The sequence below is a fragment of the Staphylococcus sp. FW104-15G4D genome, assembly GCF_058790135.1.
On the sequence record NZ_JBYTCH010000001.1, the window covers coordinates 230,687 to 288,357 of the forward strand.

Annotated in this window: 56 protein-coding genes, 1 tRNA gene and 1 other RNA gene (2 of these 58 running past the window's edge); 43 read left to right on the plus strand and 15 right to left on the minus strand. The window is 32.7% G+C overall.

The genetic code is table 11. From position 1 onward, the window contains the following. The 3 genes from AC3WQX_RS01125 to AC3WQX_RS01135 all read left to right on the plus strand — a co-directional run. Positions 1-606: the 3' portion of an EMYY motif lipoprotein gene (locus AC3WQX_RS01125; RefSeq protein ID WP_030064715.1), read on the plus strand. 285 nt of this gene lie to the left of the window's left edge; only the last 606 of its 891 coding nucleotides appear in the window; its start codon lies off the left edge, out of view; the stop codon is at positions 604-606. 147 nt (positions 607-753) lie between these two features. Next, positions 754-1,074 (plus strand): bacillithiol system redox-active protein YtxJ, encoded by a 321-nt coding sequence (ytxJ, locus tag AC3WQX_RS01130; RefSeq protein WP_002433080.1) that lies wholly within the window; start codon positions 754-756, stop codon positions 1,072-1,074. A 292-nt stretch (positions 1,075-1,366) separates the two neighbouring features. Next, the gene (locus AC3WQX_RS01135) at positions 1,367-2,485 is read left to right on the plus strand and encodes a glycerate kinase (protein ID WP_002433418.1); all 1,119 of its coding nucleotides are present in this window, start codon (positions 1,367-1,369) and stop codon (positions 2,483-2,485) included. 101 nt (positions 2,486-2,586) lie between these two features. Here the strand turns inward: AC3WQX_RS01135 and pepT are convergent, their stop codons facing one another. From pepT to gdpS, 4 genes are all read right to left on the minus strand, one after another. Then, positions 2,587-3,813: a peptidase T gene (gene pepT / locus AC3WQX_RS01140; protein ID WP_023350664.1), complete on the minus strand. Its 1,227-nt coding sequence runs from the start codon at positions 3,811-3,813 to the stop codon at positions 2,587-2,589. 19 nt (positions 3,814-3,832) lie between these two features. Further along, complete coding sequence (locus AC3WQX_RS01145) at positions 3,833-4,327, minus strand: threonine/serine exporter family protein (RefSeq protein WP_002469625.1); 495 nt, start codon at positions 4,325-4,327, stop codon at positions 3,833-3,835. A 15-nt stretch (positions 4,328-4,342) separates the two neighbouring features. Beyond that, positions 4,343-5,104, minus strand: a complete 762-nt coding sequence (locus AC3WQX_RS01150) for a threonine/serine exporter family protein (protein ID WP_023350663.1) — start codon at positions 5,102-5,104, stop codon at positions 4,343-4,345. A gap of 250 nt (positions 5,105-5,354) precedes the next feature. After that, positions 5,355-6,425: a GGDEF domain-containing protein GdpS gene (gene gdpS / locus AC3WQX_RS01155; RefSeq protein WP_002433106.1), complete on the minus strand. Its 1,071-nt coding sequence runs from the start codon at positions 6,423-6,425 to the stop codon at positions 5,355-5,357. 409 nt (positions 6,426-6,834) lie between these two features. Between gdpS and AC3WQX_RS01160 the strand changes: the two genes are divergently transcribed. Then, positions 6,835-7,920, plus strand: a complete 1,086-nt coding sequence (locus AC3WQX_RS01160; RefSeq protein ID WP_023350662.1) for a glycosyltransferase family 4 protein — start codon at positions 6,835-6,837, stop codon at positions 7,918-7,920. A 71-nt stretch (positions 7,921-7,991) separates the two neighbouring features. Here AC3WQX_RS01160 and AC3WQX_RS01165 read toward each other — a convergent pair whose 3' ends face one another. Then, complete coding sequence (locus AC3WQX_RS01165) at positions 7,992-8,633, minus strand: YigZ family protein (RefSeq protein ID WP_023350661.1); 642 nt, start codon at positions 8,631-8,633, stop codon at positions 7,992-7,994. Positions 8,634-8,777: 144 nt separating this feature from the next. Between AC3WQX_RS01165 and fakB1 the strand changes: the two genes are divergently transcribed. From fakB1 to whiA, 20 genes are all read left to right on the plus strand, one after another. Then, positions 8,778-9,644, plus strand: a complete 867-nt coding sequence (fakB1, locus tag AC3WQX_RS01170; protein WP_002433264.1) for a fatty acid kinase binding subunit FakB1 — start codon at positions 8,778-8,780, stop codon at positions 9,642-9,644. Between the two features lie 127 nt (positions 9,645-9,771). Further along, positions 9,772-11,064, plus strand: coding sequence for a DNA/RNA helicase (locus AC3WQX_RS01175; protein ID WP_023350660.1), 1,293 nt, complete (start codon positions 9,772-9,774; stop codon positions 11,062-11,064). After that, a complete protein-coding gene (locus AC3WQX_RS01180; RefSeq protein ID WP_049306946.1) occupies positions 11,057-11,734 on the plus strand; it encodes a ComF family protein in 678 nt (225 codons plus the stop codon). The genes AC3WQX_RS01175 and AC3WQX_RS01180 overlap by 8 nt, the downstream gene beginning before the upstream one ends. 61 nt (positions 11,735-11,795) lie before the next feature. Continuing rightward, positions 11,796-12,371 (plus strand): ribosome hibernation-promoting factor, HPF/YfiA family, encoded by a 576-nt coding sequence (gene hpf / locus AC3WQX_RS01185; RefSeq protein ID WP_023350658.1) that lies wholly within the window; start codon positions 11,796-11,798, stop codon positions 12,369-12,371. Positions 12,372-12,684: 313 nt separating this feature from the next. Then, the gene (locus tag AC3WQX_RS01190) at positions 12,685-13,461 is read left to right on the plus strand and encodes a peptidoglycan recognition protein family protein (protein WP_023350657.1); all 777 of its coding nucleotides are present in this window, start codon (positions 12,685-12,687) and stop codon (positions 13,459-13,461) included. A gap of 522 nt (positions 13,462-13,983) precedes the next feature. Further along, positions 13,984-16,518 carry a preprotein translocase subunit SecA gene (gene secA, locus AC3WQX_RS01195; protein ID WP_023350656.1) on the plus strand — a complete coding sequence of 845 codons (2,535 nt, stop codon included), beginning with the start codon at positions 13,984-13,986 and terminating at the stop codon, positions 16,516-16,518. A gap of 206 nt (positions 16,519-16,724) precedes the next feature. Further along, positions 16,725-17,841, plus strand: a protein-coding gene (prfB, locus tag AC3WQX_RS01200; RefSeq protein WP_098905506.1) for a peptide chain release factor 2 whose coding sequence is annotated in 2 segments (ribosomal slippage) — positions 16,725-16,796 and positions 16,798-17,841 — 1,116 coding nt in all. Because the reading frame shifts where the segments join, the coding sequence is not laid out codon by codon here. A gap of 332 nt (positions 17,842-18,173) precedes the next feature. Further along, positions 18,174-18,953: a COG3942 and LysM peptidoglycan-binding domain-containing protein gene (locus AC3WQX_RS01205; RefSeq protein WP_023350653.1), complete on the plus strand. Its 780-nt coding sequence runs from the start codon at positions 18,174-18,176 to the stop codon at positions 18,951-18,953. Between the two features lie 312 nt (positions 18,954-19,265). Next, positions 19,266-19,907: a YfbR-like 5'-deoxynucleotidase gene (locus tag AC3WQX_RS01210; RefSeq protein ID WP_002433218.1), complete on the plus strand. Its 642-nt coding sequence runs from the start codon at positions 19,266-19,268 to the stop codon at positions 19,905-19,907. A gap of 5 nt (positions 19,908-19,912) precedes the next feature. Beyond that, complete coding sequence (locus AC3WQX_RS01215; RefSeq protein WP_002433094.1) at positions 19,913-20,149, plus strand: CsbA family protein; 237 nt, start codon at positions 19,913-19,915, stop codon at positions 20,147-20,149. Positions 20,150-20,426: 277 nt separating this feature from the next. Beyond that, positions 20,427-22,412, plus strand: coding sequence for an excinuclease ABC subunit UvrB (gene uvrB, locus AC3WQX_RS01220; protein ID WP_002433232.1), 1,986 nt, complete (start codon positions 20,427-20,429; stop codon positions 22,410-22,412). A 7-nt stretch (positions 22,413-22,419) separates the two neighbouring features. Continuing rightward, positions 22,420-25,254, plus strand: coding sequence for an excinuclease ABC subunit UvrA (gene uvrA / locus AC3WQX_RS01225; protein ID WP_002433280.1), 2,835 nt, complete (start codon positions 22,420-22,422; stop codon positions 25,252-25,254). Positions 25,255-25,720: 466 nt separating this feature from the next. Then, on the plus strand, positions 25,721-26,653 hold the full coding sequence (gene hprK, locus AC3WQX_RS01230) for an HPr(Ser) kinase/phosphatase (protein ID WP_002433410.1): 933 nt from the start codon (positions 25,721-25,723) through the stop codon (positions 26,651-26,653). 6 nt (positions 26,654-26,659) lie between these two features. Then, positions 26,660-27,496, plus strand: coding sequence for a prolipoprotein diacylglyceryl transferase (lgt, locus tag AC3WQX_RS01235; RefSeq protein ID WP_002432981.1), 837 nt, complete (start codon positions 26,660-26,662; stop codon positions 27,494-27,496). A gap of 8 nt (positions 27,497-27,504) precedes the next feature. Further along, positions 27,505-27,999 (plus strand): acyltransferase, encoded by a 495-nt coding sequence (locus tag AC3WQX_RS01240; protein ID WP_037560673.1) that lies wholly within the window; start codon positions 27,505-27,507, stop codon positions 27,997-27,999. Continuing rightward, the gene (locus AC3WQX_RS01245) at positions 27,999-29,438 is read left to right on the plus strand and encodes a tetratricopeptide repeat protein (RefSeq protein WP_023350650.1); all 1,440 of its coding nucleotides are present in this window, start codon (positions 27,999-28,001) and stop codon (positions 29,436-29,438) included. The genes AC3WQX_RS01240 and AC3WQX_RS01245 overlap by 1 nt, the downstream gene beginning before the upstream one ends. Before the next feature lie 65 nt (positions 29,439-29,503). Further along, the gene (trxB, locus tag AC3WQX_RS01250; protein ID WP_023350649.1) at positions 29,504-30,445 is read left to right on the plus strand and encodes a thioredoxin-disulfide reductase; all 942 of its coding nucleotides are present in this window, start codon (positions 29,504-29,506) and stop codon (positions 30,443-30,445) included. A 169-nt stretch (positions 30,446-30,614) separates the two neighbouring features. Continuing rightward, on the plus strand, positions 30,615-31,526 hold the full coding sequence (gene rapZ, locus AC3WQX_RS01255; RefSeq protein WP_002432991.1) for an RNase adapter RapZ: 912 nt from the start codon (positions 30,615-30,617) through the stop codon (positions 31,524-31,526). Next, a complete protein-coding gene (locus tag AC3WQX_RS01260; protein ID WP_002433187.1) occupies positions 31,523-32,518 on the plus strand; it encodes a gluconeogenesis factor YvcK family protein in 996 nt (331 codons plus the stop codon). The genes rapZ and AC3WQX_RS01260 overlap by 4 nt, the downstream gene beginning before the upstream one ends. A gap of 125 nt (positions 32,519-32,643) precedes the next feature. Further along, complete coding sequence (gene whiA / locus AC3WQX_RS01265; RefSeq protein ID WP_002433095.1) at positions 32,644-33,588, plus strand: DNA-binding protein WhiA; 945 nt, start codon at positions 32,644-32,646, stop codon at positions 33,586-33,588. Between the two features lie 178 nt (positions 33,589-33,766). On the opposite strand, the gene AC3WQX_RS01270 is transcribed toward whiA, so the two are convergent. After that, positions 33,767-33,838 (minus strand) — tRNA-Arg (locus AC3WQX_RS01270). A 190-nt stretch (positions 33,839-34,028) separates the two neighbouring features. Between AC3WQX_RS01270 and clpP the strand changes: the two genes are divergently transcribed. Beyond that, on the plus strand, positions 34,029-34,616 hold the full coding sequence (clpP, locus tag AC3WQX_RS01275; RefSeq protein WP_002433484.1) for an ATP-dependent Clp endopeptidase proteolytic subunit ClpP: 588 nt from the start codon (positions 34,029-34,031) through the stop codon (positions 34,614-34,616). Between the two features lie 279 nt (positions 34,617-34,895). On the opposite strand, the gene AC3WQX_RS01280 is transcribed toward clpP, so the two are convergent. Together AC3WQX_RS01280 and AC3WQX_RS01285 are read right to left on the minus strand one after the other, a co-directional pair. Continuing rightward, a complete protein-coding gene (locus AC3WQX_RS01280; RefSeq protein WP_002433351.1) occupies positions 34,896-35,078 on the minus strand; it encodes a hypothetical protein in 183 nt (60 codons plus the stop codon). A 31-nt stretch (positions 35,079-35,109) separates the two neighbouring features. Further along, a complete protein-coding gene (locus tag AC3WQX_RS01285) occupies positions 35,110-36,009 on the minus strand; it encodes a TIGR01777 family oxidoreductase (protein WP_002433368.1) in 900 nt (299 codons plus the stop codon). Between the two features lie 895 nt (positions 36,010-36,904). Here AC3WQX_RS01285 and AC3WQX_RS01290 point away from each other — a divergent pair. After that, positions 36,905-37,669, plus strand: a complete 765-nt coding sequence (locus AC3WQX_RS01290) for a hypothetical protein (RefSeq protein ID WP_023350646.1) — start codon at positions 36,905-36,907, stop codon at positions 37,667-37,669. Between the two features lie 50 nt (positions 37,670-37,719). Here the strand turns inward: AC3WQX_RS01290 and AC3WQX_RS01295 are convergent, their stop codons facing one another. Beyond that, entirely contained in the window at positions 37,720-37,974 is a 255-nt protein-coding gene (locus AC3WQX_RS01295; protein ID WP_002433308.1) for a hypothetical protein, read from the minus strand. Positions 37,975-38,342: 368 nt separating this feature from the next. Between AC3WQX_RS01295 and AC3WQX_RS01300 the strand changes: the two genes are divergently transcribed. The 13 genes from AC3WQX_RS01300 (at position 38,343) to AC3WQX_RS01360 (ending at position 51,624) form a co-directional block, all read left to right on the plus strand. Then, a complete protein-coding gene (locus tag AC3WQX_RS01300) occupies positions 38,343-39,356 on the plus strand; it encodes a sugar-binding transcriptional regulator (RefSeq protein WP_002433152.1) in 1,014 nt (337 codons plus the stop codon). A gap of 52 nt (positions 39,357-39,408) precedes the next feature. Continuing rightward, positions 39,409-40,419: a type I glyceraldehyde-3-phosphate dehydrogenase gene (gap, locus tag AC3WQX_RS01305; RefSeq protein WP_002432992.1), complete on the plus strand. Its 1,011-nt coding sequence runs from the start codon at positions 39,409-39,411 to the stop codon at positions 40,417-40,419. Between the two features lie 200 nt (positions 40,420-40,619). Beyond that, on the plus strand, positions 40,620-41,810 hold the full coding sequence (locus AC3WQX_RS01310) for a phosphoglycerate kinase (RefSeq protein WP_002433372.1): 1,191 nt from the start codon (positions 40,620-40,622) through the stop codon (positions 41,808-41,810). A gap of 169 nt (positions 41,811-41,979) precedes the next feature. Continuing rightward, on the plus strand, positions 41,980-42,741 hold the full coding sequence (gene tpiA / locus AC3WQX_RS01315) for a triose-phosphate isomerase (protein WP_023350645.1): 762 nt from the start codon (positions 41,980-41,982) through the stop codon (positions 42,739-42,741). Positions 42,742-42,743: 2 nt separating this feature from the next. Beyond that, positions 42,744-44,261, plus strand: coding sequence for a 2,3-bisphosphoglycerate-independent phosphoglycerate mutase (gene gpmI, locus AC3WQX_RS01320; RefSeq protein ID WP_023350644.1), 1,518 nt, complete (start codon positions 42,744-42,746; stop codon positions 44,259-44,261). 135 nt (positions 44,262-44,396) lie between these two features. After that, on the plus strand, positions 44,397-45,701 hold the full coding sequence (eno, locus tag AC3WQX_RS01325; RefSeq protein WP_002432982.1) for a surface-displayed alpha-enolase: 1,305 nt from the start codon (positions 44,397-44,399) through the stop codon (positions 45,699-45,701). Positions 45,702-45,899: 198 nt separating this feature from the next. Continuing rightward, a complete protein-coding gene (locus AC3WQX_RS01330) occupies positions 45,900-46,358 on the plus strand; it encodes a hypothetical protein (protein WP_087671636.1) in 459 nt (152 codons plus the stop codon). A gap of 68 nt (positions 46,359-46,426) precedes the next feature. Then, positions 46,427-46,660: a preprotein translocase subunit SecG gene (gene secG / locus AC3WQX_RS01335; protein ID WP_002433475.1), complete on the plus strand. Its 234-nt coding sequence runs from the start codon at positions 46,427-46,429 to the stop codon at positions 46,658-46,660. Between the two features lie 315 nt (positions 46,661-46,975). Continuing rightward, a complete protein-coding gene (locus AC3WQX_RS01340; protein WP_023350643.1) occupies positions 46,976-47,716 on the plus strand; it encodes an alpha/beta hydrolase in 741 nt (246 codons plus the stop codon). 30 nt (positions 47,717-47,746) lie between these two features. Further along, entirely contained in the window at positions 47,747-50,125 is a 2,379-nt protein-coding gene (gene rnr, locus AC3WQX_RS01345; protein ID WP_492739717.1) for a ribonuclease R, read from the plus strand. Positions 50,126-50,149: 24 nt separating this feature from the next. Next, positions 50,150-50,620, plus strand: coding sequence for an SsrA-binding protein SmpB (gene smpB / locus AC3WQX_RS01350; RefSeq protein ID WP_002433363.1), 471 nt, complete (start codon positions 50,150-50,152; stop codon positions 50,618-50,620). Between the two features lie 119 nt (positions 50,621-50,739). Continuing rightward, positions 50,740-51,101, plus strand: a transfer-messenger RNA (tmRNA) gene (ssrA, locus tag AC3WQX_RS01355). Between the two features lie 91 nt (positions 51,102-51,192). Next, the gene (locus AC3WQX_RS01360) at positions 51,193-51,624 is read left to right on the plus strand and encodes a GNAT family N-acetyltransferase (protein ID WP_023350641.1); all 432 of its coding nucleotides are present in this window, start codon (positions 51,193-51,195) and stop codon (positions 51,622-51,624) included. A 121-nt stretch (positions 51,625-51,745) separates the two neighbouring features. Here the strand turns inward: AC3WQX_RS01360 and AC3WQX_RS01365 are convergent, their stop codons facing one another. Together AC3WQX_RS01365 and AC3WQX_RS01370 are read right to left on the minus strand one after the other, a co-directional pair. Beyond that, on the minus strand, positions 51,746-52,306 hold the full coding sequence (locus AC3WQX_RS01365) for a hypothetical protein (protein ID WP_023350640.1): 561 nt from the start codon (positions 52,304-52,306) through the stop codon (positions 51,746-51,748). Positions 52,307-52,458: 152 nt separating this feature from the next. After that, complete coding sequence (locus AC3WQX_RS01370; protein WP_095658921.1) at positions 52,459-52,527, minus strand: epsilon family phenol-soluble modulin; 69 nt, start codon at positions 52,525-52,527, stop codon at positions 52,459-52,461. A gap of 785 nt (positions 52,528-53,312) precedes the next feature. Between AC3WQX_RS01370 and AC3WQX_RS01375 the strand changes: the two genes are divergently transcribed. Continuing rightward, positions 53,313-53,513, plus strand: a complete 201-nt coding sequence (locus tag AC3WQX_RS01375) for a cold-shock protein (RefSeq protein ID WP_002433447.1) — start codon at positions 53,313-53,315, stop codon at positions 53,511-53,513. Positions 53,514-53,637: 124 nt separating this feature from the next. Further along, positions 53,638-54,372, plus strand: coding sequence for an SGNH/GDSL hydrolase family protein (locus tag AC3WQX_RS01380; protein ID WP_049307381.1), 735 nt, complete (start codon positions 53,638-53,640; stop codon positions 54,370-54,372). A 308-nt stretch (positions 54,373-54,680) separates the two neighbouring features. Here AC3WQX_RS01380 and AC3WQX_RS01385 read toward each other — a convergent pair whose 3' ends face one another. The 3 genes from AC3WQX_RS01385 to AC3WQX_RS01395 form a co-directional block, all read right to left on the minus strand. Further along, positions 54,681-54,905, minus strand: a complete 225-nt coding sequence (locus AC3WQX_RS01385; protein ID WP_002433282.1) for a hypothetical protein — start codon at positions 54,903-54,905, stop codon at positions 54,681-54,683. 23 nt (positions 54,906-54,928) lie between these two features. After that, complete coding sequence (locus tag AC3WQX_RS01390) at positions 54,929-55,213, minus strand: hypothetical protein (RefSeq protein WP_023350638.1); 285 nt, start codon at positions 55,211-55,213, stop codon at positions 54,929-54,931. 119 nt (positions 55,214-55,332) lie between these two features. After that, positions 55,333-56,079, minus strand: coding sequence for a poly-gamma-glutamate hydrolase family protein (locus AC3WQX_RS01395; protein ID WP_492739719.1), 747 nt, complete (start codon positions 56,077-56,079; stop codon positions 55,333-55,335). A 180-nt stretch (positions 56,080-56,259) separates the two neighbouring features. Between AC3WQX_RS01395 and AC3WQX_RS01400 the strand changes: the two genes are divergently transcribed. Both AC3WQX_RS01400 and AC3WQX_RS01405 read left to right on the plus strand, forming a co-directional pair. After that, entirely contained in the window at positions 56,260-56,865 is a 606-nt protein-coding gene (locus AC3WQX_RS01400) for a GNAT family N-acetyltransferase (RefSeq protein WP_023350636.1), read from the plus strand. 133 nt (positions 56,866-56,998) lie between these two features. Next, complete coding sequence (locus tag AC3WQX_RS01405; RefSeq protein WP_002433190.1) at positions 56,999-57,232, plus strand: hypothetical protein; 234 nt, start codon at positions 56,999-57,001, stop codon at positions 57,230-57,232. Positions 57,233-57,294: 62 nt separating this feature from the next. On the opposite strand, the gene lnsA is transcribed toward AC3WQX_RS01405, so the two are convergent. After that, a protein-coding gene (lnsA, locus tag AC3WQX_RS01410) for a lipoprotein N-acylation protein LnsA (RefSeq protein ID WP_023350635.1) crosses the window boundary here: on the minus strand, positions 57,295-57,671 show its 3' portion. The gene runs 208 nt beyond the window's last position; 377 of the gene's 585 nt are visible here — the last part of the coding sequence; its start codon lies beyond the right edge, outside the window — the gene reads right to left on this strand; its stop codon occupies positions 57,295-57,297.

Consider the following 57,671-nt stretch of genomic DNA (forward strand, 5'->3'; position numbering starts at 1 on the left):
AATCAATTACCTGCAAATACAAATGATGTTAAAAATCTACGTAACTCGTATTTAGATACTGTTAAAGAGAAAGAAACTTCAATTAATGATTTAAAATCATTTGTTGATTTATGTAATCGTTCTATCAAAGATAATGAAGATATACTAGATTATACGAAACTTTTCGAAAAAAATAGATCAGAGGTAGAATCCGATATTAATAAAGCTACTAATAAAAGTGATGCTGATCAGTTAACATCTAAATTAGAAGAAAATAATAAGCAACTCAAATCTACAGCTAAGAAATATCTCAATTCTTCTACTACAAATTCAGATTCAGCTAAAAAAGCAATCAATGATCATATTTCACCATTGATTGATAAACAAATTAAAGATATTAACCAAACTAATATTTCAGACCAACACGTAGATAATGCTAGGAAAAATGCAATTGAAATGTACTACAGTTTACAAAATTACTATGACACACGAGTAGACACTATCGAAATTAGTGAAAAATTATCTAAAATTGATGTGGATAAATTACCAAAAGAGGGTAAAGATATTTCAAGCAAGGATAAAGAATTTAACAAGCAATACTATGAGTTTAAAGAAAATGTAAAATAGTTATTTTTTGAATTAAATAAAATAAAAATCGATGGTTAACATTATACAGCAGAATGTGTATAATTGTACCCACTGAGATGATTCTTGGGATATGAATATCACGCATATGCTCATAAAATGTGATAAATATTTTTAGAGGTGAATAGAATGGCTATTAAGCTGAGTTCAATTGACCAGTTTGAACAAGTCTTAGAAGAGAATAAATATGTTTTTGTATTAAAACATAGTGAAACTTGTCCAATTTCTGCAAATGCGTATGATCAATTTAATAAATTTTTATATGAAAGAGATATTGATGGTTACTATTTAATCGTTCAACAGGAGCGTAAATTATCGGACTATATTGCAGAAAAAACGAACGTGAAGCATGAATCTCCTCAAGCCTTTTACTTTGTAAATGGTGAGATGAAGTGGAATGCTGATCATGATGATATTAACGTTTCTCAACTTGCACAAGCTGAGGAATAAATGAAAATAATTTAAATGTTTAAGTGGCTTGCCATAGACATCTGATAGTGAAGATGTATGGCAAGCCTTTCGTATATTATGAAAAATTCTAAGAAAATATGTATAATGTGTTAGTGAATTACGTATAAGTACATCATTATCCTCAAATTTATAAAGATAAGTGAATAATCATATCCTAATAAATATTACTTGTAAAATAAGTACGCGGATAGGTTCAAATGCGAATTATTAAACAATATTTAAGTTGAAAATCATTTTGAAAAAGAGTAAAAGATATAAGGTGGTTAAGACAATGAAGGTTTTAGTAGCCATGGATGAGTTCAATGGAATTATTTCCAGTTATCAAGCGAATAGGTACGTTGAAGAAGCGGTAGCAAGTCAAATTGAACATGCAGATATTGTACAGGTTCCATTATTTAATGGAAGACATGAATTAATGGATTCTGTATTTCTATGGCAGTCTGGAAATAAATATCGTGTTAAAGCTCATGATGCCGATATGAATGACGTAGAAGCGATGTACGGCCAAACTGATAGTGGAATGACTGTTATTGAGGGGAATTTATTCTTAAACGGTGAAAAGCCGATTGATCAGCGTTCTAGTTATGGTTTAGGTGAAGTATTAAAAGCAGCACTGGATAATCAAGCGAAACATATCGTTATATCTCTAGGAGGTATTGGTAGCTTTGATGCAGGTGCCGGTATGTTACAAGCGCTTGGTGCAAAATTCTATGATGATGAAGCAAACATTGTAGATGTGAGTGAGGGTGCATATAAAATTAAATATATTAGACGCATTGATTTATCTGATGTACATCCTCAGCTTGCTAATGCCAAATTACAATTAATGTCCGATTTTTCAAGTCGATTGTATGGTAAGCAAAGTGAGATTATGCAAACGTATCAAACGTTTCAATTAAATCAAAACGAAGCTGCTGAAATTGATAATTTAGTTTGGTATTTTAGTGAACTATTTAAAAGTGAACTCAAATTAGCAATTGGCCCTATAGAACGTGGCGGTGCTGGGGGAGGCATTGCTGCAGTGTTAAAAGGCTTATATCAAGCTGAAATATTAACAAGTCACGAACTTGTTAATCAAATTACACACTTAGAAGATTTAATTGAGCAAGCCGACTTAATTATTTTTGGGGAAGGACTCAAAGAAAAAGATCAAATTCTAGAGACAACTACTTTGCGTATTGCTGATTTAACTCAAAAATATCATAAACCTGCCATCGCAATTTGTGCCACAAGTGATAAGTTTGATTTGTTTGAATCGCAAGGTGTGACTGCAATGTTTAACACATTTATAGATATGCCTGAAACGTATACAGATTTTAGAATGGGCATTCAAATACGCCATTACACAGTTCAAGCTCTTAAATTACTTAAAACGAGTCTTAATCAATAAATCTATTTTAGATAATAAAAAAAGAAAGCGGGCTAGAAATATGATTCATAAAAAATTATATTTCTAGCCCACTTTTAAATTAATATCAAAGTTTCGAATGATTATTCTTTTTTAGCAACTTCTTCAGCGATACCTACAACAACTTGAACTGCTTTTTCCATAACATCTATTGATGCATATTCGAATGGACCGTGGAAGTTACCACATCCTGTGAAAATATTAGGTGTAGGTAACCCCATAAATGATAATTGCGAACCGTCTGTGCCACCACGAATAGGTTCAGTATTAGGTTCAATATCAAGTTTAGCAAATACACGTTTAGGGATATCAATAATGTGTTGTAAGGGTTTAATTTTTTCTGCCATATTATAATATTGGTCATGAACATCGACTTTTACAGGGAAATCCTCATAGTGAGTATTGATGTCATCACGAATTTCCATCATGCGTTTTTTTCGTAAGTCGAACTGCTTTTTATCATGATCACGAATGATATATTGGAGCGTGGCTTTTTCAACGTTACCCTCGAAACTCATTAAATGATAAAATCCTTCATATCCTTCAGTACGTTCAGGCACTTCGCTAGGTGGTAGAAGACTATTAAATTGTTGGCCTAAATTATTTGCATTCACCATTGCGTTTTTAGCGGAACCAGGGTGAACATTCACGCCGTGACAAGTAACTGTAGCTTCCGCCGCATTGAAACTTTCAAATTGAAGTTCACCCAATTGGCTTCCATCCATTGTGTATGCGAAGTCAGCATTAAAACGAGCAACGTCAAACTTGTGAGGTCCTCTACCAATTTCCTCATCGGGTGTGAAACCGACTCGAATACGACCGTGCTTAATTTCAGGGTGATCAATTAAGTATTTAATACCTTCCATAATTTCGACAACACCTGCTTTATCGTCAGCGCCAAGTAATGATGTACCGTCTGTAACCATTAATGTATGTCCTACAACTTGGTTTAACTCAGGGAAAACACTTGGGTTTAGCACACGATGAGTATCTCCTAACTGGAGCGCTTGCCCATCGTAGTTGTCTATAATTTGTGGTTGAACATTTGTTGCGTTGAAATCTGGTGATGTATCGACATGGGCCAAGAAACCTACTGTTGGCACCTCATCATCTACATTGCTTTCTAAAGTAGCGAATAGATATCCATATTCATCAATATCAGTAGATAACCCAAATGCTTGAAGTTCATTTTCCAATAAACGTAATAAATCCCACTGTTTATCTGTGGACGGTGTTGATTGAGAGTTTGGATCTGATTGCGTATCGATTTTTACATATCTTGTTAATCGGTTAATAATTTGTTCTTTCATTATAATCATCCCCTTAAGGTTAAACTCTATTATTCATATTATAAGATTTTCTATAAGTTTTACCTTTGATTTTACCATAATACTGTTTAATACGAGTGTAAATATAATAGATGATTTCAGACACAAGTATACCGAAAGCGATGGCGCCCGAAATTAAAGTGACCTCTAAAAATGTATTTACTGCATAAGTATAATTATTAGAGACTAAGTAGCGAGTCGCTTCGTATGCAGCTCCTCCTGGTACTAAAGGAATGATTCCTGGAACGATAAAGATGATTACAGGTCGTTTATATCGTCTGCTCATAGTATGACTCATTAAACCTAAAATTAAACTTCCTAGGAAAGAAGCGCCTACTTTTCCTAAGTCCATCCCAACTGTGAATTGATAAATTGTCCAAGCTACTGCACCTACGAAACCACAAGCTACAAGTAACTTTTTGGGCGCATTAAATATAATTGAAAAAAGGACTGTGGAAATGAAACTAATTGTAAAATGGAATAAATAAAATAACATTATTAACAGCCTTTCTTATAATAGTAGTAATACAATTGCGACACCCGCACCTATTGCAAAGGCGGTAAGCGCAGCTTCAACGCCACGTGACATACCAGCTAACAATTCTCCTGCTAATAAATCACGAATGGCATTGGTTATAAGGATACCAGGAACTAAGGGCATAACACTTGCAATAGTAATAATATCTTGATTTTTAGCGATTCCAATTTTGGTGAAAATTGCAGCGATACTGATAACTACTGCTGAGGCTACAAACTCTGAGAAGAATTTAATTTGAATGTATTTTTGTACAAAACTAAAAGTTAAAAATGCTGCACCTCCAGCTAAACACGCAATCCAAAAGTCAGAAGCGGTACCTCCAAACATAAATAAGAAGAAGCCACAAGCTATAAATGCAGCAAGAAAATTCATAAAGAATGAATACTGTAGAGATGCACGTCTAAGGTGAATTAATTCTGTTTTAGCTTCATCAATCGTAAGTTGATTGTTAGAAATTTTACGAGATAAGCTATTTGTAAGAGCGATTTTCTCTAAATCTGTTGTACGTTCACGAATTCGTATTAATCGTGTACTGGTGCGATCATTAAGTGAAAATATAATCGCAGTAGATGTAACAAAACTATATGTATCATGCAAACCATAACTATGTGCAATACGGTTCATTGTATCTTCAACACGATACGTTTCCGCGCCCGCTTCAAGTAAGATTCTACCTGCAATTAATACTACATCGATAACTTTATTTTCATCTATTATCGTGATGGAATCCGACATACACCTTCACCTCCAAGACAATTTTATTTTTTTAATGAACAATTGAAGTTTACAACTTGCGCCTTTAACTTTCAATAGACACTACACTATTAAAAGCTGAATTTTAATTTTCTTATTGTTGTAGTTGTTGTGAAGTTTATTGATAGAATATGATGTTTTTATGAGAATGAATATAAAAAAACTGCCATACATAGATTCATTTTAATCATAAGATTAAATGGTTTACATCTATGATAGCAGTATTTAAAACTTATAGTTTAACAATAGGGTTAAACATCACTTTATTACGTCCTTCACTTTTAGCAACATGAACCATATCGTCGGCATCTTTAAATACTTTACGTTGTGATTTACGATCATCTTGGGTTAAGTATCCGACCCCGATTGAAACGGAAAGTTTGATAACTTCCTTATCTGGAAGATGGAAAGAAGACTTCTCTACACCAGAACGAATATTTTCAGCTAATTTTACGCTTTGATCTAGCGAGTAATTTCTAATGACAACTGAGAATTCTTCTCCACCGTTTCTAAAGATTTTAAATTGATTTGGTACATAATTTTTTAATAGCTGTGACATTTGTTTAAGTACAGCATCACCCGATTGGTGTGAGTAAATATCGTTTACATCTTTAAATCCATCAATATCGATTAAGAGTAAAGCTAAACTTTGATTTTTTTCTTCAGCAATACGTGAAACTTCATTTAAATGTCTATCAAATTCTTTAACATTTCCTAAACCTGTAAGGTAATCGTATTTGTCCTCATTTTCATAACGGTTAACTAATGAGAAGAAATGCCAAATATCTACGAATGTAATGGCAGAAGCAATAGTAATAATTAAAGAAATAGGAATAAGTACTAATATTTCTATTAAGTCATAAATTGGACTTGCAAATGCTAATATTAATAAAATGATAATACTAATGAAATTTAAAATTAGTAAAGAAACAATATCGTTTTGTTTTAAAAATGGACCTACAGCACTTACAACACCAGCAATTACGACTAAAGTAATGCCATAAATAATTGAATTTCCAAATATTAATACATCAACTAATGCAACAATGAATGCGGAAGCCAGTGTATATATCATATTTGTATAGCGCCCTAAAAATAATAAAGGCACGAAAGTTAAATGAACGAGATATTCGCTCTTAAATGGAATAGGATATGCAGCTAAGAGTAGAGAAACGAGTGTCATTAAAACTGTCACGTATTCTTTTGAAAATACCATTTTTTTATTTTCTGAATACTGTAATCTGTGAAATAGATAAATACCTGCGACCATGACAGATATGTTGTAAATGATTGCTTCAAACATTTCTAAACCGACTCCTTTGTTGACCATTAGCTATTGTAAGTGAAAACTTACAATTTGTCATCATTTAGCCTTGGAAATTTTGTTCACAAAATGGAATTTAATGTTAAAATAGTCGCTTAAATGGTATGATAGAAAAAATATATTTGAATTGAAAAAGGTTTAAGTATGATAATTTTTTTATCAATGCTTATAACATAAATAACACATGTCATCGGAAAGGGCATTCCGGTAACATTCGTTCTAGACTATTGAGGGAGGGGGCGTTATGTTTTATCGTAACGCATAAAATACGTCTGGATATACTATAAATTTATGTGTAGCATCCATCTTCGTCTAAAATTGATTTGATAGAGATGATTACACAAGAAATTTTAAGAAATTGATTAACTTATTTAATGAAGGTGAACTGATGTATACTTTACTACTCATAGCATTTACCATGATAGTCAGTTTAATAATTACGCCCATTATCATTGCAGTATCAAAGAAATTAGACTTGGTAGATCGTCCTAACTTTAGAAAGGTGCATACCAAACCGATTTCGGTAATGGGTGGTACAGTCATATTATTCTCTTTTTTAATAGGTATTTGGTTAGGCCATCCTATTGAGAGAGAAGTGAAGCCTCTTATTTTAGGTGCCATCATAATGTACCTTGTTGGACTTATTGATGACATATATGATTTGAAACCATACATTAAACTTACGGGGCAAATAGTAGCTGCGTTAGTTGTCACATTATATGGCATTACTATAGATTTCATTTCATTACCTATGGGGCCGACGATTCATTTTGGATTTTTAAGTATACCGATAACAGTTATTTGGATTGTTGCGATAACGAATGCCATCAATCTTATTGATGGTCTTGATGGTTTAGCATCAGGAGTCTCTGCAATTGGATTAATGACTATCGGGTTTATCGCTATTTTACAAGCGAATATCTTTATTATTATGATATGTTGCGTGCTATTAGGTTCGCTCATTGGATTTTTATTTTATAATTTCCATCCAGCTAAAATATTTTTAGGTGACAGTGGGGCGCTCATGATAGGTTTTATCATAGGATTCTTATCATTACTTGGTTTTAAAAATATTACATTTATTGCGTTATTCTTCCCAATTGTCATTCTAGCGGTGCCTTTCATTGACACATTGTTTGCGATGATTCGTCGAATGAAGAAAGGTCAACATATCATGCAAGCTGATAAATCTCATTTACATCATAAGTTATTAGCTTTGGGATATTCACATAGACAAACCGTACTACTTATTTATTCAATTGCAATCATGTTTAGTTTATCAAGTGTGATTCTTTACTTATCACAACCACTTGGTGCACTCATGATGTTTATCCTAATTATATTTACAATCGAATTAATTGTAGAATTTACTGGTTTGATTGATGATAATTATCGTCCAATTTTAAATTTAATTACTCGAAAAGGGGACCACAAGCAACATCGTTATGATGAGCAACAGCCCCCTAGACACTAATAGAACGATCACGTGTAAGGATTAAAAGGATAACTCCTCATGCGTGATCGTTTTTATATACATCATTTAAATTAAGTCGTTGAGATATCGAAAGGTAATAATTTAATATCTTCTTCTTCTAAATCATAATTACTAGCTGTAATACGGTTAAGAAACTGGATAAATTCATCGTAATCCTGTTTTACAACATCTATTTGATAGCTCACTTTGTCGGTATAAAATTGATTTCTTAGCATATAAGGTGTTGAAGCGAGCTCGTATTCAAATTTTCCAGTTAAATCATAACTTATAGTGACTGTTACAGGTACAGCTTCTCTTAGCTCTACTCGTCCAATATCGTATATCACATCTCTAACAGCACCGCTATAAGCACGGATAAGACCGCCACCACCTAATTTAATACCTCCGAAATAACGTGTGACCACTACACATGCGTCATGAATCTCTAATTTTTTTAAAATTTCTAGCATTGGTACACCAGCAGTACCGCTCGGCTCACCATCGTCATTCGCTTTTTGGATGTTCATTTCAGGGCCAACAGTATAGGCTGAACAATTGTGAGTTGCATCTTTATGAGAGGATTTGATTTCATTAATAAATGCTTTTGCCTCCTCCTCGTTTTGAACGGGTCTAATATGTGCGATAAAGCGAGATTTATTAATGACATTTTCAATTTGATGCTCTTCTTTGATAGTAATTATCGGTTTTACCATATATTTTTGTCACCTACAATTTCGTACGTTTTTCAATAATATTATTATACACATATCTATGAAGAGTCTAAATCATTTAAATAAGATTTTCTTTTTCATAAAAATATTGTATTATGACAATGAGTATAATTGAGGAGGACTACTATGAAGGTTGCAGTAATGGCCGATTCAACAGGCTATTTACCACAAGAAATCATTGATAAATATAATATACCGATTGCTCCATTAAGTGTGACATTTGATGATGGGCATACATTTACAGAGAATGACCAATTTTCAATAGATGATTTTTATAAGAAGATGGCTTCATCTAAAACTATACCTACAACAAGTCAGCCCGCTATTGGTGAATGGTTGAAAAACTATGAAAAACTTAGAGATGAAGGATACACAGATATCATTGTAATTAACTTATCAAGTGGTATTAGTGGAAGTTATCAATCTGCTACACAAGCCGGAGAAATGGTTGATGGTGTTAACGTGCATACATTTGATAGCCGTCTCGCTGCAATGATTGAAGGTAGCTTTGTGATCTATGCAATTCAACTAGTAGAAAAAGGTTACACAGCTAAAGAAATTATTAATGAACTAACTGATGTAAGAGAACATATAGGCGCATATCTTATTGTTGATGATCTTAAGAATCTACAAAAAAGTGGGCGTATTACAGGTGCTCAAGCTTGGGTAGGTACGCTATTAAAAATGAAACCTGTACTTCGCTTTGAAGAAGATGGTAAAATTCATCCACATGAAAAAGTGCGTACGAAAAAACGCGCATTTAAATCTTTAGAATCAAATGTCTTTGAATTAATTAAAGACTTGGATGAAGTAACTGTATTTGTCATCGATGGGGATAAAAAAGAAGATGGACAAGCATTTTTACAACAACTTAAAGAAGACTACCCTAATGTGAATATTCAATACTCCGAATTCGGTCCGGTTATTGCATCTCATTTAGGTTCTGGTGGTTTAGGTTTAGGTTACTTCCCTAGAAAAATTGAAATTAATTAATAATATTACTGATAAAAAGCCTGAAACATGTAAGAGGATGAGAATTTTAGTAATTACGACATGTAATTAGTAGAGAACTAAATCTTCTAAAGTGTTTTAGGCTTTTTTAGTTAGAAAGTAGGGATTTATGATTAAACATTACGGTAAACTTATCTTTCCATCAATTCAGTTAAATGATGAAAAAGTTGCTCGTATTACGAAAGGCATTATTAAAAAAGAAGGACATTATTATTGTATTCAATGTGGTAATGATGATAGTAGTTATATGTCAAAGTACTATTCTCCCTTTTTGGACAAAGAAATTATTTACTGTAGGCGATGTATTCAATTAGGAAGGATAGATAGCATCACAGACTATAGAATTACCGAAAGTACACAATTAGCTACTGAAGGAGAGTTTGAATTACCATTTACATTATCAAAGCAACAACAATATGCATCTGACGCTATCATTAAAGCTATAAAAAATTCTGAAAATCTCTTATTATATGCAGTGACAGGTGCAGGTAAAACAGAAATGATGTTTGATGGAATTAGCTTAGCACGACAACTCGGACACAATGTGGCAATATTATCTCCTAGAGTAGATGTAGTTATTGAAATTAGTCATCGCATCAAAGAGGCTTTTAAAAACGAAGAAATAGATATTTTGCACCAGAAACAATCTCAAAAATATAATGGGCATTTTGTTATCGCAACAGTGCATCAATTATATAGATTCAAACAACACTTTGACACTATTTTTATTGATGAAGTCGATGCCTTTCCATTATCTATGGATCCCAACCTCTTATTAGCAATCGATACCGCTTCTAAAACAATTCATTCTCATATTTATATGACAGCAACACCACCACGTCAACTTATTAAACAAATGTCTTCTAATAAAATAATTAAACTTCCAGCACGATTTCATAGACAACCACTACCTGTACCTCGCTTTAAATATTTCAAATTAAACACAACTCGGGTGCAACCCCAATTCATTCACCTTTTACAAACGCAAATTAAACAACAACGGTATACTTTGGTATTTTTTAATCACATTGAAACTATGAAAAATGCATATCTAAGGTATCGAGCTCATATTCCTAATCTCATCTGTGTTTATAGTGAAGACGTATATAGATTTGAAAAGGTAGAAGCACTTCGCCGTGGTGAGCACTCAATCGTTTTTACAACAACTATACTGGAAAGAGGATTTACCATGGCGAGGTTAGACGTTATTGTCATAAATGCAGAAACATTTTCTAAAGCGGCTTTAATACAAATCGCCGGACGTGTAGGGCGTAAAATAGAAGAACCAAATGGACTTGTACTTTTTCTTCATGAGGGTGTCAGTCTATCAATGATGAGTGCTAAAAAAGATATTACAAAGATGAATCGTTTAGGTTATAAAAGAGGGTGGCTAGATGCGTAGATGTATACAATGTATGACACCATTGAAAGAAATTATTCATGTATATAATATTTTTAAACCGCCTACACCATTTTGTGAACGATGCGAACAATTGTGGAATAACATAAGAATAACTCATCTCGATGAAAGATGTTCTAGATGTCTTAATATAAAAACTTCTGATTCAAATGACTGTCTGGATTGTCAATTCTTGGAAAAGGAATTCAAATTGATGGATCAATTGTATTGTCAATATCGTTACCAAGGAGTAATGAAAGACGTGTTACAGCAATATAAATTCATGAGAGACTATGAACTTTCTAATGTGTTATCTGAAAAATTGCAGTTACCTCAAACAGATTATGATTATATTGTTCCGATTCCATCGCCATTTCAACGTGATGTTGAACGGACATTTAATCCTGTAGCTACAGTTTTAGATAAAATGGGGGTTGATTATGTGAATATTTTAGGAACAAATATACGCCCAAAACAGTCTGAGTTAGGTAAATTAGAACGTAGCAATGCTCCAAATCCGTTCTACGTAAAGGAAGAAGACATTGACATAAGGGATAAAGTAATACTACTCATTGATGATATTTATACAACTGGATTAACAATACATCATGCAGGGTGTAAATTATTATCGTTAAATGTCAGAAAATTCAAAGTGTTTGCGTTTGCACGATAAACCAAACGTGGTAAAATATAAGTAAGCATTACCAATATAAGAGGTTAAAGGAGAGATTACTATGATTAGATTTGAAATTCATGGAGATAACCTCACTATCACAGATGCAATTCGCAACTATATTGAGGACAAAATTGGTAAGTTGGAGCGTTATTTTAATAATGTGCCAAACGCAGTAGCACATGTTAAAGTTAAAACTTATTCTAATTCAGCTACTAAAATTGAAGTTACTATTCCGTTGAAAGATGTAACATTAAGAGCTGAAGAAAGACATGATGATTTATACGCAGGCATTGATTTAATCACTGGTAAATTAGAACGACAAGTACGAAAATATAAAACTCGTGTAAATCGTAAACATAGAGATCGTGGAGATCAAGAAGTATTTGTGGCAGAAGTACAAGAAGCATCACCTGGGGAAGTAAGTGGTGCTGAAGAATCTGTGAGCGATAGCGAAATTGAAATTATCCGTTCAAAACAATTTAGTTTAAAACCAATGGATTCAGAAGAAGCGGTTCTACAAATGAACTTATTAGGACATGATTTCTTCATCTTTACAGATAGAGAGACAGATGGGACAAGCATTGTTTACAGACGTAAAGACGGTAAATACGGATTAATCGAAACAACTGAATAAAATTTGTATAGACATATTGATTAATATGTGAAGTGATTAAAGAGGCTTTCTATGTTGTATTGATAGGAAGTCTCTTTTTAATTGGATGATTTAGAGAGTGGCCAGATAGGCTACTCTTTTTTAATTTAAGGTTTTTTAGCTAATTAATTGTATAGGAACTTATTTTTTAGAAAATTCTTAATAAGATACACAAATATTTCACTTTTAATGCAAATAAATACTTGATTTTAATTTGTTATTAGAATAATACTATAAGTGAAATTATTAAATAATAATTTTAATAATTAAAATAATATGAAAGGGGTGAGAAATTATGCCAAAAATAACAATTCTTTTTTCTACGTGTATGATGTTGATGTCAATGTTGCTCTTTTATACACCCGTTAGTCATGCCCAAAGTCTATCCTCAAAACAAACTATGGTGAATCAACAAAATCAAAATAATACTACTACACAATTCTCGGGAAATACTGATAATACGAAGAAAGCTACTACAGATGATGAACCGTCGTTTGAAAACTCTAAAGTAAATCAATATATTATCCAACATCATCTTCAACATTCTCACGTTGTCAATGATCCACGTATGGACACTCTTCCTAAATTGGAATATAAGAATGGCACATATATTGGTGTTGTAATCCATGAGGTAGGGGAAGACCACCGTTCTTTACAAAAATGGGTTGATAACATGTATGCAACATACAATACAGCATTTGTACATGCATTCGTTGATAATCAAGAAATACATCTTACTGCACCTTCAAAATATTATGTATGGGGTGCTGGACCTAAAGCGAATCCATACTTCTACCAAATTGAACTTGTAAGAATGTATAACTTCGAAGATTTTGCGAAATCAGTGAATAACCAAGCATGGCTTGCAGCATTTATGTTAAAACAAAATGGAATTACTCCAACACTTGCTGACACAAATGAAGGAAAAGGTTCTGTTATCAGTCATAACGCGGTAAGCAGATACTGGGGCGGAACAGATCATGTTGATCCATATGAGTATTACGCAAGATGGGGTTACGATATGCAACAAATGTATGAATTAATTAAATACTACTATGATAATATGGCGTAAAATCGTATGATTGTAATATACGTGTATTAGACTCGGCTAGAAGCTTATATTAGGCTTCTAGCCTTGTTCATTTTGTTTGCTCCTACAGTAAGTTTTTATTTTAGAGTTGTTTATTTGCATATACTACTCCACTAATCATTTAACCGTTAAATTGATGGACACATTTCTTTGATTATGCTAACGTGGTTTGACGATTCTAAAATTGTATAATTTCAATTTCAGTTATTTAAACTACGGTTTTTATAATATATTCGAAAATTATTTATTTATGACGAGAAAAAATTGTTTCTATCGTGTTAAAATAAATATGTTGTTGATTTATAGGAATAGCTACAATTTATGGTTGGATTATAGAGTCTAATTAGTCATAACTAACAAGAACTTCATTTTCAATGAGGAAAGTAACGAGGAAGATATTAGTAAGACTCAAGGTATGAGTATATAAGTATAATTTTAATGGTATTAATGATAAGATAAATTGTTGTAAGCCAAACAGTTTTAGCTAAAGGAGCGACGCATGTAATGGGATTTTTATCGAAAATTGTTGACGGCAATAAAAAAGAAACGAAACGCTTAGGTAAACTTGCAGATAAAGTACTCGCGTTAGAGGAAGATACTGCATTATTAACTGATGAAGAAATTCGTGAAAAAACTAAAGCGTTCCAAAAAGAATTATCCGAAATTGATGATGTAAAAAAACAAAATGATTATTTAGATAAAATTTTACCTGAAGCATATGCACTTGTACGTGAAGGCTCTAAGCGTGTATTTAACATGATACCTTATAGAGTACAAGTTATGGGTGGTATCGCGATTCATAAAGGCGATATCGCTGAAATGAGAACAGGTGAAGGTAAAACTTTAACAGCGACAATGCCAACTTATTTAAATGCGCTGGCCGGTCGTGGCGTTCACGTGATTACAGTCAATGAGTATTTATCAAGTTTTCAAAGTGAAGAGATGGCTCAATTATATAATTTCTTAGGTTTATCTGTTGGACTTAACTTAAATAGTAAGTCTACTGAAGAAAAGCGTGAAGCATATGCACAAGATATTACTTATAGTACTAATAATGAACTTGGCTTCGATTACTTAAGAGATAATATGGTGAATTATGCTGAAGAAAGAGTTATGCGTCCATTACATTTTGCAATTATTGATGAGGTCGACTCTATTTTAATTGATGAGGCGAGAACACCTTTAATTATTTCTGGTGAAGCTGAAAAATCTACATCATTATACACTCAAGCTAATGTATTCGCTAAGATGCTCAAAGCAGAAGATGACTATAATTATGATGAAAAAACAAAAGCCGTTCATCTAACTGAACAAGGTGCTGACAAAGCTGAGCGTATGTTTAAAGTAGACAATTTATACGACGTTCAAAACGTTGAGATCATTAGTCATATTAATACTGCATTAAGAGCTCATGTAACGTTACAACGCGATGTGGATTATATGGTTGTTGATGGCGAAGTACTTATTGTGGACCAATTTACAGGACGTACGATGCCTGGTCGTCGTTTTTCTGAAGGATTGCACCAAGCTATCGAAGCTAAAGAAGGTGTTACGATTCAAAATGAATCTAAGACTATGGCATCTATTACATTCCAAAATTACTTCAGAATGTATAACAAATTAGCTGGAATGACTGGTACTGCAAAAACTGAAGAAGAAGAATTCCGCAACATATATAATATGACAGTAACTCAAATTCCTACGAATAAACCTGTCCAACGTGTTGATAAGGCAGATTTAATTTATATTAGTCAAAAGGGTAAATTTGACGCAGTAGTCGAAGACGTAGTTGAGAAGCATAAAAAAGGACAACCTATCTTATTAGGTACCGTGGCAGTAGAAACATCAGAATACATTTCTAATTTACTTAAAAAACGTGGTATCCGACATGATGTATTAAATGCGAAAAACCATGAACGCGAAGCGGACATCATTGCAAACGCTGGTCAAAAAGGTGCTGTAACCATTGCGACAAACATGGCTGGTCGTGGTACAGACATCAAACTTGGCGATGGTGTTGAAGAACTTGGGGGACTCGCTGTTATAGGTACTGAACGTCATGAATCTCGTCGTATTGATGACCAGTTACGTGGTCGTTCAGGACGTCAAGGTGATAGAGGTGACAGTCGTTTCTATCTATCACTTCAAGACGAATTAATGGTTCGTTTTGGTTCAGAGCGTTTACAAAAAATGATGAATAGACTTGGTATGGACGATTCAACTCCAATAGAGTCTAAAATGGTTTCAAGAGCTGTTGAATCTGCTCAAAAACGCGTAGAAGGTAACAACTTTGATGCGCGTAAACGTATCCTTGAATACGATGAAGTGTTACGTAAACAACGTGAAATTATTTATAATGAACGTAATGAAATTATAGATAATGAAGATAGCTCTCAAGTAGTCAATGCTATGTTACGTTCAACATTACAACGTTCAATTAACTATTATGTTAATGAAGATGATGATAATCCTGATTATGCACCATTTATAAACTATGTGAATGATGTCTTTTTACAAGAGGGAGACTTAGCGGAGTCTGAAATCAATGGTAAGGATTCTGAAGACATCTTTGAAGTTGTTTGGGCGAAAATAGAAAAAGCTTATGAGCGTCAGAAAGAAAAATTAGGCGATCAAATGAGTGAATTTGAACGGATGATTTTATTACGTTCTATCGATAGTCATTGGACAGATCATATCGATACAATGGATCAATTACGTCAAGGTATTCACTTGCGTTCATATGCACAACAAAACCCTCTTCGCGATTATCAAAACGAAGGCCATGAACTGTTTGATATTATGATGCAAAATATTGAAGAAGATACTTGTAAATATATCTTAAAATCAGTAGTACAGTTTGAAGATGATATTGAACGTGAAAAAACAAAAGATTTAGGTGAGGGTAAACATCTAACTGCTGAAGATGGTAAAGAAAAAGTAAAATCTCAACCCATTGTAAAAGGTGATCAAGTAGGGCGAAACGACCCATGTCCATGTGGCAGTGGTAAAAAGTACAAAAATTGCCATGGACAAGCATAAATCAACACTAAATGTTGCAATGTTCAATAATAAAGACTGAGGCATATTCTAATGGCTCGGTCTTTATTATTATTTTCTTGATACTAATGTCGTGACTTCAAACTTTTTAAGTTTGAATGTTAATTTTCATAAAGACGAATTTCATGTAAGATATAGTATGATAAATACTAAAAGCGCTAAACATTCAGTAATAGGAGAGAAAATCAATGGAATTATCTGAAATTAAACGAAATATAGACGAATATCAAAATAATTTAAATCAAATTAGGGGGTCTCTTTGACTTAGAGAATAAAGAGACTAATATCCAAGAATACGAAGAGATGATGGCAGATCCAAACTTCTGGAATGACCAAAATAAAGCTCAAGAAATTATAGATAAAAATAACGCTTTAAAGTCGATAGTGAATGGGTATCACGATTTAGCCAATGAAGTTGATGATATGAGTGCAACTAGAGAATTGTTACAAGAAGAATATGATGAAGATATGAAAGAAGAACTTGAGAATACTGTCATTCAATTTAAAGATAAAATGGATCAATTTGAATTGCAATTACTTCTGGATGGGCCACATGATGCAAATAATGCCATACTTGAACTTCATCCAGGCGCCGGAGGAACTGAATCACAAGATTGGGCGAGTATGTTACTAAGAATGTATCAACGTTATTGTGAACAAAATGGCTTCAATGTTGAGACGGTGGACTATTTACCGGGTGACGAAGCAGGCGTAAAAAGCGTAACGCTATTGATTAAAGGTCATAATGCTTATGGTTACCTAAAAGCAGAAAAAGGCGTGCACCGATTAGTCAGAATCTCACCATTTGATTCCTCGGGTAGACGACATACGTCGTTTGCCTCTTGTGACGTGATTCCAGATTTCAATAATGATGAAATTGAAATAGAAATTAATCCGGATGATATAACGGTTGATACCTTTAGAGCTTCAGGAGCTGGTGGTCAGCATATTAACAAAACAGAATCAGCGATCAGAATTACTCACCATCCTACAGGTATTGTAGTCAATAACCAAAATGAACGTTCGCAAATTAAGAACCGAGAAGCAGCAATGAAAATGTTAAAATCTAAGTTATACCAACTAAAATTAGATGAACAAGAACGTGAAATGGCTGAAATTCGTGGTGAACAAAAAGAAATTGGGTGGGGAAGTCAAATACGATCTTATGTTTTCCATCCTTATTCAATGGTTAAAGACCATCGTACAAATGAAGAAACTGGTAAGGTTGATGCAGTCATGGATGGCGATATTGGGCCATTTATAGAAGCTTATTTAAGAAAAGAAATGGACAATGAAGAAGTTTAATAATTTAAGTTCCTCATTTATTAGTGTTAGTGACTAGTAAATGAGGTTTTTAATTTAATAAACATTAAGTAGGTAATGTTTTGTGTAATAAAATATCTAATAATAATATGTAATATGCAATTTATAATATTACCACATAGAGTTTCAGACTTAGAAAAGTAACCCTTTACACCGTTATTGTAAAGATAGTTAGCGTTTTATATCGTGTTTTTGTAATCATTCTCTTTTTACTGTTATATTACATCGCTATAACATTAAACATCTCAAGCTTGGGGTGTGCTATATTTGAACTTGTAAATTTAAGAACAAACTAGCAAAGGAATGACAACTAGATGAAAAAAACGCTAACTGTAACTTTAAGTTCGATTGCAGCATTTTTTGCAATCAACACTGCAGCTAACGCTCAAGAATCAGAGGCGTCTCAACAGGACGTAAATTCACCAGACGTTGTTACAACGAATCAATCTAATTTAGGAACATATATAGTTAAAGCAGGAGATTGTTTATATAATATCGCAGTAGAACACGGCATCACTTTAGAACAATTATATACATTAAACCCAGGAATCCAACCGCTTATTTTCCCTGGTGATAAAATAGTTGTTTCAGAGAGTGGCGTTAATCCATCACAATTTGAAAGTGAAGAAATCTCTATTCCGCAAACTACATTTGAGTCAACTTCAACTGATGAATCAGGTGTTACTTATGAAAATTATGAAACACCAATCAATTTTTCTCAAACTTCTTATGATGGTTTAAGAAGTATTTCGAATGCAGGTAACCTATATACTGACGGACAATGCACTTACTATGCATTTAATCGTCGTGCTGAATTAGGAAAACCAATTGGTAGTTTATGGGGCAATGCTAGCAACTGGGCAGCATCTGCTAGCCAAGCTGGATTCAATGTAAATAACACACCTGAAGTAGGAGCTATATTCCAAAGCGCTCCTGGACAAAATGGTGCTGGTGCGTATGGACATGTAGGCGTTGTTGAGTCAGTAAATCCTAATGGTACATTAACTGTTTCTGAAATGAACTGGAACGGTGGCGTAAACGTTAAATCATATAGAACAATTTATAATCCAGGTTCTTACAATTATATTCACTAAAAGACTAAATTATAAAAGTGAAAAAGAAAAAATTAATATATGTATTTTAAACAAGGCTGTAACAGTGTTTATTGTTACAGCTTTTTTATTCGAGTTACACTATGTGTCATCAACTTAATAAGTAAGCGATTTAAACTCTTATTGAAATTTAATTATCAAACAAGGATATTCTAAGATATATGCAAACTAGAATCTCTTACCTTTATAAAAAATTAATATATAAAAATATGAATTTACTTTCAATAATAAAATGGATTGATATAATAACTATAAGTAATTAGACAAATTTCGTTTACAGGGAGGTATCGTGATATGGGTGTACATCAATATTTTAAAAGACTTTCTGATTTAGAAAAATTAATAAGACTACCGGGTAAGTTTAAATATTTCGAACATAATGTCGCTGCCCACTCATTTAAAGTGACTAAAATTGCCCAGTATTTAGCAACTGTTGAAGAATATTATGGAAATGAAATCAATTGGAAAAGTCTATATGAGAAGGCGTTAAATCACGATTTCGCGGAAGTTTTTACCGGTGACATCAAAACCCCTGTTAAATATGCAAGCAGAGAATTAAAGAAACTATTCTCCCAAGTAGAGGAAGAAATGGTTGATACATTCATTAAAGAGGAGATTCCTGAACAATATCAAAAAGTATACAGAGAACGCCTGCAAGAAGGTAAAGATGATTCTTTAGAAGGCCAAATTCTCTCAGTGGCAGATAAAATTGATTTATTATATGAAACTTTTGGAGAAATTCAAAAACGTAACCCAGAACCTTTATTCTTTGAAATTTATGAAATGAGTCTAGAGACAATTATTCAATTTGATCATTTAAATTCAGTAAAAGACTTCATAGATAATGTTATTCCTGAAATGCTTACAGAAAACTTCATTCCAAGAACTGAGTTACGTGAAACGACTATGACAATCTTAAATAGAAGAAATGGGTGACGATAATGATTTGGTATGCATGTGCCGCCTTTTTTCCTTGTATATTAGTGGTATTATTTAGTGTTGTCACTAGAAGTAAATGGATAGGTACATTATTAACGCTAATATTAATAGGTACTTCGATTTATAAAGGTTTTTTTCATAATGAATGGATCATATTTATAGATGTAGTGAGTCTTCTAGCAGGTTATTTAATCATTGATAAATTGAAACTTCATAAGAATCAAGATGATTCTCGTTAGGAAATATCAATATATAGAAAGCGTAAACAAATCTTTTGAAGGTTACAGAAGATTGTTTTATAGTATCTTTAAACGAGAAAGACTTAAATTAAATAACTTTTTAAACAAGCATGGTGTTTCACTATGTTTGTTTTTATTTTCAAAAAATCCCAAGCGAACAAACGTTTGCTTTAGTCGTTATAAATTTGTTAGAATAGTACATAATGAAACTTAAGACTATAAACGTGAGTGTTAAATTTTAAATGAGTGAGAAATTAAATAGGAGGCGTATGTCAGAATGGTTGAACATGTTCCATTTAAGTTGAATTCTGAATTTGAACCACAGGGGGATCAACCTCAAGCGATACAAAAAATTGTTGATGGTGTGAATAATGGAAAACGTCACCAAACTTTACTTGGCGCGACAGGAACAGGTAAAACATTCACTATGAGTAACGTCATCAAAGAAGTCGGTAAACCTACATTGATTATTGCACACAATAAGACATTAGCTGGGCAACTTTATAGTGAGTTTAAAGAATTCTTCCCTGAAAATAGAGTAGAATATTTTGTAAGTTATTATGATTATTATCAACCAGAAGCTTATGTTCCATCGACTGATACTTTCATAGAAAAGGACGCCTCCATCAATGATGAAATTGACCAATTACGTCATTCGGCTACAAGTGCGTTATTTGAACGCGATGATGTAATAATTATTGCTAGTGTAAGTTGTATTTATGGTTTAGGTAATCCGGAAGAATATAAAGACTTAGTAGTTAGCGTTAGAGTTGGAATGGAAATGGATCGCAGTGAATTGCTACGAAAATTAGTAGATGTTCAATATACACGTAATGATATTGATTTCCAACGTGGTACTTTTAGAGTGCGTGGAGATGTTGTAGAGATTTTCCCTGCATCTAGAGAAGAAATGTGTATTAGAGTAGAGTTCTTTGGAGATGAAATTGATCGCATCAGAGAGGTCAATTATTTAACTGGTGAAGTTATACGTGAACGTGAACATTTTGCTATTTTCCCAGCCTCTCACTTCGTAACTCGTGAAGAAAAGATGAAAGTTGCAATTGAACGAATTGAGAAAGAATTAGAAGAACGACTTAAAGAATTACGCGATGAAAATAAATTATTAGAAGCTCAGCGACTTGAACAGCGCACGAATTATGATCTCGAAATGATGCGTGAAATGGGCTTCTGTTCAGGTATTGAGAATTATTCTGTTCACCTTACATTAAGACCTTTAGGCTCTACACCTTTTACATTGCTTGATTATTTTGGTGATGATTGGCTTGTAATGATTGATGAATCACACGTTACTTTACCTCAAATTCGTGGTATGTATAACGGTGACAGAGCTCGTAAACAGGTGCTTGTAGATCATGGGTTCCGTTTACCAAGTGCACTTGATAATAGACCCCTAAAATTTGAAGAGTTCGAAGATAAAACTAAACAACTTGTATATGTTTCTGCTACACCAGGACCTTATGAATTAGAACATACTGATGAAATGGTTGAACAGATTATTCGTCCAACTGGCTTACTCGATCCTAAAATCGACGTTAGACCAACTGAAAATCAAATTGATGATTTACTCAGTGAGATTCAAGAACGGATAGATAGAGATGAACGTGTGTTAGTAACAACATTAACTAAAAAAATGAGTGAAGATTTAACCACATATATGAAAGAAGCGGGTATTAAAGTTAACTATTTACATTCTGAGATTAAAACATTAGAACGTATTGAAATTATTCGGGATTTGCGTATGGGAACTTATGACGCTATTGTAGGGATTAACCTGTTGAGAGAGGGTATTGATATACCTGAAGTGTCTCTAGTAGTTATACTCGATGCTGATAAAGAAGGATTTCTACGATCAGATCGTTCTTTAATTCAAACAATAGGTCGTGCTGCACGTAATGATAAAGGTGAAGTTATTATGTATGCAGATAAAATTACTGATTCAATGCAATATGCAATTGATGAAACGCAAAGACGTCGAGATATTCAAACGGCGCATAATAAGGAACACGGTATAACTCCTAAAACGATTAATAAGAAAATACATGATGTTATTAGTGCTACAGTAGAAAGTGATGAAACTAATGATCAGAAACAAACAGAACTACCTAAGAAAATGACTAAAAAAGAAAGACAAAAAACTATTGAAAATATAGAAAAAGAAATGAAAAAAGCAGCTAAAGATTTAGACTTCGAGAAAGCAACAGAATTAAGAGATATGTTATTTGAATTAAAAGCAGAAGGGTGACGTTTAAATGAAAGGACCGTCAATAGTCGTTAAAGGCGCACGTGCACATAATTTAAAAGGAGTAGATATTGAGCTACCCAAAAATAAACTTATTGTCATGACTGGACTTTCAGGCTCTGGTAAGTCTTCTTTGGCATTTGATACGATTTATGCAGAAGGACAAAGACGATATGTTGAGTCTCTAAGTGCATATGCACGTCAGTTTTTAGGACAAATGGATAAGCCAGATGTTGATACAATTGAAGGTTTATCACCTGCCATTTCTATTGATCAAAAGACAACTAGTAAAAATCCACGATCAACTGTTGCAACTGTAACTGAAATCTATGACTATATACGTCTGCTTTATGCACGCGTAGGTAAACCTTATTGTCCGCACCATGGAATAGAAATAGAATCTCAAACTGTTCAACAAATGGTGGATAGAATTCTAGAACTTGAAGAACGTACAAAAATCCAACTACTTGCACCTGTAGTGTCTCATAGAAAAGGAACACACGAAAAATTAATTGAAGATATAGGTAAAAAGGGTTATGTACGCTTACGTGTCGACGGAGAGATTGTAGATGTCAATGAAGTGCCCGAACTTGATAAGAATAAAAATCATACTATTGAAGTAGTTGTCGACCGCTTAGTCGTTAAAGATGGAATTGAGACGCGTTTAGCAGATTCAATTGAAACGTCTTTAGAACTAGCGGAAGGTAACTTGACTGTTGATGTCATTGATGGTGATGAACTAAAATTTTCTGAAAATCATGCATGTCCTATTTGTGGATTCTCAATTGGTGAGTTAGAGCCAAGAATGTTCAGTTTCAATAGTCCATTTGGTGCATGCCCAACATGTGATGGTCTTGGTCAAAAACTAACAGTAGACATGGATTTAGTTGTTCCTGATAAAGATAAATCATTAAATGAAGGTGCAATTGAACCATGGGAGCCTACAAGTTCGGACTTCTATCCAACATTGTTAAAACGCGTATGTGAAGTCTATAAGATCAACATGGATAAACCATATAAAAAGCTGACAGATAGACAAAAGAATATCTTGATGCACGGTTCTGGAGATAAAGAAATTGAGTTTACTTTCACTCAACGTAATGGGGGCACACGTAAACGCAAAATGGTATTCGAAGGGGTTATTCCTAATATCAATCGACGCTACCATGAGTCTCCTTCTGAGTATACCCGTGAAATGATGAGCAAGTACATGACAGAACTTCCATGTGAAACGTGTCATGGTAAACGTTTGAGCCAAGAAGCTTTATCTGTCTATGTTGGCGGTTTTAATATTGGTGAAGTCGTGCAATACTCCATTAAAAATGCTTTGAATTATTATGAAAAGATTGAATTAAGTGAGCAAGACAGAGCGATAGCAAACCAAATCCTTAAGGAAATTATTTCAAGATTATCTTTCTTAAATAACGTAGGTTTGGAATATCTTACTTTAAATCGTTCATCTGGTACTTTATCAGGTGGGGAAGCACAACGTATTCGTCTTGCTACTCAAATAGGTTCAAGACTAACAGGCGTATTGTATGTATTAGATGAACCTTCAATTGGGCTACATCAAAGAGATAACGATCGCCTAATTAGTACATTAAAAGAAATGAGAGATTTAGGAAATACGTTAATTGTTGTCGAACACGATGATGATACGATGAGAGCAGCAGATTATTTAGTAGATGTAGGTCCAGGTGCAGGGAATCATGGTGGAGAAATTGTTTCAAGTGGTACACCTGCTAAAGTAATGAAAGATAAAAAATCATTAACTGGACAATATCTTAGTGGCAAAAAACGTATTGATGTACCCGAACATAGACGAGAAGTAACTAATAAGAAAATTAGCATAAAAGGTGCTAGAAGCAATAATCTTAAAAACGTCGATGTTGAATTTCCTTTATCAGTAATGACTGTTGTTACTGGAGTGTCTGGTTCTGGTAAAAGTTCATTAGTTAATGAAATTTTATATAAATCTCTTGCCCAAAAAATTAATAAATCTAAAATAAAACCTGGAGATTTTGACACAATTGATGGTATTGATCACCTAGATAAGATTATTGATATTGATCAATCTCCAATTGGTAGAACTCCACGTTCAAATCCAGCCACTTATACAGGCGTTTTCGATGATATTAGAGATGTCTTTGCTCAAACGAATGAAGCTAAAATACGTGGTTATCAAAAAGGTAGATTTAGTTTCAATGTTAAAGGTGGACGTTGTGAAGCTTGTAAAGGTGACGGTATCATTAAAATAGAAATGCATTTTTTACCAGACGTTTATGTACCATGTGAAGTGTGTGATGGTAAACGTTATAATCGAGAAACCTTGGAAGTAACTTACAAAGGTAAAAATATTGCCGATGTATTAGAAATGACTGTTGAAGAAGCAACACATTTCTTCGAAAATATTCCAAAAATTAATCGAAAGCTTCAAACACTTGTTGATGTCGGCTTAGGTTATATTACTTTAGGACAACAGGCGACAACTCTTTCAGGTGGTGAAGCTCAACGTGTAAAATTAGCTTCTGAATTGCATAAGCGTTCCACAGGACGTTCTATTTATATCCTTGATGAACCTACAACGGGGCTGCACGTTGATGATATTAGCCGTTTGTTAAAAGTTTTAAATCGATTAGTAGAAAACGGAGATACAGTTGTGATTATTGAACACAACTTAGATGTAATTAAAACTGCAGATCACATTATTGATCTTGGACCTGAAGGTGGCGAAGGCGGGGGTACTATAGTTGGTACTGGTACTCCGGAAGAAATTGCTGAAAATAAAGACTCTTATACTGGAACATATTTAAAACCTGTTTTAGAAAGAGACAGTATAGAATAAATAAATAGCCAATTAGTAAAGATAACGCTTCAAAGTTTTAGTTAACCTTTACTAATGCTAACCAACTTTGATAGGCTAGGACATTAATATTGTCCTAGCCTTAATTCTTTATCATGATGATAGCTTTTAAAATTAAGATATATTCATTATAAGTTTTTAATTCTTATTAACCATTGCAACAAGTCCATAGCTAATAAAGTTTTTTCTAAAGTATTTATTGAGATATGCAAGTTAAAGTGAGTGTTTTGTAACTTTAATACAAGAATTCAAACCTATAATTTATTAATGGTTAAAATACTCACCTCAGATGTTAAAAGAATTTGACATTCATATATTTAAGTTAATGGTTATTTAAGAATATTTTAAAAGTTAAATCGTCATTTTAATATAGATTGTGAGTTCATTTTTGATATGATAATAGAATAGAGAATAGATACGAAGGGATATTATAATTTGAGGTGAACCCATGTTAACAACAGAAAGACTGGTTAATACACTTAATCTAGATTTAATCGCCGGGGAAGAAGGCTTAAATAGACCGATAAAAAATACGGATATATCACGTCCTGGTCTAGAAATGGCAGGCTATTTCTCTCACTATGCTTCAGATAGAATTCAATTGTTAGGAACTACTGAACTATCTTTCTATAATCTACTTCCAGATGATGAGAAAGAAGGAAGAATGAGAAAATTATGTCGACCTGAAACTCCAGCAATTATTGTGACGCGAGGATTGGAGCCCCCTGAAGAATTGATTTCTGCAGCAAAAGAACTGAATACACCTATTATTATTGCTAAAGATGCTACGACAAGTTTGATGAGTCGTTTGACTACATTTTTAGAGCATGAATTAGCTAAAACCACATCTTTACATGGAGTACTCGTCGATGTTTATGGAGTAGGTGTATTAATTACAGGTGATTCAGGTATAGGTAAAAGTGAGACTGCATTAGAATTAGTTAAACGTGGTCACAGACTTGTCGCTGATGATAATGTTGAAATTAAAGAAATCACTAAAGACGAATTAATAGGCAAACCACCTAAATTGATTGAGCATTTACTTGAGATTCGAGGACTGGGAATTATTAATGTTATGACTCTATTTGGTGCAGGGTCTATTTTGACTGAGAAACAAATTCGTTTAAATATTAATTTAGAGAATTGGAATAAAGATAAATTATATGATCGAGTTGGACTTAATGAGGAAACTTTGAAAATCCTCGATACTGAAATTACTAAAAAAACAATTCCTGTCAGACCTGGACGAAATGTTGCCGTAATTATTGAAGTTGCAGCGATGAATTATCGATTAAATATAATGGGAATTAATACAGCTGAAGAGTTTAGTGAGCGTTTAAATGAAGAAATCGTTCGCAATAGTCATAAAAGTGAGGAGTAGTACGAAATGGGTTTAACTCTAGGATACATTGATCCAATTGCTTTTAGTATTGGACCTATACATGTTCGTTGGTATGGAATTATTATCGCATGTGGTATATTACTGGGTTATTTTATTGCACAAGCTGCACTAAAAAATGTTGGCTTACATAAAGATACATTAATAGATATTATATTCTATAGTGCTATATTTGGTTTTATTGTGGCACGTTTATACTTCGTGATTTTCCAATGGCCATATTACATGCAAAATCCAGGTGAAATACCGAAGATATGGCATGGAGGTATAGCAATCCACGGTGGTTTAATTGGTGGATTTATTACAGGTGTTATCGTATGTAGGTCTAAAAATCTACACCCGTTACAAATCGGTGATATTGTAGCGCCAGGTATTATATTAGCTCAAGGTATAGGTAGATGGGGTAATTTTATGAATCATGAAGCCCATGGTGGACCTGTATCGAAGGCGTTTTTAGAACACTTACATTTACCGGATTTTATCATTAGAAATATGTATATCGAAGGTCAGTATTATCATCCTACATTTTTATATGAATCTGTGTGGGATGTTCTCGGTTTTATAATTCTAATTACTTTAAGGAAACATCTAAAAATAGGGGAAACGTTCTTTATTTATCTTATTTGGTATTCAATTGGCCGATTCTTCGTTGAAGGACTGCGAACTGATAGTTTAATGCTTACGAGTCATATTAGAGTTGCACAACTCGTATCAGTCATTCTTATCGTTGTTAGCATTATTCTTATTGTATATAGAAGAGTTAAGTATCATCCTTCAACTTTTAAAAATTCTGGACCACTTCAATGGCCAGGTAAAAAGGCGTAGTGTGTATGGTGAGACGATTAAACAAACAAAAACGTTTCTCCATAAACCCTCTGTGGCAAGTTTATAAAATAGTGAGATTTCCTAAGGTTTTTAAACAAACTATTATTATTGAAATTTCTCGTTTTATACCAAGCATGCGTCTAAAACGCTCTATTTATCGCAAGTTTTTAAAAATGGCTATAGGTCAGAATACAGCATTTGCATATAAAGTTTTACCTGACTTGTTTTATCCAGAGTTAATTTCTGTTGGCAACAATAGTGTTATTGGTTATAATACAACAATATTAACGCATGAAGTACTTATTGATGAATGGCGACAAGGTAGAGTCACCATTGGGCATCATACATTGATTGGTGCGAATGTAACGATTTTACCAGGAGTTAGAATAGGAAACCATGTAAAAGTCGGAGCTGGTACGGTCATCACTAAAGATATACCTGATTATAGCTTTGTATGTGGTAATCCTATGCATTTAAAAGTTGATAGAGGAGGTGACAATTAATGGCACGTGAAGACAATAAAATAATACCAATGATTTTCGACGAAACTTTTTACCGTAAAATGGCTATACAAAAATGGCAACAACAAGATTATAATAAAGCAGCAAATTACTATAGCAAAGTGCTCGAATTGTCACCTGAAGATTATGATATTCAATTACATTATGCACAATGTTTAACGAAAATAAATTTAGGTAGAAAAGCAGAGCAAATATTTTACGAAAATATTGTAAATGATTTTCATGTTGCAGATAGTTTCTATGAGTTAAGTCAATTAAATATAGAGTTGAATGAACCAAACAAGGCATTCTTGTTTGGTATTAATTATGTACTTTTAACAGATGATCAAGACTTTAGAGAAGTACTAGAAAAGACATTCGAAGTGACCTATACAAGTGAACATAAAATTGAATTAGAAGCACAATTATTTGCTACACAACTATTATTCCAATTTTTATTTTCACAAGGACGACTGAATGACGCTCGAGCATATATTCTAAGTCAAGATGAGCATATTCAATCCCATCGCGTTATACGTAATTTGCTTGCGATGTGCTATCTTTATTTAAGTGAATATGAAACAGCTAAAGAGATGTTTGAAGCGTTATTGAGTGAAGATAATTCAGATGTTCATGCCTTATGTCATTATACACTTTTACTTTATAACACAAATGAAATGGAGAAATATAAGAGGTATCTTAAAATATTAAACAAAGTTGTACCTATGAATGATGATGAAAGTTTTAAACTAGGAATTGTATTAAGTTATTTAAAACAGTATCAAGCATCTCAAAATTTACTTTATCCTCTATATAAAAAGGGTAAGTTTTTATCCATTCAAATGTATAATGCATTGAGCTTTAATTTTTATTACCTCGGAAATAAAGATGAAAGTGTAGAATTATGGAATAAATTACTACAGATATCTAAAGTAGATGTTGGTTATGCGCCATGGGTACTTGAGGAAAGTAAATCAGTTTTTAACCAACGCATTCTTCCACTATTATTGGATGACGATAGTCATTATAGACTATATGGAATCTTTTTATTAAATCAACTCAATGGTAAAGAAATTCTTATGACAGAAGAGATTTGGTCAATCTTAGAATCAATGAATGATTATGAAAAATTATATCTAACGTATCTGGTACAAGGATTAACATTAAATAAATTAGATTTTATTCACAGAGGTATGTTGAAATTATATGAAATGGATTATTTTAAAAACGATACCTCACTATTTATTGACTGGATTGATCAAGCTGAAGCGATTATCTCTGAAAAAGTTGATTTAGCAGAGGTAGACAGATATTTAGCTGCATTTGTCTATATGCACTATAAATATACCAATCACGCTATGACAAAAAAACAAATTATTGATTCTTTTGAAGTCACACGATATAAATTAGATAAAACCATTGCTTTTATTTTGAGCATATAAATTTAAGAAATAAATGGTATAGTATATAATGCGATAATGATTAATAACTAGGAGGCATTAAAAAAATGACTGAAGTAGATTTTGACGTAGCCATTATCGGCGCAGGTCCTGCCGGTATGACAGCAGCAGTTTATGCATCTCGTGCAAATTTAAAAACAGTTATGATTGAACGTGGTATGCCAGGTGGTCAAATGGCCAACACTGAAGAGGTAGAGAACTTTCCAGGATTTGAAATGATTACGGGTCCAGATTTATCTACGAAAATGTTTGAACACGCGAAAAAATTTGGAGCAGAGTATCAATATGGAGATATTAAATCTGTAGAAGATAAAGGTGACTACAAAGTAATTAACTTAGGTAATAAAGAAATTACGGCTCATGCAGTGATTATCTCAACTGGTGCAGAATATAAAAAAATTGGTGTGCCTGGGGAACAAGAACTTGGTGGACGTGGTGTAAGTTACTGTGCTGTGTGTGATGGTGCCTTCTTTAAAAATAAACGATTATTTGTTATTGGTGGTGGCGACTCAGCAGTTGAAGAAGGAACATTCTTAACTAAATTCGCTGATAAAGTAACAATCGTTCATAGAAGAGATGAATTACGTGCGCAGAATATTTTACAAGAACGTGCTTTCAAAAATGAAAAAGTTGATTTCATTTGGAGTCATACTTTAAAAACAATCAACGAAAAAGATGGCAAAGTAGGATCAGTAACTTTAGAATCTACTAAAGATGGTTCGGAAGAAACGTACGATGCTGATGGAGTTTTCATTTACATTGGAATGAAACCTTTAACAGCACCATTTACTAATTTAGGAATCACAAATGAAACAGGATATATTGTCACTAAAGCTGATATGAGTACGAATGTCCCTGGAATCTTTGCAGCTGGTGATGTTCGTGATAAAGGATTACGTCAAATTGTAACTGCAACGGGAGACGGTAGTATTGCAGCTCAAAGTGCAGCAGATTATATCACAGAGCTTAAAGATAAATTAGAAGCTTAATCTACACAATCACATGTAGCTAGGACATTGATGTCGACAAGTAGTCGCTATCAATCGTTCTAGCTTTTTTGATTAATAAAGAAGATTCCTTTAGATATACTAGTATGATAAGATTAATTTAATTATATGAAGTAAGAGCGAAGAACTTAAATGGTGGTGACTTTAAAAAGTGAAAAATAGCGAAAATGAAATTGTTAAAAGTGAATTATTAGTTGTTACAGGCATGTCAGGAGCGGGTAAATCACTAGTGATACAAAGTCTTGAAGATATGGGGTTCTTCTGCGTAGATAATTTACCACCAGTTTTATTACCCAAATTTGTAGAACTCATGGAACAAGGAAATCCTTCTTTACAAAAGGTGGCAATTGCCATTGATTTAAGAGGGAAGGAGTTATTTAAATCTTTAATTAAAGAAATTGATATCATTAAAAGTCGTAATGATGTTATCGTAGACGTCATGTTTTTAGAGGCTAAAACAGAAAAACTTATTTCTCGTTATAAAGAATCAAGAAGAGCACATCCATTGAATGAAAATGGACAACGTTCTCTTATTGAAGCAATTAATGAGGAGAGAGAACATCTTTCTGAAATTAGAAGCATTGCAAACTTTGTTATCGATACGACGCTATTAAAACCTAAGGAATTAAAGCATCGGATCGCTAAATTTTATTTAGATGATAATTTTGAAACGTTTACGATTAATGTTACCAGTTTTGGTTTCAAACATGGGATTCAAATGGATGCTGATTTAGTATTCGATGTAAGATTTTTACCAAATCCATACTATGTAGAAGAACTACGCCCGCTGACTGGTCTTGATGATCTGGTCTATAACTATGTAATGAAATGGAAAGAAACTGAGATTTTCTTTGATAAATTAACAGACCTCTTAAAGTATATGATTCCAGGTTATAAAAAAGAAGGGAAGTCACAGCTTGTTATTGCTATAGGATGTACAGGCGGTCAACACCGATCAGTTGCTTTAGCAAAACGTTTAGGCGAATATCTTGATGAGGTTTTTGATTACAATGTCTATGTGCATCACAGAGATGCTCATATTGAAAGTGGAGAGAAAAAATGAAACAAATGAAAGTAGTACTTATCGGAGGAGGAACAGGCTTATCTGTTCTAGCAAGAGGATTAAGAGAATTCCCTATAGATATTACTGCTATTGTTACTGTCGCTGATAACGGCGGAAGCACAGGGAAGATTAGAGATGTTATGGATATACCTGCTCCAGGTGATATACGTAATGTTATCGCAGCGCTTAGTGATTCAGAATCAACGTTAACTCAACTTTTTCAATACCGTTTTGATGAAAATAAAGTCGACGGCCACTCACTAGGGAATTTGGTTATTGCGGGGATGACAAGTATAACTAATGATTTCGGTCATGCGATAAAAGAACTTAGTAAAGTTCTCAATATCAAAGGGCAAGTAATACCATCAACAAACACAAGTGTACAATTGAATGCGGTCATGGAAGACGGAGAAATTGTTCGTGGAGAAACCAACATACCTAAAACAAATAAAAAAATAGATCGCGTCTTTTTAGAACCTGGGGATGTTGAACCTATGGAAGAAGCGGTTGAGGCACTAGAACATGCAGATTTAATCGTTCTTGGGCCTGGTTCGTTATATACAAGTGTTATCTCTAATTTATGTGTTAAAGGGATTTCTGAAGCATTACTTCGCTCTAATGCACCAAAACTTTATGTTTCTAACGTAATGACTCAACCGGGAGAAACAGATAATTACGATGTTAAAGAACATATAGATGCAATTTGCCAACAAGTCGGTGAAGATTTTATTGACTTTGTGATATGCAGTAATGAAAATTATAGCAAAGACGTTTTACGTAAATATGAAGAAAAAAATTCAAAACCAGTAGAAGTTCATAAAGAAGAGCTAAAAAACAAAGGTATAAGAGTTTTAACAGCTTCAAATTTAATTGAAATTTCTGACGAACACTTCGTACGCCATAATACTAAAATTTTATCAGGTATGATTTATGAGCTTGCACTAGAATTAACAAGCACAATTCAGTTTAACCCTAATGATAAACATAAATAGTGTTAGTGCAATATTTGTTATGATATGATAGCTTACGTGTGTTTTATCAAAGTTGTGTAATGTAATCTCTATGTCGACCATACATAGATCAAAATAGAGTTGATTTAGGAAGGAATGAGTATTCTATGAGCTTTGCATCAGACATGAAAAATGAATTAACACGTATTGAAGTTGATGAAGCAAATGCTAAAGCAGAGCTCAGTGCATTAATTCGTATGAATGGCGCACTTAGTTTATCTAATCAACAATTTGTAATTAACGTACAGACTGAAAATGCAACGACAGCACGACGAATATACTCTCTTATTAAACGAATTTTTAACGTAGAAGTTGAAATATTGGTTCGAAAAAAGATGAAACTAAAAAAGAACAACATTTATATTTGTCGTACAAAAATGTTAGCGAAAGAAATCTTAAATGATCTTGGAATACTTAAAGAGGGCATCTTTACCCATGAAATTGATCCTGACATGATTAAAGATGACGAAATGAGACGAAGTTATTTAAGAGGAGCCTTTCTTGCTGGTGGCTCAGTAAATAATCCTGAAACATCTTCTTATCATCTCGAAATCTTCTCGCAATATGAAAGTCACTCAGAAGGTTTGACTAAATTAATGAATAGTTATGAATTAAATGCAAAGCATCTTGAACGTAAAAAAGGTAGTATTGCTTATCTAAAAGAAGCTGAAAAAATTTCGGATTTTCTTAGTTTAATAGGTGGTTATCAAGCGTTACTGAAATTTGAAGATGTGCGCATTGTTAGAGATATGAGGAATTCTGTGAATCGGTTAGTAAACTGTGAAACAGCGAATCTAAATAAAACAGTGAGCGCAGCCATGAGACAAGTTGAGAGCATACAACTTATTGATCAAGAAATTGGTTTGGATAACTTACCAGACCGATTGAGAGAGGTAGCTAAATTACGAGTTGAACATCAAGAGATATCATTGAAAGAATTAGGTGAAATGATTTCAACTGGGCCAATATCTAAGTCGGGTATGAATCATCGACTAAGAAAACTTAATGAACTTGCAGATAAAATACGTAATGGAGAACAAATCGAAATGTAAGCATAGGTATTTTTGAAATAAATTCAAAAATACCTCATTTATGTTTAGAAGAGTAGGGTCATGTAAAATTTCATGAAACTACGTTTTATATCGTGTTTTATTAATTGATAAGACAAAAAAGAACGCCGTCATTACAGCGTTTTCAATGTAAAAAATGTATGTAATTTATAGTTAAAAGCCCCCTCGAGAGGAATTGAACCTCTATTATAAGAACCGGAATCTCATGTGTTATCCATTACACTACGAGGGGTAAATGAGGATAGAAACATTTTTCTGTACTAATAATAGTGATAACAGTACAATAAAAACGATAATTCTAGTTTACAAATCTTATAGTTAAGCGTCAAACTGAATTTTTAAATAGTAAGTTCAAAATTTTGACCATTTTTGACTTTTAAGGTAAAATAAAATTCAACAGTTATTACAAGGAGGAAAAATAGATGAATTTAATTCCTACAGTTATTGAAACAACAAATCGCGGTGAACGCGCATATGATATTTATTCCCGTTTATTAAAAGACCGTATTATCATGTTAGGTTCTCAAATTGATGATAATGTAGCTAATTCAATTGTATCTCAATTATTATTCTTACAAGCTCAAGACTCTGAAAAAGACATCTACTTATATATCAATTCACCAGGTGGTAGTGTTACAGCAGGTTTTGCTATTTATGATACAATTCAACATATTAAACCGGATGTTCAAACAATTTGTATTGGTATGGCAGCATCTATGGGATCATTCTTATTAGCAGCAGGAGCTAAAGGTAAACGTTTTGCATTACCAAATGCTGAAGTTATGATTCACCAACCTTTAGGTGGTGCACAAGGTCAAGCGACTGAAATCGAAATTGCTGCAAACCATATCTTAAAAACTCGTGAAAAATTAAATCGTATTTTAGCTGAGCGTACAGGTCAATCAATTGAGAAAATTCAACAAGATACTGATCGTGATAACTTCTTAACTGCTGAAGAAGCAAAAGAATATGGTTTAATCGATGAAGTCATGGAGCCAGAAAGTAAATAATTAAAAGCTAAAAAATCTTTTAGTTAATTTTCTGTTACACTGTCTACAAAGTTACTAACTTTGTGGGCAGTTTTTTTATGTAGTTTTAGCTCAAGGCGTATTCTCGTTATAGGTTCCTTAAAAAATATTTCAATTAAAAAATTGCTTAGAGTGGGTGGAAAAAATCAACATTCAATACTTATAAAAAAAGAGACAACGATATTGTGAAAATTAAAAGTTGAGTTAACATGTTCAACTTGTTTTTAAATCACAAATCATGTCTCTTAATCATTTTATTGCTTAGTGCTTCTTTTCTTTTATAAGTAATCGCAAAACTACAATGAATAATGTTAAACCTACAATTGTAAAGAGTAATGACATTAATATCATTGCAATTGTGTGATCAAATGCAAATATTCCATTCAATATTAATAAAATACTAGCAATAATTAACAAAATATAAGTTAATTGATTGTCTTTCATTTTATAAACCTTCTTCGTACGTTGTAATTTCTTAGGCTTTAACTAAATCATCTAACGCATTCTTTAAATTGTTAAACTTAAACTCAAAGCCGAGTGCGTGTAACTTATTTGGTAAAACCTTTTGAGTGTCTAAAACAACTGTTGACATTTCTCCAAGAACTAAACGCATTGCTAATTTTGGCGCCCAAGTTTCATGAGGTTTATGCATTGCTCTAGCTAAAGTATATCCAAATAAGTTTTGTCTTTCAGGGATTGGTGCTGTTAAATTGAAAGGACCGTGTGCATCTTTATTATCTATAGTAAATATAATACCTCTGATTAAATCATCTATGTGAATCCAAGAATACCATTGTTGACCTGAACCTAATTTACCACCGACATAAAAACGGTACGGTAATTCCATAGTTTGTAACGCTCCACCAGTATCAGAGAGAATAAGTCCAAATCTTCCTAAGACTACTCGTGTTCCGAAATCTTTAAATTTATTAGCGAAACGTTCCCATTGGTAAACAATATCTGATAGAAAATCAAAAGGTAAAGTTTGATATAATTCTGTATAACTATAATATAAATCAGGAGGATAATATCCCATAGCACTCGCGTTAAATAAAACTTTTGGTTTTTGAGTACGGCTTTCAAATAACTCATATAAAGCTTGTGTAGACTGAATACGACTAACCATCATGACTTGTTTATGTGATTTAGTCCAGCGTTTATTGAGCGTTGCACCTGCTAAATTGATAACTACATCTATATCAGGAACGTCATTTTGCCAGCCTTCTTTTGACCAATTGACGTAAGTAATTTTAGATTCATTAGATGTTTTATCTTGTCGGGTTAAAATAGTAATATGTGCATCCGTTTTTTTAATTTCCTTTACTAAATGTGAACCTACCATTCCAGTTCCACCAGTAATTAAGTATTGTTTCATCATTTCACCTCATTTTAAAAATAAAAGCGCTTACCTTATTGATAGTGATTATTAATATTCAAAAATTATACATTTTTTAGCCAATAAGATGTCAAATACTTTTATGAATTTGCATTTAAAATTAAAACATTTCAGTTATAATGAAATTGTACCTTCGATAATTAATTAAACATCTCTTAATTAGTATGAGTATACCCCATAATATACTAACGAAGGTAAATTTTGACTCCCTTTAGTAGTGGATCCATGCGAGCAACGTATGGGTCCTTTTTTATATTTTAAAATACATAAATCACTTTTTACAGAAAATGATTTCAATAGATTTTAAAGTCTCTTTAATTGTTTGATTAGTCTAATTTAAGGTTATTATCTATTAGATTGATGTAATATATTATTACCCAAGTAACCATTTAATTATTACAATGAGGGCTATAATTAATAATGTGATTATAAATCCAGCAATATGATTTGACTTACTGTCTTCATAATTATCATTTTTAATCATCATGTATTTCAAATTATTGTGAGATTTTTTATTTTGTGAATTCTCATTATTAAAGTCATACATTTAATCACGTACCATTCATGTTAAGTTTAGATTAAGAAATTAAAAATATAGTGTTTACTTATGAGTATGATGTTATCATATAAAAAATAGGCAAATGAAAACATACAGTTTTTAGTAAATTATAATTAATTGCTTTTAACTAGTAGTTAGTTCATTATATAAAGTTGAATTATAACTATATATTTCATTCAACTATAGTTATAAGGAAGGTTTTTTATTTTCAAAATGAATTATTGAACAATAAATATCGTAAAAATGAGCATAAAAAACAAACTTAAATTTTATTATATATGAATTCCTAATAATTGAAAGAGAGGTAAGTAAGGAATGAGTGGTTTGGCAAAAATAATTAGTACCATCATAGTATTACTTTTATTAATTGGCTTAGCATTTGGAATATTCTCTTTTGTAGACAGTTCTAAAAAAGCTAATGAGCGTCTTAACAGTGATAAAACTGAACAAAATGATAAGAAGAAAGATGACAAGAAAGATAAAGATCAAGATAAAGACAAAGATAAAAATAAGGATAATGACAAAGACAAATCTAAAGATACTAAAGTAAACAAAACACAACAAGCTCCGCAACAAACACAACAGACTCAACAAACGCGTCAAACACAACAAACACAAGAGACACAACAAACAAAGCAGTCAACACAACAAGCTCCAAGCACATCTGAGAAGACACAACAGACACCAACTCAACAAAGAAACACTCAAGAAAAGCAAAAAACTAAACAACAAAAGGCAGAACCACGCTCATCACAACAAACTCAAGAAGCACAAACAGATGAGAAGACAACTGAGCAGTCTAAGTCAGAAAGTAAAAATGATAATAAAACTCAAGAACAACCAAGTTCAGAAGAGAAATCATCATCTCAACAGCCTAGTTCACAACAACCAAGTTCTCAACAGGATAATAGAAAACAACAATCGCAATCAAATAGTAATACTAGCAATAGTAGTAATCAATCTGTTCAAAAAAACACGAGTCAAACTCAACAATCTAGTAATCAAAGCAGTAGCACTCAGGAACGTTCAAGTAATCAAAGCTCATCCAATAATAGCTCACAAAATTCAAAAGAAGATTAAAAAATTAAGCCAACGTCCTTTAATAAGGATGTTGGCTTTTAATATATTATTTAGAATAACCAATATACTAACCAAGATAATAAAAAGGAGATGAACATGATTGAAAAACACCCTATAGTACATCCACAACCTGTATGCGTACATCCATAAGAATATGTTTTCTTAATCATTCTTTCATCCTCAAATTGATGATCTTCATTGGTATGTTGATTTGATTTAAAATATTCATCATCTTTATAGCGCATATCGCTTGGGTCTATCACTTCTACTTTTTCTTTTGAATCTTTATTATTCTCATTTGTCATTTTGTATCCCTCTTCATGAAAAATCTTTGTCAACAATTTTAATTATAATTGAATTAATCAAGGATTTAAAACAGATGATTATATTTAATATAGCTTGGGTAAAATTATCTCGTAAAGGTAATAAAACAATAATTTAAACCTTTTGGAGCTCATAATGAACACTTCAAGGATGTAAACGTTTTATTATCAACTTTAATAATTATTAATAAAAATATGAGTTAATTTGCTTGCAATTTATTATACGCAATAGTACTATTGCAAGTGTAAAGAGGTTAATTTTTGTCCCAGGTGGGACTTAAAAAGTCAACCCATGGTTGTGAGTAGCCCCTCGATTACCTTTTTATAAAGATATAAGGAGGAAGGTAGTAGTGAAAGACTTAATAAAAGTTCAGCAAAAGCTCATACCTGACCTTGTTGATAAGATGTATCGACGTTTTTCGATTTTAACTACTATCTCTCAAAACCAACCAGTGGGTAGAAGAAGTTTAAGTGAACACATGGACATGACTGAAAGGGTCTTAAGATCTGAAACAGACATGTTGAAAAAGCAAGAATTAATTAAAGTTAAATCAACCGGTATGGAAATCACTCATGAAGGTACTGAAGTCTTATCGCAACTCAGTGATTACTTCAATGTTTATAGTGATGACCATAGAATGGCTAGAGCAATTAAAGAAAAGTTCAACATTAAAGATGTTCATGTTATTCCAGGTGATTCAGATTCGAATCAAACAGTTAAAAGAGAAATAGGAAGACAGGCTGGTCAGTTACTAGAAAGTATTTTATATGAAGATGCAATTGTTTCTGTAACTGGAGGATCCACGATGGCATACGTAAGTGAATCTATTCATTTGCTACCATTTAACGTTTTCTTTGTTCCAGCTCGAGGTGGACTAGGTGAAAATATGGTCTACCAAGCAAATACTATTTCTTCTAGTATGGCTCAACAAGCTGGTGGATACTACACAACATTGTATGTACCAGATAATGTGAGTGAATCTACATATGACACTTTGATGTTAGAGCCATCAGTGATTCATACGTTAGATAAAATTAAACAAGCAAATGTTACAATTCACGGTATTGGTGATGCGCTGAAGATGGCGCATCGACGTCAATCACCAAAAGAAGTGATTGATAAACTTCAACATCATCAAGCCGTTGGAGAAGCTTTTGGATATTATTTTGATGCTCAAGGCAATGTGGTTCATAAAGTTAAAACGATTGGGCTACAATTAGAAGACCTTGAGAGTAAAGATTTTATCTTTGCTGTAGCAGGTGGACAATCTAAAGGAGAAGCAATTAAAGCTTATCTCTCTATTGCTCCAGACAATACTGTATTAATCACAGACGAAGCTGCAGCGAAAGTTATTTTACAATAGTAATAAAAAGTTTAATACTTTTTAAATATCATTTTTAAAGGAGGCCATTATAATGGCAATTAAAGTAGCAATTAATGGTTTTGGTAGAATTGGTCGTTTAGCATTCAGAAGAATCCAAGATGTAGAAGGTCTTGAAGTAGTAGCAGTTAACGACTTAACAGATGACGAAATGTTAGCTCACTTATTAAAATACGACACTATGCAAGGTCGCTTCACTGGAGAAGTTGAAGTTATCGATGGTGGATTCCGTGTTAACGGTAAAGAAATTAAATCATTCGATGAACCAGATGCAAGCAAATTACCTTGGGGAGACCTAGACATCGACGTAGTATTAGAATGTACTGGTTTCTACACTGATAAAGATAAAGCACAAGCTCACATCGATGCAGGTGCTAAAAAAGTATTAATCTCTGCTCCAGCTACTGGTGATTTAAAAACAATCGTATTCAACACTAACCATGATGAATTAGATGGTTCTGAAACAGTTGTATCAGGTGCTTCATGTACTACTAACTCATTAGCACCAGTTGCAAAAGTTTTAAATGATGAGTTTGGTTTAGTTGAAGGTTTAATGACTACTATCCATGCTTATACTGGTGACCAAAATACTCAAGATGCTCCTCACAGAAAAGGCGACAAACGTCGTGCTCGTGCAGCAGCAGAAAACATTATCCCTAACTCTACAGGTGCTGCTAAAGCAATTGGTAAAGTTATTCCAGAAATCGACGGTAAATTAGACGGTGGAGCTCAACGTGTTCCAGTTGCTACAGGTTCATTAACTGAATTAACTGTAGTATTAGATAAACAAGATGTAACAGCTGATCAAGTAAATGAAGCAATGAAACAAGCTTCTGATGAATCATTTGGTTACACTGAAGATGAAATCGTATCTTCTGACGTTGTAGGTATGACTTACGGTTCATTATTCGATGCTACTCAAACTCGTGTAATGACTGTTGGTGACCGCCAATTAGTTAAAGTTGCAGCTTGGTACGACAATGAAATGTCTTATACTTCTCAATTAGTTCGTACATTAGCTCACTTAGCTGAACTTTCTAAATAATTGAAGCATAGTGTATAAGCACGTAATTCAAGTTATTTAAAGTACACATGTCGAGAGAGTAACTCTCTCAAACGTTCATAATTTGATTAGTGCTCTGTACTGTTTAATTAGATATATAAGCTTATGAGTAAGCGGGGAGCACAAACGCTTCTCCGCTTATTTTTATATAAAGTTTTCCTATTTAAAGGAGGAAATTAATAATGGCTAAAAAAATCGTTTCAGATTTAGATTTAAAAGGTAAAGTAGTTCTCGAACGTGCAGACTTTAATGTTCCGTTGAAAGATGGAGAAATCACTAATGATAACCGCATTGTTCAAGCGTTGCCAACGATTAAATACATTATTGAACAAGGTGGTAAATTAGTATTATTCTCTCACTTAGGTAAAGTGAAAGAAGAAAGTGATAAAGAAGGTTTATCTTTAAAACCAGTAGCAGATGATTTATCTAAAAAATTAGGTAAGGAAGTTACTTTCGTACCTGAAACACGTGGAGAAAAACTTGAAACTGCTATCAAAAATTTAAATGAAGGCGATGTATTATTAGTTGAGAATACTCGTTTTGAAGATATTGATGGTAAGAAAGAATCTAAAAATGATCCTGAATTAGGCAAATATTGGGCATCATTAGGTGATGTATTCGTTAACGATGCATTTGGTACAGCTCACCGTGAACACGCATCTAACGTAGGTATTTCTACTCATTTAGAAACAGCAGCTGGTTATTTAATGGAAAAAGAAATTAAATTTATTGGTGGAGTTGTTAACGACCCACACAAACCAGTTGTAGCTATCCTAGGTGGTGCCAAAGTTTCAGATAAAATTAATGTCATCAAAAACTTAGTTAATATCGCTGATAAAATTTTAATTGGTGGCGGTATGGCTTATACATTTATGAAAGCGCAAGGTAAAGAAATTGGTCTTTCGTTATTAGAAGAAGACAAAATTGACTTCGCTAAAGATTTATTAGAAAACAATGGCGATCAAATTGTCTTACCAGTAGATTGTAAAGTAGCTAAAGAATTCTCTAATGACGCGAAAATCACTGAAGTTTCAATTGATGATATCCCAGCTGATCAAGAAGCAATGGATATAGGTCCTAAAACTGTTGAACTATTTAATAAAGAATTACAAGGTGCACATACAGTAGTATGGAATGGACCTATGGGTGTATTTGAATTTAGTAACTTTGCAAAAGGTACTATCGGTGTATGTGAATCAATCGCTAACTTAAAAGATGCTACTACTATTATCGGTGGCGGTGATTCTGCAGCAGCAGCTATCTCACTAGGTTTCGAAGATGACTTTACTCATATTTCTACTGGTGGCGGTGCATCATTAGAATATTTAGAAGGAAAAGAATTACCAGGTATTAAAGCAATTAACGATAAATAATTGAATGAACCTCGCTTGGTTAAGGCGTAAGTTTTTAAATTTAATGATATGGGAAAAGGATGAATGAAAGCTTATATATGCTTTCTTTATCTGACTCATATGTCATCATTAAAATTTATTATTTTACAAATTTTTAAATTTAACACTAAATTATTAAGGAGTGTAATGAATGAGAACACCAATTATAGCCGGAAACTGGAAAATGAATAAAACAGTTCAAGAAGCTAAAGATTTCATAAATGAATTACCAACATTACCTGATCCTAAAGAAGTAGAATCAGTAATTTGTGCACCAACAATCCAATTAGATGCTTTAGTAACTGCTGTTAAAGAAGGTAAAGCACAAGGATTAAAAATCGGTGCTCAAAACGCATACTTCGAAGACAGTGGCGCATACACTGGTGAAACATCACCTGTAGCTTTAGCTGACTTAGGTGTTAAATATGTCGTGATTGGTCACTCAGAACGTCGTGATTATTTCCACGAAACTGATGAAGAAGTAAATAAAAAGGCTCACGCAATCTTTAATCATGGTATGACACCAATTATTTGTGTTGGTGAATCAGATGAAGAACGTGAAGCAGGTAAAGCAAATGAAGTAGTAGGTAATCAAGTTAAAAAAGCTGTTGAAGGCTTATCTGAAGATCAACTTAAAGAAGTAGTTATTGCTTATGAACCAATTTGGGCAATCGGCACTGGTAAATCTTCTACTTCAGAAGATGCTAATGAAATGTGCGCGCACGTTCGTAAAACATTAGCTGACTTATCAAGCCAAGATGTTGCTGAAGCAACACGTATTCAATATGGTGGTAGTGTTAAACCAAATAATATTAAAGAATATATGGCTCAATCAGATATTGATGGTGCATTAGTAGGTGGCGCATCATTAAAAGTTGAAGATTTCGTACAATTATTGGAAGGTGCAAAATAATTATGGCTAAAAAACCAACTGCCTTAATCATTTTAGATGGTTTTGCAAATCGTGAAAGTGAACATGGTAACGCTGTAAAATTAGCAAACAAGCCTAATTTTGATCGCTATTATGATAAATACCCAACTACACAAATTGAAGCGAGTGGTTTGGATGTAGGTCTTCCAGAAGGACAAATGGGTAACTCGGAAGTAGGTCACATGAATATTGGTGCAGGTCGTATTGTTTATCAAAGTTTAACTCGTATTAATAAATCTATCGAAGATGGGGATTTCTTTGAAAACGATGTATTAAATAACGCAGTTAAACATGTAAAAGATAATAATTCAGCACTACATGTATTTGGTCTATTATCTGATGGCGGTGTTCACAGTCACTATAAACATTTATTTGCAATCTTAGAATTAGCTAAAAAACAAGGTGTAGATAAAGTTTATGTTCATGCTTTCTTAGATGGACGTGACGTAGATCAAAAATCTGCACTAAAATATATTGAAGAAACTGAAGCTAAATTCAAAGAATTAGGCGTTGGCCAATTCGCTTCAGTATCAGGACGTTATTATGCGATGGATCGCGATAAACGTTGGGATCGTGAACAAAAAGCTTATAATGCTATCCGTAACTTCGAAGGTCCAACTTATGCTTCAGCCAAAGAAGGTGTGGAAGCTAATTACAACAATGGTGTAACTGACGAATTCGTTGAACCATTTATCATTGATAATCAAAATAATGGTGTCAATGATGGTGACGCAGTTGTATTCTATAACTTCCGTCCTGATAGAGCAGCTCAACTTTCAGAAATTTTCACTAATCAAGCATTTGATGGTTTCGAAGTTGAACAAGTTAAAGATTTATTCTATGCAACATTCACTAAATATAACGATGATGTAGACGCTGAAATCGTTTTTGAAAAAGTTGATTTACACAATACAATCGGGGAAGTTGCACAAAATAATAACTTAAAACAACTACGTATTGCTGAAACTGAAAAGTATCCACATGTAACTTACTTTATGAGCGGTGGTCGTAACGATGAATTCGAAGGAGAGCGTCGTAGATTAATCGATTCTCCTAAAGTTGCGACATATGATTTAAAACCAGAAATGAGTGCTTATGAAGTTAAAGATGCTCTTTTAGAGGAATTAGATAAAGGCGATTTAGATTTAATTCTATTAAACTTTGCTAATCCTGACATGGTAGGACATAGTGGTATGCTTGAACCTACAATTAAGGCGATTGAAGCTGTAGATGAATGTCTAGGCGAAGTTGTTGATAAGATCCTTGAAATGGACGGTCATGCTATCATCACTGCTGACCATGGTAACTCTGATCAAGTGTTAACAGATGATGATGAACCAATGACTACGCACACTACAAATCCAGTTCCAGTAATTGTAACTAAAGAAGGAGTAACTTTACGTGAAACAGGACGTTTAGGAGATTTAGCTCCTACACTATTAGACTTGTTAAATGTAGAACAACCTTCTGATATGACTGGTGAATCATTAATTAATCACTAATACAGAATTTAGATGTTAAATTAAGGGAGGAAATTTAGTACTCTCGCATTTTACAACCTTGCTAATAAATTATTTTAATAAAATTATAAATAGGGCTATAATAGCTTTATAATATATTTAAAGGAGATATTAAACATGCCAATTATTACAGATGTTTACGCTCGCGAAGTCTTAGACTCACGTGGTAATCCAACAGTTGAAGTTGAAGTACTTACTGAAAGTGGTGCTTTCGGTCGTGCATTAGTACCATCAGGTGCTTCTACTGGTGAACACGAAGCAGTTGAATTACGTGATGGAGACAAATCACGTTATTTAGGAAAAGGTGTTACTAAAGCAGTAGAAAACGTTAATGAAATCATCGCACCAGAAATTGTTGAAGGTGAATTTTCAGTATTAGATCAAGTATCTATCGACAAAATGATGATTCAATTAGACGGTACAAATAATAAAGGTAAATTAGGCGCTAATGCTATTTTAGGTGTTTCAATCGCAGTAGCACGTGCAGCAGCTGACTTATTAGGTCAACCTTTATATAAATATTTAGGTGGATTCAATGGTAAACAATTACCAGTTCCAATGATGAACATCGTTAACGGTGGTTCACACTCTGATGCACCAATCGCTTTCCAAGAGTTTATGATTTTACCAGTTGGTGCTGAATCATTTAAAGAATCATTACGTTGGGGTGCTGAAATCTTCCACAACTTAAAATCTATCCTTAGTGAACGCGGTTTAGAAACTGCAGTTGGTGACGAAGGTGGATTCGCTCCTAAATTTGAAGGTACTGAAGATGCTGTTGAAACAATCATCAAAGCTATCGAAAAAGCTGGTTATAAACCAGGTGAAGATGTATTCTTAGGATTTGACTGTGCTTCTTCTGAATTCTATGAAAATGGTGTATATGATTACACTAAATTCGAAGGTGAACACGGTGCTAAACGTAGCGCAGCAGAACAAGTTGACTACTTAGAAGAATTAATTGGTAAATATCCAATCATCACTATCGAGGATGGTATGGATGAAAACGATTGGGAAGGTTGGAAGCAATTAACTGATCGTATCGGTGATAAAGTACAATTAGTAGGTGACGATTTATTCGTTACAAATACAGAAATCTTATCAAGAGGTATTGACCAAGGTATTGGTAACTCTATCTTAATTAAAGTTAACCAAATCGGTACTTTAACTGAAACATTTGAAGCAATTGAAATGGCTCAAAAAGCTGGTTACACAGCTGTAGTTTCACACCGTTCAGGTGAAACTGAAGATACTACTATTGCTGACATTGCAGTTGCTACTAACGCAGGTCAAATTAAAACTGGTTCATTATCAAGAACTGACCGTATTGCTAAGTATAATCAATTACTACGTATTGAAGATGAATTATACGAAACAGCTAAATTTGATGGAATTAAATCTTTCTACAATTTAGACAAATAATATCTCTAATATTAAATAAATGAGTTCACGCTTTAATCTTTAGGTTTCACGCCCTAAAGAACTTATAGACCCGTTACAGAGTTGAGGCTGTAATGGGTCTTTTTAATACTTTTATTACATCGTATCTCGTTTAATTTAACCCATTAAACTGATATAATAGTTAAAGTAATTTTAAAAAGGAGTACCATTATGGAAGATATAACAGATTCAAATGTTAGAGAAAAAAGATCTGGCCGCTTAATAGCAATGAGTTCTTTATTATTTTGTATTTTATTAATCATTCATCATTTTGTAGTTTTAGATGAAACAACCGCTAAATCATTGCTATCTTTAGCTGGTCAAAAGACTTCTGACACTGCAGTACATAATATTCTAAATAGTGATAGATATACAGGCGTAATGTACATTCTTGCATACTTAGCAGGAGTCGTGGCACTTTGGAATCGCCATCCGTATTTATGGTGGTTTATGTTTGCTGTATATGTTTCTAATGCATTATTCACACTTGTTAATTTATACATGTTTGTTCAAGCCATTTTGGATGTTAAAAATGTTGTCGCAGTTTTACCTATACTCATTGTTGTAATTGGCTCTATTATTTTAGCGATTTATATGTTAGTTGTTTCGATAGCTAGAAAAAGTACTTTTAATAGATAGAAGTTTGATAACTCTATTAGAGATGTGTTATAATTCGTCTCGTATATAATGAACGGAGGACAATTTTTATGCATACATTAATCATCGTTTTATTAATTATAGATTGTATTGCATTAGTGACTGTTGTATTACTCCAAGAAGGTAAAAGTAATGGACTTTCAGGTGCTATTAGTGGTGGCGCGGAACAGTTATTTGGTAAACAAAAACAACGTGGCGTCGATTTATTCTTGCATAGATTAACAATTATTTTAGCTATTATTTTCTTCGTACTTATGTTCTGTATCAGTTACTTAGGTATGTAAGCCATAAGATAATGTATTAATGAAGTTAATGAATCTTAACCAAGTCTGATAGAAGATGTGATTAACAAGAACTATAATAACTCACATATACTATCAGCCTGAGTCCGACGATATACTTGTCGGGCTTTTTTATTTTATAATGTGTTATAATGATGTTTTTAATACCTATATATAAGGGAATAGTTCAAAGACGCTTAATAAGCATTATTGAAGTTCTTTTTATAATGAAAAATTATGCTAATAGTAACCTGAAAGCAGACAAGATTAAATATAAAGAAATGAGTTCTCAATAAAAAAGGGAGAGGGATTCTAACCATGCAAATTAAACTACCAAGACCATTCTTTTTTGAAGAAGGAAAACGAGCTGTGTTATTATTACACGGTTTCACTGGCAACTCAGCTGATGTGAGACAATTAGGTCGTTATCTTCAGAAACAGGGTTATACATCTTATGCACCTCAATATGAAGGGCATGCAGCACCGCCGGAGGAAATTCTAAAATCTAGCCCATATGTATGGTTTAAGGATGTTTTAGATGGTTATGACTACCTGGTTGAACAAGGCTATGATGAAATAGCAGTAGCAGGTTTATCACTAGGTGGGGTCTTCGCATTGAAATTAAGCTTAAATCGTGATGTGAAGGGTATTATAACGATGTGTGCTCCTATGGATGGCAAGACGGAAGACACTATTTATGATGGATTCCTTGATTATGCTCGTAATTTTAAAAAATATGAAGGCAAAGATCAGGAAACGATTGATAAAGAAATGAAAGACTTCCATCCTACTGAGACGCTTAAAGAACTTAGTGAAACTTTACTTCGTGGTAAAGAACAAGTAGACGAGGTTATTGAGCCTATTCTTGTTATACAAGCAGAACAAGATAAAATGATTGATCCTCAATCAGCAAATTATATATATGAACATGTTGATTCCGATGAAAAGGATATTAAATGGTATCATGAATCAGGACATGTAATTACAATTGATAAAGAAAAAGAACAAGTTTTTGAAGATGTATATCAATTTTTAGAATCATTAGATTGGACAGAATAATTAATTTAAAAGTAAGAAAGGAGGGGCATAATGAATTTAAAGCAATCCATCGAAGAAATAATTAAACAACCTGACTATGAACCCATGTCAGTGTCAGATTTTCAAGATGCGTTAGGTTTAAATAGTGCCGACTCATTTAGAGATTTAATTAAGGTGCTCGTTGAACTAGAACAAACGGGTTTAATCGAACGAACTAAGACAGATAGATATCAAAGAAAAGAATCAAGTAAGTCCAATTCTAAATTAATCAAAGGAACTTTAAGTCAGAATAAAAAAGGATTCGCTTTTCTTCGACCAGAAGATGATGAAATGGAAGATGTCTTCATTCCTCCAACTAAAATTAATCGAGCGCTAGATGGCGATACAGTAATTGTAGAACTTCAAAAATCTAGAGGAGAACATAAAGGTAAAGTTGAAGGTGAAGTTAAATCAATTGAGAAACATTCTGTAACTCAAGTGGTAGGAACATATAGTGAAGCAAAACATTTCGGTTTTGTTATTCCAGATGATAAACGAATTATGCAAGATATCTTCATTCCTAAAGGTCAAAGTTTAGGTGCTGTAGATGGACATAAAGTACTCGTGCAGATTACTAAATATGCTGATGGTACAGACAACCCAGAAGGTCATATTTCAGCAATACTAGGTCATAAAAATGATCCAGGTGTAGATATTTTATCTATCATTTACCAACATGGGATAGAAATTGAGTTTCCAGATAACGTGCTTAAAGAAGCGGAAGATGTTCCTGAAGAAATTGAACCATCTGAAATTGAAGGTCGTCGTGATTTAAGAAATGATTTAACAATAACTATAGATGGTGCAGATGCTAAAGACTTGGATGATGCCATAGCAGTTAAGAAATTAAAGAATGGTAATACTGAATTGACTGTAAGTATCGCAGATGTAAGTTACTATGTGAAGGAAGATTCATCTTTAGATAAGGAAGCATATGATAGAGCGACAAGCGTTTATTTAGTAGACCGAGTGATTCCAATGATTCCTCATCGTTTAAGTAATGGTATATGTTCATTGAATCCGGAAGTCGACCGCTTAACGTTAAGTTGTCGTATGGAAATTAATGCACGTGGCGAAGTCGTTAATCATGAAATATTTGATAGCGTGATTCATTCTAATTATCGTATGACTTATGATGCTGTAAATAAAATTATTACAGATCAAGATCCTCAAGTGCGTGCACAATATAAAGATTTGACGCCGATGCTTGATTTAGCGCAAGATTTATCTAATCGTTTAATCCAAATGCGACGTCGTCGTGGTGAAATTGACTTTGATATTAATGAAGCTAAAGTGCTAGTAAATGAAGAAGGTATTCCTACAGATGTTCAAATGCGTGAACGTGGTGAAGGTGAACGTTTAATTGAATCATTCATGCTAGCTGCTAATGAAACAGTGGCAGAGCATTTCAATAAAATGGAAGTACCATTTATTTATCGAGTTCATGAGCAACCTAAGTCAGATCGCTTAAGACAATTCTTCGACTTTATTACTAATTTCGGTATTATGATTAAAGGTACTGGTGAAGATATTCATCCTACAACTTTACAAAACATTCAAGAAGAAGTTGAAGGTCGACCAGAGCAAATGGTTATTTCAACAATGATGTTGCGTTCAATGCAACAAGCGCATTATGACGATGTAAACCTTGGACACTTCGGCTTATCTGCCGAGTATTATACGCACTTTACATCTCCAATCCGTCGTTATCCTGATTTAACGGTGCATAGATTAATTCGCAGATATTTAATAGAGAACTCTATGGATAAAAAGGAATTACGACATTGGGAAGATACGTTGCCAGAACTTGCTGAACACACGTCTCAACGCGAGCGTCGTGCTATAGAGGCAGAACGTGATACAGATGAATTGAAGAAAGCAGAATATATGATTCAACATATTGGCGATGAATTTGAAGGTATCATTAGTTCAGTTGCTAACTTTGGTATGTTTATTGAATTGCCTAATACAATTGAAGGTATGGTTCATATTGCTAATATGACTGATGATTACTATAATTTTGATGAACGCCAAATGGCTCTTATAGGTGAACGCCAAGCGAAGGTGTTCCGCATTGGTGATGAAGTGAAAGTCAAAGTCACTCATGTTGATGTAGACGAACGCATGATTGATTTTCAAATTGTGGGTATGCCTTTACCTAAAAATGATAAATCCCAACGTCCAGCACGTGGTAAAACAATTCAAGCAAAAACACGTGGTAAGTCATTAGATAAGTCAAAAGATGACAATAATGGCAAAGGCAATAAAAAGAAACGCAAGCAACGTAAAGGTAAGAATGTACGTAAAAAAGATAAACAAGGTAAAACAAATCATAAACCATTCTATAAAGATAAAAGCGTGAAAAAGAAATCACGCCGTAAGAAAAAATAGTCATCAAAGATGAGGTGAGTATGAATGGCTAAGAAAAAAACTAAATCACCAGGTACTTTAGCGGAGAATCGTAAAGCAAGACATGATTATAACATTGAAGATACGGTTGAAGCGGGTATTGCACTGCAAGGTACCGAAATCAAGTCTATACGACGTGGAAGTGCGAACTTGAAAGATAGTTATGCTCAAGTTAAACGTGGTGAAATGTATTTAAATAATATGCATATTGCTCCATATGAAGAAGGTAATAGATTTAATCATGATCCTTTACGTTCTCGTAAATTATTATTGCATAAGCGTGAAATTATTAAATTAGGAGAACGTACACGAGAAATTGGCTATTCTCTAATCCCATTAAAACTTTATTTAAAGCATGGACAATGTAAAGTTTTATTAGGCGTTGCACGAGGTAAGAAAATTCACGATAAACGTCAAGCTTTAAAAGATAAAGCGATGAAACGTGATGTCGATCGTGCGATAAAAGCCCGTTATTAAGCATGCGTATTGCTTAAACGGGTGCCATTTGGTATGATTAATGATGTTGCTATTTAAATGAATGACGCATATTGTCATACCAAATTGTTTGTATTATTATTTGTCATTAATATTATTTCGGGGGCGTTTTTGGATTCGACAGGGGTCCCTCGAGCACACTAAGCGTGTCGGAGGGTTGTCTCCGACATCAACACATTTCAGTAAATATAACTGACAAATCAAACAATAATTTCGCAGTAGCTGCGTAATAGCACACTGCATCGCCTAACAGCATCTCCTACGTGCTGTTAACGCGATTCAACCCTAGTAGGATATGCTAAACACTGCCGTTTGAAGTCTGTTTAGAAGAATACTAATCAAACTAGCATAATACTGGTTGTCTGTTGCTTACTATTATGCGAAATGAATCAATAGACTACACACGTAGAAAGGTGTGTATCAGGACCTCTGGACGCGGGTTCGAATCCCGCCGTCTCCATATGATTGAAACCCGCAGCCTATATGGTTGTGGGTTTTGTTTTTATACGTATTATTTTAATTAACTGTATTTTTAAAAGATTAGGGGAATTCATATGTCATTAACTAGAAGAAAAATTGAGAAAAAAGATTATCATAAGGTATTAGATATTTGGGAGAAGTCTGTAAATAGCACTCATGATTTTTTAAAAGAAAAAGATAGATTAGAGTTAAAAACTGAAATACCGAATTATTTAAATGATGTTGAAGCTTATTTTTGGTGTGATGACGATGAAATTATTGGATTTTCAGGTACAAATGACCAAAACCTAGAAATGTTGTTCATAGATCCTAAGTATTTTAGAAAGGGCTATGGAACTCAAATACTTCAAACTCTAATTCGTGAAGACCAAGTAAGATATGTAGAAGTTAATAAAGAGAATTATAACGCGGTTAAGTTCTATCAAAAGAATGGTTTTGAAAAATATAAAGAATCTCTAAAAGATCAACAAGGAAGAGATTATCCTATATATTATCTTAAGTTATAATTAAGTGATGCTTAAGTTCAATATAAATATTGAATGTGAATATTAAACGGAAAGTTTGATTTATTTGTAAAAAAGTCATGGATGCTAAGTAAAGGTATAGCATTCATGACTTTTTGTGATTCTAAAATCCTCTTTGGGTATTAGTATTTGTTTGTCCTTGTGAGTTATTCATGCCTTGGCTATTATTTGCAGATTGGTTGTTGCCAGTTGAATATTGTTGTTGATTATTCTGTGATGGTTGTTGTCTTTGGGAATTATTTTGTTGTGTATTGTTAGTTTGATTTTGTTGTTGGTTTTGTGAATTAGCTTGATTGTTATAAGAATTTTGGTTATTGCCGTTAGTATTGTTAGCGTTATTAGCATTATTATTTTGAGGTTGAGTTGAAGTATTGTTTGCTTGTGATGCGCTATTAGATGATTGTTGATTAGTTTGTTTATTTTTAGGTTTTGAATCCTTACTTTTTGAACTTTTATCTTTGCTTTTCTTACCTAATTTACTGTCTTTAATGTTATCTTTAGCGTTATTAACTTTTTTATCACCTTTTGAATCTTTTTTATCCGACTTTTTAGATTCCGTTTTTGAACTGTTTTTATCTGAATCTTTTTTATCTGAATAATCACTATGACTACATGCACTTAGCACTAAAAAGCTTGATAATAATACGGCAAAAAATTTCTTCATTAAATTTCACTCCTAAAATAATGATTTTATTGTGATAATTTTTCTTTACCCAAAATCGTTAAATCTAATTTAAAATTAATGTAAAATTTTAAAAGAGTTATTTGTATATGAAATAAAAAAGCCCCTCTATTGAAAGAGGGGAAGATAATTAATTATTTTTTGTTACCAAATAAACCTTTGAAGAATTCGATTGCTTTTTTGATTAAGTTAACGATGAACATTTGACTCACCTCCTATGTATTTGTTAGCTGTAGTATATTATTATTAGAGTAATTTTTGTTAATTATTTCAAAAGTAGTAAAAAATTATTCATAAATGTAGTTTTTTAGTATATATTTAATAACTTTGAATTCTTTTCTGTTAATTCTAAAAATTAATAACAAATTTATTCAATATTTATTATAATAATACTAGGGTTTTATTATATAAAAAAAGTACCCTTCAATAAAGAAGGGCACCACTACTACTCAAAAATATTATTTACCAAATACGTCTTTAAAGAATTGAATTCCTTTTTTTAATAAATCAAAGATGAACATTTATAAGCCCCTCCAATTAATTGATTATGTGTATATCATATAGCAAGTATTGGAGATTTTGGTGGTTAATGCGCAAATAATTATATATGGTTCTTTTGTGTGAAAAAATTAAAAATTGAGATAATTTTGAATTCCTAACTGTATAATTTTATTTAATTTCTACTTTAGCTACTTATTTTTGTGCAATTTAAAAAGTCACATTAACTATAACTTTATCTTTGTGATAATCATTTTATTTAATAGTTATGGTATATGTGATGATAAATAGTTATCTTTAAAAATTTGAAATATAAATTAATTTAAGAAATTCCTGGAAAAGACTTTACTTATTTCAAAATAAGCGTATAGTGAATGTTAAGTAATAAAGAACGTGAAGTTGATTGTGGAATTATTTTTATAGAATATTCTCTTTTAATTAATGGATTTGTTACAAATATTTAGTGCAACAGCACATGGAGGTATTCTATATGAATAACGGTACAGTTAAATGGTTTAATTCAGAAAAAGGCTTTGGATTCATCGAAAGAGAAAATGGCGGGGACGTATTCGTTCATTTCTCAGCAATCGTAGAAGACGGTTATAAGTCTTTAGAAGAAGGTCAAAACGTTGAATTCGACATTGTTGAAGGAGAACGTGGTGAACAAGCAGCGAACGTTGTTAAAATGTAATTAAAAGTTTTAAAGCCCTCTTAGGAGGGCTTTTTTATTTGTAAGATGGTATCCTTAATCTAATAAAATGCTAAAATATATAAACCAGTAAATTTTCAATATAAATAAGTATAAGGAGAAATACATGCATAAAGCAAAAATGATATTGAATGAAGTACCAACGATGTTGAAGTCATTGAAGAACATTTTCAATATTATCAATGGGAATAAAGATTACTATAATCCAAAAATTGATATGAAAAAAGAAGATGATAATCTTAATGGGAAAAAAATTATCTTTTTAGGGTCTTCTATAACTTATGGTGCGGCTTCGAAAGGAATCTCTTTTGTTGAATATCTCACAACAGAATATGAAGTAAAAGGAATCAAAGAGGCTAAATCAGGCACAACATTAGCTGGGAAAAATGTAAATAGTTATTTAAATCGACTCAGAAAGTTAAATTTTGTGAATACTAAAATTGATGCTGTTGTAATACAGTTATCTACGAATGATGCAAGATTTGGTTATGAAATTGGTGAAATGAGTCAGTCTTTTGACCTTGAAAGTTTTGATACTGAGACGACATTAGGTGCGATTGAATATATTATTAAGTATGTTCATACTAAATGGCATTGTCCAATCATCTTTTATACCTGTATTAGAGAAAATGATCTAACTTATAAGCAGTTAGTTAATCATCTTTATCCACTTAAAACAAAATGGGATATACATATTATTGATATTTTTAATAATGATGAAATTAATAAATTAGCTAAAAGTGATAAAGAAATGATGGTAGATGATTCACATCCAACCAAAAAAGGTTACCGTTATTTATATACACCTATTTTAGTAAAACAATTAGATGAGATATTATAAAAAAGCTGCATATCGCAGCTTTTCTAATTTCTTATTTATATAGGCCCAAAGTGATATCCTTTTTGAATTATTTAGTCTTCATTATAAAAAAATCGCCTGTACAGCGCTTTAATAATGACGAAAATTAAAGTCTGTACGGCGACAACAAGAAGTAATGTTAAACACTCACAGAGTGCAACACATATAGAGTACCATAAAACTATATTTATGGCTATTTTATTAGTTTGACAATAATAAAATAATTATTAAAGTTCTGTTAACATAAATTGATAATTCATTAAATATAGAATTATCGCAATTTTTAAAGATTACGTATTGTTGTTATCAAATATACAAATTTCTTCTTGTTCTAGGCTTACTGAAACATATAAATGACTGTCATAAATATTTACATCATTTTCATTAGATAAGTTAATTTCAGCAAGTATTTTAAATGCACCATTATCTAATGGTTCTACAATTGATAATTCACCCTCATTTTTTTGAATTAAAAATTTGCGATTTGAATGATTATCAATTTTCCAATTATCCATTAAAAATCACCTTACTAAAAATACTAACCAAAGCTTTTTTCAATTTCTGTAAAAGCTTTGGTAGTTAATTTAATATTATAAATCGTTTGATCTTTAATATCACCTTCAAGATAGCCCTCTTCTATAAGTACTTTACAGTTATGAATAAAATCTTCATATTCACGGTCACAGAAATAATCATCTTGAGTAGTTATAGAATCTTTGAAGTCGTTAGATTGTTCTTCAGATAATCCTTCATTTGAACGTTCCATATATAATTTATAAAACTTTGCGACTGTATATTTTTGTTCTTTAGTTAATTCGTCCATAAATTAATCCCTCCACACAAAATACATATCACTTTATACCCTAGATACGTACTTGTAGAAACGCTGAAAAGAATGATTTTTAATAAAAATTTTATGTGTAGGTAGAAGGTCATTTGAGTTTATTTTGCTTTTTTTATACCTTTTTCTACAGCGTTCGCAAACTTATAAAAATCTCTTGTATATTTTTTAGGATTACCTCGCGTTGTTTTGTCTAATTTATGATGTTTGAAAAATTCCTCGCGCTGTGCAGTGGTCAATTCGAGTTGTACTCCTGAATCTGTATCATTTTTATTTACAAAATTATCATCAGATTGCGCATTAATTTCTTTCGGACTCTCTTTAACGGTAAAATCTTTCTTACGTAATGCCTTCGCAATCGCTTTTGCCATTTTAGTATCTTTTCCACCTATATACACGATATGGTCATCTCCAGAAGAACCATGAATTGAAATTGTCTCATTTGATTTTTCTAACATATTAATTAATTTCGGTTCATCGTAATTCGTTGAAGTCACGTGAAGTTGATCATTATTATGTTTACGTAAACCTTCAAAAGAATAAAAGTTATATTTACCTACGTTCGATACACGTCTTGCAAGTTCTGTTGTACCTGGTTCTATTCCACCACCGTGAATGGCTGTAAGTAAAATATTATTATCCTTTCTATGTTTCGTCACAATTCTCCAATCCTTGTTTTTAGTGGTATTCTTTTTTAATTCTTCAAAATCACTATAGCGATCGCTTGAAGGTTTAGAAGCTGATTTTCTAGTGTTATAGAAAATCAAAACCACTACTATGATAGTGATGACAATTAACGCTATAGCTAAATAATAAAGTATTGAATATAGACTGCCTTTATTGCTCATTATATCTCCTTTGTTTTCAATAATTTAACTCATAAATGATAACAATGATTTTATTAAATAAACAAGTATTTCATCTTTTATTTTCTATATAAAAATAATTGAACTTACTTTAATAGGGTAAACAATTATTGTTAATTCAATGTATTTTTTATTTTAAAAATAATTTACGAAGGTGATAAAGTGGAGGACATTCAGATTAAAAGTGCTCAATCAAGTGATAAGGAAGGAGGAAGATTAACTCATTTAGCCATTGATGAAATGGCACAAGTTATTTTAGGAGAGACATCGAATGAACGATTAAATAAACAGTTACAGCAATTATGGCAAAAGAAGGGTAACCGATTTAGTCATGATATTTCTTATGTAGCAAAAGAAGAGGGACAAGTTTTAGGTGCTATAACTTGTACCTCATTAGTCAAATTAGAAAAATCAATGTTTCAAACTGTGCTTGAAATCATCAAAATAAAAAAATTGAAATCATTAAAAATTATTTTATCCAATTTCAAAAAGATATATTCTCTAATTACAATGGATGAAGGAGAGAAAGATGAATTTCATGTGAGTATGCTTGCAACTCTCCCGAAAGCCAGAGGTAAGGGCGTTGGTACGAAATTATTAAAATTTGCTGAACGTCTTGCTATCAATGATGGTTTTGACAAAATTTCATTAACAGTAGTTCAAGATAATAAGAAAGCTCTAAGCGTCTATAAAAAATTCGGTTTTTCGATTGTAGGAGAAATCAATCAATCGCCATTTTATTTATTTAAGATGAGAAAGAATCTTTAGTGAAAGTTCTAAGTGATATCCAAACTAAAGCGATATTTTCTAAAAATATTATGAATTAATTAAATAATTAGATTGTTTTCACACTCCCTTAACAATAATGTGCTATTTTATAATAAAGGGATGTGATGTTGTTATGGATAAAGAATTATTAAGAAGATATTTGAATGATGATAGTTTTAAAGCAGTCGCGGTGGTCGTTGGAAATAAGAAAATCGTATTGGAGAATGATATTCACGTCGATTATGAAAATGAGATTATCATCTATCCGCTTAAGAATTGCACACGAATTATCCCATTTAGCTCTATTTCTTATTTAGACCTTTTAGATAGAAATGAGCAATTCGTTAACTATTTTAAAGAAGTTTAATTTTATAAAAACCCTCCTTAAACAATAGGTTATTCATTTACCTTAACTATTGTCTGGAGGGTTTAATTTTTAATATTTTTAACTAACTTTAAACGATAGTCATGTGTAAAATTATCTTTTAATGCATATGGTGAAATGATGTATAATCCATGATCACTTACAGCATTTTTATCTACACCGTATTTGTAAGCTTGATAAATTATTTTAGTGCAATAAGTGAATTTTTGACTTTTCAAATTTAGCGTAACGAGATATCGGCTATCACTATTTTCGTAATTACGTTTTACCCAATTTGCTGCTTTTTGACCAGCATCTGGTTTTACACTACGATACACTTTTATCCAATCGTCTTTTCCAGTACCGAAACGCCGTTGATATGATTCAAATGATTCAGTTATAGGTTGATCACCAGGGCCTTCAATTTGAAGCACAGTATCTT

Coding starts and splice junctions, on each gene's coding strand:
- ytxJ (WP_002433080.1), top strand. CDS start 754: ATGGCTATTAAGCTGAGTTCAATTGACCAGTTTGAACAAGTCTTAGAA.
- AC3WQX_RS01135 (WP_002433418.1), top strand. CDS start 1,367: ATGAAGGTTTTAGTAGCCATGGATGAGTTCAATGGAATTATTTCCAGT.
- pepT (WP_023350664.1), bottom strand. CDS start 3,813: ATGAAAGAACAAATTATTAACCGATTAACAAGATATGTAAAAATCGAT.
- AC3WQX_RS01145 (WP_002469625.1), bottom strand. CDS start 4,327: ATGTTATTTTATTTATTCCATTTTACAATTAGTTTCATTTCCACAGTC.
- AC3WQX_RS01150 (WP_023350663.1), bottom strand. CDS start 5,104: ATGTCGGATTCCATCACGATAATAGATGAAAATAAAGTTATCGATGTA.
- gdpS (WP_002433106.1), bottom strand. CDS start 6,425: ATGTTTGAAGCAATCATTTACAACATATCTGTCATGGTCGCAGGTATT.
- AC3WQX_RS01160 (WP_023350662.1), top strand. CDS start 6,835: ATGTATACTTTACTACTCATAGCATTTACCATGATAGTCAGTTTAATA.
- AC3WQX_RS01165 (WP_023350661.1), bottom strand. CDS start 8,633: ATGGTAAAACCGATAATTACTATCAAAGAAGAGCATCAAATTGAAAAT.
- fakB1 (WP_002433264.1), top strand. CDS start 8,778: ATGAAGGTTGCAGTAATGGCCGATTCAACAGGCTATTTACCACAAGAA.
- AC3WQX_RS01175 (WP_023350660.1), top strand. CDS start 9,772: ATGATTAAACATTACGGTAAACTTATCTTTCCATCAATTCAGTTAAAT.
- AC3WQX_RS01180 (WP_049306946.1), top strand. CDS start 11,057: ATGCGTAGATGTATACAATGTATGACACCATTGAAAGAAATTATTCAT.
- hpf (WP_023350658.1), top strand. CDS start 11,796: ATGATTAGATTTGAAATTCATGGAGATAACCTCACTATCACAGATGCA.
- AC3WQX_RS01190 (WP_023350657.1), top strand. CDS start 12,685: ATGCCAAAAATAACAATTCTTTTTTCTACGTGTATGATGTTGATGTCA.
- secA (WP_023350656.1), top strand. CDS start 13,984: ATGGGATTTTTATCGAAAATTGTTGACGGCAATAAAAAAGAAACGAAA.
- AC3WQX_RS01205 (WP_023350653.1), top strand. CDS start 18,174: ATGAAAAAAACGCTAACTGTAACTTTAAGTTCGATTGCAGCATTTTTT.
- AC3WQX_RS01210 (WP_002433218.1), top strand. CDS start 19,266: ATGGGTGTACATCAATATTTTAAAAGACTTTCTGATTTAGAAAAATTA.
- AC3WQX_RS01215 (WP_002433094.1), top strand. CDS start 19,913: ATGATTTGGTATGCATGTGCCGCCTTTTTTCCTTGTATATTAGTGGTA.
- uvrB (WP_002433232.1), top strand. CDS start 20,427: ATGGTTGAACATGTTCCATTTAAGTTGAATTCTGAATTTGAACCACAG.
- uvrA (WP_002433280.1), top strand. CDS start 22,420: ATGAAAGGACCGTCAATAGTCGTTAAAGGCGCACGTGCACATAATTTA.
- hprK (WP_002433410.1), top strand. CDS start 25,721: ATGTTAACAACAGAAAGACTGGTTAATACACTTAATCTAGATTTAATC.
- lgt (WP_002432981.1), top strand. CDS start 26,660: ATGGGTTTAACTCTAGGATACATTGATCCAATTGCTTTTAGTATTGGA.
- AC3WQX_RS01245 (WP_023350650.1), top strand. CDS start 27,999: ATGGCACGTGAAGACAATAAAATAATACCAATGATTTTCGACGAAACT.
- trxB (WP_023350649.1), top strand. CDS start 29,504: ATGACTGAAGTAGATTTTGACGTAGCCATTATCGGCGCAGGTCCTGCC.
- AC3WQX_RS01260 (WP_002433187.1), top strand. CDS start 31,523: ATGAAACAAATGAAAGTAGTACTTATCGGAGGAGGAACAGGCTTATCT.
- whiA (WP_002433095.1), top strand. CDS start 32,644: ATGAGCTTTGCATCAGACATGAAAAATGAATTAACACGTATTGAAGTT.
- clpP (WP_002433484.1), top strand. CDS start 34,029: ATGAATTTAATTCCTACAGTTATTGAAACAACAAATCGCGGTGAACGC.
- AC3WQX_RS01280 (WP_002433351.1), bottom strand. CDS start 35,078: ATGAAAGACAATCAATTAACTTATATTTTGTTAATTATTGCTAGTATT.
- AC3WQX_RS01285 (WP_002433368.1), bottom strand. CDS start 36,009: ATGAAACAATACTTAATTACTGGTGGAACTGGAATGGTAGGTTCACAT.
- AC3WQX_RS01290 (WP_023350646.1), top strand. CDS start 36,905: ATGAGTGGTTTGGCAAAAATAATTAGTACCATCATAGTATTACTTTTA.
- AC3WQX_RS01295 (WP_002433308.1), bottom strand. CDS start 37,974: ATGACAAATGAGAATAATAAAGATTCAAAAGAAAAAGTAGAAGTGATA.
- gap (WP_002432992.1), top strand. CDS start 39,409: ATGGCAATTAAAGTAGCAATTAATGGTTTTGGTAGAATTGGTCGTTTA.
- AC3WQX_RS01310 (WP_002433372.1), top strand. CDS start 40,620: ATGGCTAAAAAAATCGTTTCAGATTTAGATTTAAAAGGTAAAGTAGTT.
- tpiA (WP_023350645.1), top strand. CDS start 41,980: ATGAGAACACCAATTATAGCCGGAAACTGGAAAATGAATAAAACAGTT.
- gpmI (WP_023350644.1), top strand. CDS start 42,744: ATGGCTAAAAAACCAACTGCCTTAATCATTTTAGATGGTTTTGCAAAT.
- eno (WP_002432982.1), top strand. CDS start 44,397: ATGCCAATTATTACAGATGTTTACGCTCGCGAAGTCTTAGACTCACGT.
- secG (WP_002433475.1), top strand. CDS start 46,427: ATGCATACATTAATCATCGTTTTATTAATTATAGATTGTATTGCATTA.
- AC3WQX_RS01340 (WP_023350643.1), top strand. CDS start 46,976: ATGCAAATTAAACTACCAAGACCATTCTTTTTTGAAGAAGGAAAACGA.
- rnr (WP_492739717.1), top strand. CDS start 47,747: ATGAATTTAAAGCAATCCATCGAAGAAATAATTAAACAACCTGACTAT.
- smpB (WP_002433363.1), top strand. CDS start 50,150: ATGGCTAAGAAAAAAACTAAATCACCAGGTACTTTAGCGGAGAATCGT.
- AC3WQX_RS01360 (WP_023350641.1), top strand. CDS start 51,193: ATGTCATTAACTAGAAGAAAAATTGAGAAAAAAGATTATCATAAGGTA.
- AC3WQX_RS01365 (WP_023350640.1), bottom strand. CDS start 52,306: ATGAAGAAATTTTTTGCCGTATTATTATCAAGCTTTTTAGTGCTAAGT.
- AC3WQX_RS01375 (WP_002433447.1), top strand. CDS start 53,313: ATGAATAACGGTACAGTTAAATGGTTTAATTCAGAAAAAGGCTTTGGA.
- AC3WQX_RS01380 (WP_049307381.1), top strand. CDS start 53,638: ATGCATAAAGCAAAAATGATATTGAATGAAGTACCAACGATGTTGAAG.
- AC3WQX_RS01385 (WP_002433282.1), bottom strand. CDS start 54,905: ATGGATAATTGGAAAATTGATAATCATTCAAATCGCAAATTTTTAATT.
- AC3WQX_RS01390 (WP_023350638.1), bottom strand. CDS start 55,213: ATGGACGAATTAACTAAAGAACAAAAATATACAGTCGCAAAGTTTTAT.
- AC3WQX_RS01395 (WP_492739719.1), bottom strand. CDS start 56,079: ATGAGCAATAAAGGCAGTCTATATTCAATACTTTATTATTTAGCTATA.
- AC3WQX_RS01405 (WP_002433190.1), top strand. CDS start 56,999: ATGGATAAAGAATTATTAAGAAGATATTTGAATGATGATAGTTTTAAA.